Here is a 55,067-nt window from a genome sequence, read left to right on the forward strand (position 1 = left end):
CGGCCACGGGCAGCCCTGGGTGTTCGCCCGCAGTGTCGCCACCCGCAGTGCGCTGGAAGGCTCCGGGCTGAATCTGGCTGAACTGGGCACCCGTTCGCTGGGTGAACTGCTGTTCAGTGACCGCGCTTTCGACCGCGGCGAATTGCAGGCCTGTCGTTATCCGGCGGCCTGGCTGCCTCAGGCGGTACGCGAGGAGCGCCTGTGGGCGCGGCGTTCCTGCTTCAGCCGGGGGGCGCTGGGAGTGCTGGTGGCCGAAGTCTTTCTGCCGGCGTTCTGGCAGGCAGCGGGAATGGACGCCTAGCACTCGATGCGCTCTGTGGCCCGTGCCACGCTCTCTCGGCTGTTCCCCCGTATAATCCGCGCAACCTGCACGGAGATGCTTCGATGTACACCCGCCTGCTGCAATCGACCAACCGCCTGCACCCGCGCGCCTGGGACTTCATCCAGCTGATGCGCCTGGACAAACCCATCGGCATCTATCTGCTGCTGTGGCCGACCTTGTGGGCGTTGTGGGTGGCGGCCGAGGGCATGCCGAGTGCGAAGAACCTGTTCATCTTCGTTGCCGGCGTGATTCTGATGCGCGCCGCCGGTTGCGTGATCAACGATTACGCCGACCGCAACTTCGACGGCCACGTCAGCCGCACCAAGGCACGCCCGCTGGCCAGTGGCAAGGTCAAGCCGCGCGAGGCGCTGGTGCTGTTCGCCGTGCTGGTGGCGCTGAGTTTCGTTCTGGTGCTGTTCACCAACGCCACCACCATCTGGCTGTCATTCGGCGGCCTGGCCCTGGCCGCCTGCTACCCCTTCATGAAGCGCTACACCTTCTACCCGCAGGTGGTGCTCGGTGCAGCCTTCTCCTGGGGTATGCCGATGGCCTTTACCGCCGAAACCGGCAGTCTGCCGCCGGAGGCCTGGCTGCTGTACATCGCCAACCTGCTGTGGACCGTGGCCTACGACACCTATTACGCCATGGCCGACCGTGAGGACGACCTGAAGATCGGGGTGAAATCCACCGCCATCCTGTTCGGCGACGCCGACCGTCTGATCATCGCCAGCCTGCAGGGGCTGGCACTACTGTGCCTGCTGCTGGCCGGCGCGCGCTTCGAGCTGGGCCTGTACTTCCACTTCGGCCTGCTGGCGGCCGCCGCCTGCTTCGTCTGGGAATTCCATGCGACTCGTCGCCGTGAGCCACTGGTGTGCTTCAACGCCTTCCTGCACAACCACTGGGCTGGCCTGGCGATCTTCGTCGGCATAGTGCTGGACTACGCATTGCGTTGAGAGAGCGACTCCGGCCGTTCCTCGCCTGTTATCGCCTTGTCGTGCTCTAGCTCGCGAAATCGTGACCACGCTCCAGGCACTGCCGCCTGGCTGTCATATCGCTGCAACAATTTCGTTATCTAATGCAGCGCAGACAGAGAACCAACAGAGGCCAAGGCCCCATGGCTGGCAAGAACATCCTGATCGTCGATGACGAAGCACCGATCCGCGAGATGATCGCGGTGGCCCTGGAAATGGCCGGTTACGAGTGCCTGGAAGCGGAGAATACCCAACAGGCACATGCCGTGATCATCGATCGCAGGCCCGATCTGATCCTGCTCGACTGGATGCTGCCCGGCACCAGCGGCATCGAGTTGGCCCGGCGCCTCAAGCGCGACGAGCTGACCAGCGACATCCCGATCATCATGCTCACCGCCAAGGGCGAAGAGGACAACAAGATCCAGGGACTGGAAGTCGGCGCCGATGACTACATCACCAAGCCGTTCTCGCCGCGCGAGCTGGTCGCCCGCCTCAAGGCTGTGCTGCGCCGCGCCGGCCCCGGTGACAACGAAGGGCCGATCGAGGTGGGCGGCCTGCTGCTCGACCCGATCAGCCACCGCGTGACCATCGACGGCAAGCCCATCGACATGGGCCCCACCGAATACCGTCTGCTGCAGTTCTTCATGACTCATCAGGAGCGCGCCTACACCCGCGGCCAGCTGCTCGATCAAGTCTGGGGTGGCAATGTCTACGTCGAGGAGCGTACCGTCGATGTGCATATCCGCCGCCTGCGCAAGGCGCTGGGCGGGGCCTACGAGAACCTGATACAAACCGTGCGCGGGACCGGGTATCGCTTTTCCACCAAGGGTTGATCGCTGGCGCGGCGCCTCTACGGGGCCGCTCTTCTGACAAGGATGCGCTCCATCGTGAATCAAGACTGGCGTGGTGCCGTTGTGCGCCGGCTGTTGCTGCTGGTTGGCGCCTGCCTGCTGCTGGGTTTCATCACCGGCGAATATGCCTGGGCGCTGGTCATCGGCCTGGCCATTCATCTGGGCTGGACCCTCAGCCAACTGCTGCGCCTGCACAAATGGCTGCGTGAGCACAAACCCGACGAGCCGCCGCCGGATGGCTACGGCCTGTGGGGCGAGGTGTTCGACAGCATTTACCACTTGCAACGCCGCAACCAGAAGGCCCGTGGCCGTTTGCAGGCGGTGATCGACCGCGTGCAGGAGTCCACCGCAGCGCTCAAGGATGCCGTGGTGATGCTCGACAGTCAGGGCAACCTGGAATGGTGGAACCGCGCCGCCGAGACCCTGCTGGGTCTCAAGACGCCGCAGGACAGTGGCCAGCAACTGGCCAACCTGGTGCGCGACCCGCGTTTCAAGGAGTACTTCGAACGCGGCAACTACGCCGATGCGCTGGAGATTCCTTCGCCGGTCAATGACCGCCGCCGCCTGCAGTTCCATATCACCCGCTACGGCAACCGCGAGCACCTGCTGCTGGTGCGCGACATTACCCGCCTGTATCAGCTGGAGCAGATGCGCAAGGATTTCGTCGCCAACGTCTCCCACGAGCTGCGCACGCCGCTGACGGTGATCGCCGGCTATCTGGAAACCCTGCTGGACAACGTCGAGGCGGTCAACCCGCGCTGGTTGCGCGCGCTGCAGCAGATGCAGCAACAGGGCGCGCGCATGCAGACCCTGCTCAACGACCTGCTGCTGCTGGCCAAGCTGGAAGCCACCGACTACCCCTCGGACAACCAGCCGGTGGCGGTCGACCAGATGCTGCTGTCGATCAAGAGCGACGCCCAGGCGCTGTCCGGCGATCAACTGCATCGCATCGTCCTGGAGGCCGACCCGCACATCAGGCTCAAGGGCAGTGACGCGGAGCTGCGCAGCGCGTTCTCCAACCTGGTGTTCAATGCGGTCAAGTACACCCCGGCCGGAGGCGATATCCACATTCGCTGGTGGGGTGACGAGCAGGGCGCGCACCTGGCGGTCAGCGATACCGGCATGGGCATCGAGAGCAAGCATTTGTCGCGCCTGACCGAGCGCTTCTATCGCGTCGATTCCAGTCGCGCCAGCAACACCGGTGGCACCGGCCTCGGCCTGGCCATCGTCAAGCACGTGTTGCTGCGCCATCGCGGCAATCTGGAAATCAGCAGTGTTCCAGGCAAGGGCAGCACCTTTACCTGCCATTTCGCCACTGCACAGCTGGTCCGGCGCGCACGCTGAATGCTTGCATTCGCCGCGACTAAGCTCCAACCTTTAGCAATCATTGGCCAATCCGAACCTTCATGGACCCCTCCACGAGTCTCCCTGCTTCCGCCTACCTGGCCGATTTCGGCCTCATGCTGTTCGCCCTGTTTCTCGTTCTGCTCAACGGTTTCTTCGTAGCCGCCGAGTTCGCCATCGTCCGTCTGCGCGCCACCAAGGTCGACTCGCTGGCCGAGGCGCACGGTTGGCGCGGGCGCATCCTGCGTACCGTCCACCAGCAGATGGACGCCTATCTCTCGGCCTGCCAGCTGGGCATCACCCTGGCCTCGCTGGGCCTTGGCTGGGTCGGTGAGCCGGCTTTCGCCGAGCTACTGACGCCGCTGCTCGGCGCCCTGGGCATCGACTCGCCGGCACTGATACACGGCATCGCCTTCTTCTCTGCTTTCGCGATCATCTCCTACCTGCACATCGTCATCGGCGAGCTGGCGCCCAAGTCCTGGGCGATTCGCAAACCCGAGCTGCTGTCGCTGTGGACGGCCGCACCGCTGTACGCTTTCTACTGGCTGATGTACCCGGCGATCTTCGTGCTCAACGCCAGCGCCAACGCCATTCTGCGCATCGCCGGCCAGGGCGAGCCCGGCGCGCACAACGAGCACCATTACAGCCGCGAGGAACTCAAGCTGATCCTGCACTCCAGTCGCGCCAGCGACCCGAGCGATCAGGACATGCGCGTGCTGGCCTCGGCGGTGGAACTCAGTGAGCTGGAGGTGGTGGACTGGGCCAACTCGCGTGAGGACCTGGTCTACCTCGAACTGCACGCCGACCTGGACGAAGTATTCGCCGTGTTCCGCCGGCACAAGTACAGCCGCTTCCCGATCTATGACGAGGTCGCGGGCGAGTTCGTCGGCGTGCTGCACATCAAGGACCTGCTGCTGCACCTGTCGCAGCTGGATGCGCGGCCACAGGCGATCGACCTCGGCGAGCTGATGCACCCGCTGGAGCGGGTCAACCGGCATATGCCACTGACCCAGCTGCTCGAACAGTTCCGCCAGGGTGGCGCGCACTTCGCGCTGGTCGAGGAGGCCGACGGCAAGGTCATCGGCTACCTGACCATGGAAGACGTGCTCGAGGCCCTGGTGGGCGACATTCAGGACGAACACCGCAAGGCCGAGCGCGGCATTCTCGCCTACCAGCCGGGCAAGCTGCTGGTGCGGGGCGACACGCCGCTGGCCAAGGTCGAGCGCCTGCTCGGCGTCGATCTCGACCATATCGAGGCCGAAACCCTCGCCGGACTGATCTACGAGACCCTCAAGCGCATGCCCGAGGAAGAGGAGGTGCTGGAAACCGATGGCTTGCGCATCATCATCAAGAAGATGAAAGGGCCGAAGGTGGTCCTGGCAAAGGTGGTCAAGTTGCTCTGAGGTCTGCAGGCGCCTGATAGAGGCGCCGCGCTCACAGCGCAGAACCAATATCGGATATCCATTCGCTCAGAATTTTCCCTTTAAATTCAGGCATATTCAGTATTTATTCAGTTTCGCGACCGCTCGTCCGGTTTGCCGAATCCCTCTCCTGCATCGACAGTCTAGGTACTTGCGTCCCACATACGGTGGGCGGCTATCCACTAATTGCCAAGGAAATCGTCATGCAGCTGTCCAGCATCCCCAAAGCAACACTCGCCCTTTGTCTGGCGGGCGCCTCGCAGGCCTATGCAGACTCGGTCACCGACCCGATCTCGACCTTCGGTGTCATCGCTTCGCATAACCAGTACAAGCTCACCGTAGATGATGAAAGCAACAAGGAACGCCTCAACCAGGGCGGCCTGTTCTACAACTTCGGTAACAAGCTGACCGGACAGGAAGGCTTCATTTACCAGGCGGGCATCGAAGGCCAGTATCGCGACAAGGACGATGTGGAATACAAGTCCGCACGTGCCGACCTTGACCTCGGCTTGCGTGCCGCGCTGAGCACCAACAACTACGTCGACCTGGTCATCGGTGGTGGCTATGACTGGGGCCGTATCGAGCAGGACGATGTCGGCCCGCTCGACAGCAACGTCAAGCTGACCAGCAAATCGCCGTTCGCCAAGGCCGGGATCGGCTACAACTACCTGACCCCGGACTACACCGTGCGTCTGGAAGTGGGCGCCCGCTATTCGATGAACTCCGAAGCGCGCCTGAAGGTCGATGGCGACAGTGACTCCGTGGACCTCAAGGACAAGGTCAATCCTTACGGCGAACTGACCGTGTTGTGGAACAAGGGCATCAACAACCTGCCGATCAGCACCACCCTGTACTACACCCAGACCCGCTATGAGCTCGACAGCAACAGCGCCATTGCCGAGCGCAGCAAGCTCAAGCAGGAGCAGGTTGGTCTGCGCGTCGGCCTGGCGTTCTAAGCCAAACCGCGCACCAAGAAAAACCGCCCGTGCTGTCGGGTGGTTTTCTTCCCCTCTGCGATTCTTCTCCGCCTTGTCGCCTTGCCCAACCTCTGGCTGGCTTGCCGAGCCGCTTCTGGCCAGCTGCCCCTCGTTCCAGTAGGGTGTGACTCCGCCACTTTCCCATGAAGGCCTGTCATCTGGCTGATGCGGTCTGCAGTGGCTGTGGCCACGGTCGGCTTCGAGCTGGCCGGGCGCCCTGAACCTATTTGAATCAAGCTGACGGCCTGCAGGCCGTTGCGTCGTTTGTGTACGAGGAATCACAGCATGAGTGCACCAGTCGTCATCGTCGGGACCGGTCTGGCCGGCTACAACCTGGCCAAGGAGTGGCGCAAGCTCGACCCGCAGACGCCCCTGCTGCTGATCACCGCCGACGACGGCCGTTCCTACTCCAAGCCGATGCTGTCCACCGGCTTCGGCAAGAACAAGGATGCCGACGGCCTAGTCATGGCCGAGGCCGGAGCCATGGCCGAGCAGCTCAATGCAGAGATCCGCACCCACACCCGCATCACCGGTATCGACCCGGGCCACAAGCGTCTGTGGATCGGCGAAGAGGCCGTGATCTACCGCGATCTGGTGCTGGCCTGGGGCGCCGAACCGATCCGCGTGCCGGTGGAGGGGGACGCCCAGGACGCGGTGTTTCCGATCAATGATCTGGAGGACTACGCTCGCTTTCGCAGCGCCGTGGCCGGCAAGCGGCGCGTACTGATTCTCGGGGCGGGCCTGATCGGCTGCGAATTCGCCAATGACCTCAGCGTTGGCGGATACGAGGTGGAGTTGCTGGCGCCCTGCGAGCAGGTGATGCCCGGTCTGCTGCCTGCAGCTGCGGCGTCTGCCGTTCAGGCTGGTCTGGAGAGCCTGGGCGTGCGTTTCCATCTCGGTCCGGTACTGGCCAGCCTCGACCGCCAGGGCGATGCGCTGCAGGCCACGCTGTCCGATGGTCGTCTGATTTCGTGCGATGCGGTGGTTTCCGCCGTCGGCCTGCGTCCGCGCACTGCGCTTGCCGCCGCAGCCGGCCTGGACATCAACCGCGGCGTGATGGTCGACCGCTGTCTGCGTACCTCGCACGCCAACATCTACGCCCTGGGCGATTGCGCCGAGGTCGAGAGCCTCAATCTGCTCTACGTCATGCCGCTGATGGCCTGCGCCCGTGCCCTGGCCAAGACCCTGGCCGGAGAGCCGACGGCGGTCAGCTACGGGCCGATGCCGGTAACGGTCAAGACTCCGGTCTGCCCGCTGGTGGTTTCGCCGCCACCGCGTGGCAGCCACGGCCAATGGTCGGTCGAAGGCAGTGGCAGCGATATCAAGGCGCTCTGCCGCGAGGCTTCCGGAGCACTGCTCGGTTACGCGCTGACGGGGGCGGCAGTGCAGGAGAAACTGGCCCTGAACAAGGAGCTACCCGCGCAGTTGGCATGATTGCCTGCCGTTCTGTCGGATACGCCACGAAATTGCCCGGTTAATCTGCCCTTCGAGACTGGCGCCGCGCCGTGCGGCATGCCATTCTCCCCAAGGTCTGCCGCAGCGCAGAGCTGTTGCGGCGCCTTGGGCGCTGTTCTGGAAGAACAGCACGGACACAACAACAAAAAACCGTCAAAGAGGCACTTATGCGTAAACCGGAACTCGCCGCCGCCATCGCCGAAAAGGCTGATCTGACCAAGGATCAGGCCAATCGTGTACTCAACGCTGTACTGGAAGAAATCACCAGTGCCCTGAACCGCAAGGACAGTGTGACCCTGGTAGGCTTCGGTACCTTCGTCCAGCGCCATCGTGGCGCCCGCACTGGCAAGAACCCGCAAACCGGTCAACCGGTAAAGATCAAGGCCAGCAACACCGTCGCCTTCAAACCGGGCAAGTCCCTGAAGGACGCGGTCAACTGAGCCCGCTACCCGGAGCCGCTCGGCTCCGGGTTCCCCTACGTAGCCCGACTGCGAAACGAGTTGGTACATCCGTACTTTCTGCAGGCTGTAGTCTTGCGAGAAAACCACTACAATGCGCGGCCATCATCTTCGATCACGAGGGCCTGTGCATGAAATTTCGTTTTCTTCTGTGGATGCTGGGCCGCCTGATGGCCAAGGCCAGCCGTGATAATCCCGCCTTCCGTGAGCAGCTCGCAGGCCGCGACATGGTCTTTCAGCTGCACACCCTGGACGGCAAGGTCGCCCGTCACTTCATCATTGCCGGTCAGCGCGTGACCAGCAAGCGCGGTGTTGCCAAGGAGCCTGCTTTCGCTATCGGTTTCAAGGACGCCGCCTACGGCTTCGAGACCATGACCGCGAAGAACAAGCAGCTGGCCTTTATGCAGGGTATCCAGAACAAGGACATCCAGATCCAGGGCAACCCGGCGCTGGTCATGTGGTTCCAGGGGCTGACCAAGTACCTGATGCCGAAGAAGAAGACCGAGGCGCCGAAAAAGGCGGCCTGATCGACATCGGTGCGCGTCGCAGGCTGGCTGCGACGCCGCGCTTTGGTTAGGCTGCCAGGCAAGTCCCTGTGGAAAGCCTGAGCATGCGTCTTTTCCTCCTGCCCCTGTTGCTGCTTGCCGCCATCACGGTGCGAGCAGAGCCGGCCTCTGCCAAGACCCTGTTGCCGCTGTTCGAACTGGCGGGCATCCATCTGCTGTGCGAGCAGACCGTGCCGATGCTGCAGCGCGGCCAGGGCGAAGCGGAACAGAAACGCCTCGCGCAGTTGTTCGCTGGCGAGACGTTTTGTCTGGATCTGGCCAGGCGCGTCGGCAAGCGCTTCGATGACGTGCAGGGCGAGCAGGTCAGAGAGCGCCTCGACAGTCCGCTGGCGCAGCGTTTCACTGCCGCCGAGCGTGCTGTCGGTGAGCAGCCGGAAGGCCTGGCCGAATACCGTCAGCGGCTTCAGGAGCAACCGCCACGAGGCGTACGCCTGGAGCTGATAAAGCGGCTCGATGCTGCCGCACGTACCACCGAACTGGCCAGTCTGCTGCGCTACGAGGTGGGCAAGACTCAGGCGCTGCTGGCGCTACGTGCGCGGGGCGAGACTCTCAGCGAGGCCGAACTGCAGGCGCAGACACAGAAACAGGCCGAGGCCATTCGCCAGTCCAGCGAGCAGGCGGTGGAGAGCTTCATGTTCTATGCGTATCGGCAGATGCCCAGCGATCAGTTGGCCGATTATGCGGCGCTTTACGAGCACCCCAGTGTCAGCCAGTTGCTCGCCATCAGTCTGGAAGTGGTACCGCAGCTGTTCGCCGAGCGTCGCCAGCAGCTGCGCAAGACGGCAGGCAAGCCCTAGAGCCATGCCTGCCAGGCGCAGGTTCAGTGCGAATGTTGAAACTGCGCCGCCAGCTCGCGCAGGGCGACTTCGGCGCTGAGCACCTTGCTCACGGCGTCTTCGGCCTTTTCCCGGGATATGCCCAGCGCTTCGAACAGTTCGTCCGGAATCTCGCTCTGCGGCCCGGAGCCGATGCCGCGGTTACGCAGCAGATTCACTGCCAGGCACACCAGATTGGGGAAGGCCGCGTTGTCGCCGGCATAGGACGGGTCATGCTGGAAGCGCAGGGCGGTGGACAGTTCTTCCGGCATATCCCAGGGACGCATCAGCCAGGCGCCGATCTGCTCGCGGGTGATGCCCAGCAGGTGCTGCTCGATATGCCCGTGTGACAGGTGCGGGTTGACCTCCAGATGGCGGCAGATCAGCGAGAAGTGCGGCGGGAAAACGTGCGCCAGGACCAGATAGCCAAAGTTGTGCAGCAGGCCGGCGAGGTAGGTCAGGCCGGCTTCCGGGCGTTGTGCGCGCGGCATGGCGCGGGTCAGACCCTCGATGACCGCCGCGGTGTAGATCGCCTGTTGCCAGTAGGGCGTGGCGTGCTGTGGCTGGTCCTTGGGCAGGCTCAGGGTCTTGCCCAGGGCCAGGCCGAGGGCCAGGTTGATCACCAGATCGAAGCCCAGTACGCGCACGATGGCGTCCTCCACCGAGCGAATCTTGCCGGGCGCAGCGTAGTAGGGTGAGGCGGCCCAGCTGATCACCTGCGCCGCCAGCGCCGGATCGGTCTCGACCACGCCGGTGATGTCGTCCAGTGTGGCATTGGGGTCGACCCGCAGCTTGATGATCTTCTGCGCGGTTTCCGGCAGCGGTGGAATCTCGATGGTTTCCTCCAGACGCTGCTGGATGCGCCGTGCGGTGAAGGCCTGTACCGCCTGGGTGATTTCCGCGCGGTCGTCATGCGGGCGATCCAGGTTCGGCTTGATCGCGCTGACCGGCTCACCGAAACGCGCGGCGCTGGCCTTGCTCAGCAGTGTCTTGAAGGCTTCGGTGGGAATTTCCAGCAATACGCCGGGCTGGCCGGAGTCGATCAGCAGGCTGGGCACCTGCAACAGGCGTTCTTCATAGAGGCAGGGCGAGCTGGTCAGCGGCGGCAGGCCGGGCAGAGCGGCGAGATTGTGCTTGCCGAGCATGCGCTCCAGGCGTTCCGGTTTGACTGCGGTGAGCTGGCGCCCGGTCAGTTCCGCCAGGCGCGACAGATCCAGCAGGTGGCTGCGCGGGTAGAGCACCAGCAGGGCACCGACGGCATCGTCCACCAGCACGGCCTGCAGGCGCGCCTCGCTCGGCTGGCCCGGTCGCTCTGCTCGCACCTGGTAGGGAAGGGCGAGTTTCTCCAGCAGTTGCACGATCACGGCGGGCGGTTGCGGAGTGGCGTTGGCGGCGAGGGCGACTTCAGTCATAGCGGTATCCAGCGTTGGCGCATGTGCCTCGGAGTATAACCAGAGAGTATTTGCGCAAAGGTTCGTGGCGACGGGTGTCCTGTGAACAGTTTCACACTTGACCGTATTGCTGGCCGTGACGCAACCAGCGTTCCAGCAATGGGGCTACATGTTGCGGCCAATGCTCCAGGAGCGCCTGCGCGGCATCGCGCACGGCCGGTAGCAGATCGGCGTCGCGCATCAGGTCGGCAACCTTGAACTGCAGCAGGCCGGTCTGGCGGGTGCCGAGCATCTCGCCCGGGCCGCGCAGCTCCAGATCCTTCTCGGCGATGACGAAGCCGTCGGTGGTTTCGCGCATGATCGCCAGGCGTTCGCGGCCCAGTTGCGACAGCGGCGCGTGATAGAGCAGCACGCAGTGGCTGGCCGCACTGCCGCGACCGACGCGGCCGCGCAGCTGGTGCAGCTGGGCCAGACCCAGACGCTCGGGGTTTTCAATGATCATCAGGCTGGCGTTGGGTACGTCGACGCCCACTTCAATGACCGTAGTGGCCACCAGCAGTTGCAGCTTGCCCTGCTTGAATTCGTCCATCACCGCGGCCTTCTCGGCCGCTTTCATGCGTCCGTGGATCAGCCCGACGCGCAGCTCTCCGAGTGCAGCGGACAGCTCCTCGTAGCTGGTTTCCGCAGCTTGGCAGGTCAGCTCCTCGGACTCTTCGATCAGGGTGCACACCCAGTAGGCCTGGCGTCCCTGCTGGCAGGCGTTGCGCACCCGCTCGATGACCTCGTCGCGGCGGCTGTCGGCGATCACCAGGGTATTGACCGGCGTGCGTCCCGGCGGCAGCTCGTCGAGGATCGAGGTATCCAGATCGGCGTAGGCGCTCATTGCCAGGGTGCGAGGAATCGGCGTGGCAGTCATGATCAGCTGATGTGGGCACAGACGCCCGTCGATGCCTTTCTGGCGCAAAGCCAGGCGCTGCTGCACGCCGAAGCGGTGCTGCTCGTCGATGATCACCAGCGCCAGGCGCTTGAACTTCACTTCGTCCTGAAACAGCGCATGGGTGCCGACCACCATCGGGCAGCCGGCGGCGATTTGCTCCAGCGCAGCGGCACGGGCCTTGCCCTTGAGCTTGCCGGCCAGCCAGGCGACGTCCAGGCCAAGCGGTGCCAGCCATTTGCCGAAGTTGAGGAAGTGCTGCTCGGCGAGGATCTCGGTGGGCGCCATCAGTGCCACCTGATAGCCGGCTTCCAGCGCCTGCAATGCAGCCAGGGCGGCGACCACCGTCTTGCCGGCGCCGACATCGCCCTGCACCAGGCGCAGCATCGGCTCGCTCTGCGCCAGGTCGTAGGCGATCTCGGCACCGACGCGCTGCTGCGCGCCGGTGGGGGCGAAGCCAAGGTTGGCAAGGTACTGCTGCGGCAGCCTCTTCGCCGGTGGCAGGGCCGGCGCCTGCTGGGCACGCACCTGTTCACGCAGGCGCTGCAGGGACAGCTGGTGAGTGAGCAATTCCTCGAAGGCCAGGCGGTGTTGCGCCCAGTGGCGACCCTCGGCGAGTTCTTCGACATCGGCGTCCGGCGGCGGTCGGTGCAGGTAGCGGATGGCCTCGTCCAGTGGCGCCAGGTGGTAGTCGCGGGCCAGCTCGTCTGGCAGCCAGTCCGGCAGGCTGCGTGGTCCCAGGCGCGTCAGAGCCTGCTGGCTGAGCTGACGCAGGCGTTGCTGGGTCAGGCCTTCGGTGGTCGGGTAGATCGGCGTCAGGCTCTGCTCCACCGGAGCCGGTTCGTCGCCGCTCTGCGTGCGGTACTCCGGGTGGTAGATCTCCAGACCGGTGGCGCCCGGGCGCACTTCGCCGTAGCAGCGCAGGGCGGTGCCGCGCTTGAGTCCTTCCTTCTGTGCCTGACTGAAATGAAAGAAGCGCAGGCTCAGCGTGCCGCTGCCATCCTGCAGGCGTACCAGCAGGCTGCGCCTGCGGCCCATGACCACGTCGGCACCGGCGACGATGCCTTCGACGACAGCATCCTGCCCCGGGCGCAGCGCGCCGATGGGGGTGATGCGGGTGCGATCCTGATAGCGCAGCGGCAGGTGGAACAGCACATCCTGCAGGTTTTCCAGGCCGACCTTGGCGAGCTTTTCCGCCAGGGCTGCGCCTACGCCTTTCAGCGCGGTGACGGGAACCGCCGACAGTTCGCTCACTTCAGGCCTCAGGCGCTCTTGGTCTGCGGGTTACGGGCGACCGAGCAGAGACGGATGGAGTCGGCCAGCACTTCGATGGCGTTGGGCCGCGGGAAGCTGGCGCGCCAGGCGATCGCGACGGTGCGGAATGGCACCGGCGCACTGAGCGGACGCACTTCGATCACGCCCGGTGCGTAGTGGTGGCTGTCCACCGCCGAGAACGGCAGGATCGAAACGCCCAGGCCGGAGGCGACCATATGACGGATGGTCTCCAGTGAGCTGGACTCCACCGTGGTGTGCTTGCCGTGGTCGTCACCGCCCTTGCGCAGGGTCGGGCAGGCTTCCAGCACCTGGTCGCGGAAGCAGTGGCCCTCGCCGAGCAGCAGCAGGCTCTTGTCGTTGAGCAGTTTGGTATCGATGGTGTCCAGCGACGCCCAGGGATGGCCGGCCGGCAGCAGCGCGTAGAACGGCTCGTCGTAAAGCGGCTTGGTCAGCACGTCGGCTTCCTGGAACGGCAGGGCGATGATGATGGCGTCCAGCTCACCGGTGCGCAGCTTGTCGCGCAGGATGTGGGTGAAGTTTTCCTCGATGTACAGCGGCATGTCCGGGGCGACTCGGTGCAGCTGCGGAATCAAGTGCGGGAACAGATATGGGCCGACGGTGTAGATGGCGCCGATCTTCAGCGGCGCTGCCAACTGGTTCTTGCCGGCCTGGGCCAGTTCGCGAATGCCCTGGGCCTGCTCCAGCACCTTCTGCGCCTGGGTGACGATGCCTTCGCCGACCGGAGTCAGGCGCACCGCACTCTTGCTGCGCTCGAAGATCAGCACGCCGAGCTCGTCCTCCAGTTTTTTCACGCCGACCGACAGGGTCGGCTGGCTGACATGGCAGCGCTCGGCGGCGCGGCCGAAATGCTGTTCCTGGGCAAGGGTAACGATGTAGCGCAGTTCGGTGAGGGTCATAGTGTTTATCCATTAAGTTGCCGACAAGCATAGCCTTTGCATACAAATGAACCAACCGGGCTAAACTGCGCTTTTGCATAAAAGTCATGGAGAAAGCATGTCGGGTTGCAACAGTCTGCTGATTGCCGGGTGCGGCGACGTTGGTACCCGTCTTGGTCTGCGCATGGTCGAGCAGGGCTGGCGCGTGCTGGGCATGCGTCGCAACCTCGCTGCGTTGCCAGCTGCGATCGAACCGCTGGCGGGAGACCTGCATGCCGACGCCTGCCCGCCGGACTGGCCGCAGGGCCCTCTGGATTATGTGGTCTATTGCGCGGCAGCCACCCGGCATGACGAGGCGGGCTACCGCGCCGCTTATGTCGATGGCCTGCGCCGTGTGCTGGGCTGGCTGGCGCAACATGGTCAGCGACCACGGCGCATCCTGTTCGCCTCCAGTAGCGGCGTGTATGGGCAGCAGGAGGGAGAGTGGATCGACGAGGGCTCTCCGGCCGAAGCCCAGAGTTTTTCCGCCGTGATCATGCGCGAGGCCGAGCGCGTCGCGCTGGAAAGTGGCCTGCCGGCGACCACGGTGCGCCTGACCGGCCTCTACGGTCCTGGTCGCGAATGGCTGCTGAGCCAGGTACGCAATGGCTATCGGGTCAGCGAGACGCCGCCGCTGTATGGCAACCGCATTCATGTCGATGATGCCGCCGGTCTGTTCGCCACGCTGTTGCAGGCAGACGTTGCCGGTAAGCCCTTGGCCGATTGCTATCTGGGTGTCGATGACGAGCCGGCGCCACTGCACGAAGTAGTCGCTTGGCTGCGTGGGCAGCTGGGCGTCAGCCACTGGAGTGATGAACAGCGTGTGCGCCGAGCCGGAAGCAAGCGTTGCAGCAATGCCCGCGCCCGTGCGCTGGGTTGGGCGCCGCAGTATCCCAGCTACCGCGACGGTTATGCGGCGATCCTCGCCGAGCACTGAGATGGACGCCAACAGCCTGCTGGCCAAGCCGTGGTTGCCGGGTGTCGAGCTGTTTCACGCCGATTTCTCCGGACAGGCGTTCGGCCGTCATAGCCACGATGCCTTCGCGATCGGCGCCATCGTGCAGGGTGTGGGGGGCTATCAATGTCGTGGTCAGCGCTACGCGCTGCCTGCAGGCACCTTGTCGCTGATGAATCCCGAGGAGCCGCATACCGGGCACGCCGAGTCTGTGCGAGTGGTCTATCGCATGCTCTATATCGAGGAGTCGCGTCTGCCTGCACTGCTCGGTCGCAAGCGTTTGCCCGGCGGCTTTCGCGAACTCAATCCGACCGATGACGGGCAGGTGGCGATCAGCCTGGCGCGCTTGGAGAGTGCTTTCGGGTGCAGCGATGCGCTGGGGCTGGAAAGTGAGCTTCTGGCGCTTCTCGAGCTGGTGTTCGTGCGTCACGGCGGCTTGCGCCAGGCGCGGCCGGCATCACGCGACAGTGGAGTGACGGCGTACCTGCGCGATTACCTGGAGGCCCACTACACCGAGGCCGTCAGCCTAGAGGATCTGGCCGCCCTGGTGCAGCGGCACCCGCGACACCTGATCGAGGCTTTTCGCCGCGCCTATGGCGTGCCGCCCCACACTTACCTGCTGCAGCGCCGGGTGCGCGAGGCCAAGCGCAGGTTGATGCAGGGGAAGGCGCTAGCCGAGGTTGCCCTGGACCTGGGCTTCTATGACCAGGCGCATTTCAACGGGGTGTTTCGCCATTTTACCGGGGTCACGCCGGGGCGTTTTCGGACGCTGGCGAGGGATTGAGGCCACTGCACTGCAGCACGAAGTCGCGGCGCTGCGCCAGGCTTATCCGGGGTACCTCGATGAGGTGATACCCGGCTTCCAAATACACCGCACGCATCACCCTGCAGGTTCGCTCGGCCTCGGCCGCATCCTGGCGGCGCTCGCTGTCGTTGCAGTAAAGCTGCGGCCAGTGCGGCAGCAGGAACACCTGCCGGTGGTAACGCAATTGGCGCACCGCCTGCAGCAGATGTTGGCCAACCGGCAGGTCGTTCAGGCGCAGGTAGCCGATGATATCGACCAGACTGCGGTCGAAGAACACGGGGCCCTTCATTGCCAGGGCCTGGCGGTGAGCCCTGAGCTCCCAGGCCAGCATCAGTTCGGCGAACAGGCTCGGGGCGCGCCAGGGCAGTCCCAGGCCGGCGATGGACTGCTGGTCGCGGATGATCGCCCGACCGGCCTCCTCGGAGACGCTGTGGCCCGCCTGGGCCAGGGCCGCCAGCAAGCTGCTCTTGCCGCTACCGGGGCCGCCGGTGAGGACATGCAAAGGTGGGTGACAGGGCATGTGTTGGGCTCCTCTGAGTTTTTTCCAATACATCCATACCGATAGTTGCTGACACTGCCTCCGCCAAACGGAGGTCCCCATGTTCGCGCTGTTCATGCTGGTTGCCGGTACCCATTTCGCTGCCTTGCTGTCGCCGGGGCCGGACTTCTTTCTGTTGATTCGTACCGCGCTGACGAAGGGCCGGCGCCAGGCCGACGGTTGTGCCTGTGGCATCGCCCTGGCCAACCTGCTGAGCATGCTGCTGGTGCTGTTCGTCATGGCGTCGTTGCCTGCCGAAGGCGGCTGGCTGTGGCGCGGCTTGCAGGTCGTCGGCGGCTTGTATTTCGCCTGGATAGGCCTGCAGGCACTGGCGTCGCGGCGGGAGTTGGTGCTGCCGGAGGGAGACTCGCCGAAGCTGGGCGGGGTGTGGAAAGGCATGCGCCAGGGCCTTCTGGCCAGCATCCTCAACCCCAAGCTGCCGCTGTTCTATGCCGGTCTGTTCGGGGTTTTGCGTGAGTCCGCGATGCCTGCGTGGGGGCTGGGCCTGGCGATGCTATGGATGACTCTGGTGGTACTGCTCTGGGACCTGGCGCTGGTGCGCCTGCTCGATCAGGCGCACTGGCGGGGTTGGTTGCAGCGGCATGTGCGCTGGCTGGATCGCGGCTGTGGCGGCTTGCTGCTGGCGCTGGGTGGTTGGCTGTTGCTGAGGGCTCTGTAGCGTGGCGCCGCTCCTTCGCGGGGCGGCGCTTTGTGATCAGCGGCGCTTGAGCAACCAACACTGCGGGCCGGGCTGGTATTCGGGCATCTCGTCGAACTGAGCGCGGTTCTGCGCTTCGAAGATGCGCAACTGATTGCCTTCATGCACGAACAACCAGGGGCTGCCCTGATCGCCAGCCTGCAGCCAGAGGCTGTCATGTTCACCGCTCATGGCGGCGCAATCACCTGCCAGGCACAGGGCGAAGCGTTCGGCGCCGGGTAGCCCCTGGACCTGACCGTCGCTGTTGAAGTGCACCAGGCCGCCCTGGCCGAGGCCTTCCTCGATCAGCCAGTCGCCGCCCAGGTAGTCGCGATACAACGCCTGTTCGAAGCTGCTGCCCAACGGCTTGGGTTCGCCGGATGTGCGGGTGAAGTGCTGCTCGGGCCAGTAGCCACTGGCAATCTGCACCAGCTCGCCGTTCTGCACGCTTAGTTGTTCCTTGTAGTCGCCATAGAAGGTCACCTGCCAGCGGCCTTCACCAGCGGCTTGCAGCGTGCCCTCGGCCAGTTCGAAGCCATTGCTGTAGCTGGCCTGCTGCCGCTGGGGATCGATGTGCCATTCGAGGTTGGGGCCGTAGGCAAGCAGGGCTTCGCGCAGACGACCACTTTCACGTGCGGCATCGATCGCCGCCTGGTTGATCCAGATTCCGCTCGGGTCGTTGTTCGGTGTGCTGGCGCATCCGCCGAGCAGTGCCGCCGATAACAGCAGAGAAAGCAGGCGCATGGCGATCTCCATGCCGGGAGGAGAGGGGAGAGCGGGGCCTGGTGCCCCGCTCGAACGACTTACTCGATGACCAGGATGGCGTCCATTTCCACCTGCGCACCGCGCGGCAGGGCAGCCACGCCGATAGCGGCGCGTGCCGGGTAGGGCTGCTCGAAGTAACGGCCCATGATTTCGTTGACCTTGGCGAAGTGCGAGAGGTCGGTGAGGAAGATGTTCAGCTTGACGATGTCCTTGAACGAACCACCGGCGGCTTCGGCAACGGCCTTGAGGTTCTCGAACACTTGTACGGTCTGTGCTTCGAAGCCTTCGACCAGCTCCATGCTCACCGGATCCAGCGGGATTTGGCCGGACATGTAGACGGTGTTGCCGGCCTTGATCGCCTGGGAGTAGGTGCCGATGGCGGCTGGGGCCTTGTCGCTGGTAATGACGGTCTTGCTCATGAATCGCTCCTTGTGAGAACTGGCTGGGTCGAGCACCCAGCCTACAGGCTGAAAATAGGGGGATTGTGTCAGGCGCGTACCCGGGTGATACGCATCACGCCCTTGAGTGCGCGCAGTTTCTTGATCACGCGGGCCAGGTGCACGCGGTCATGCACGCTGACCACCAGTTGCACGACGCTGATGCGGCCATCGCGTTCGTCCATGCTGATCTTCTCGATGTTGCCATCGGCGGCATTGACGCTGCTGGCCAGCAGGGCGATCAGGCCGCGCTGGTGTTCCAGTTCGACGCGCAGTTCGACGTTGAATTCGCCGGTGACATCCTTGGCCCAGTTGAGCTGGATGCATTTTTCCGGGTTGTGGCGGATGTCGGCGATGTTCCGGCAGCTCTCCATGTGTACCACCATACCCTTGCCGGCGGACAGATAGCCAACGATGGGGTCGCCCGGAATCGGCGTGCAGCACTTGGCGTAGCTCATTACCAGGCCTTCGGTACCACGGATTGCCAGCGGCCCTTCGCTGCTCGGCAGGGTTTCCTCGCCACTCTCTGCCAGCAGACGGCGGGCCACGACGTAGGCCATGCGGTTGCCCAGGCCGATGTCTTCGAGCAGATCCTCGATGACTTCCTGGCGGTATTCGCCGAGCACGGCCTGCACGCGTTCCGGGGGAATCTTCTCCAGGTGCGTATCGAAGCTGGCCAGCACCTTGTTCAGCAGGCGTTCGCCGAGGCTGATGGATTCCGAGCGGCGTTGCTGCTTGAGAGCGTGGCGAATGTGCGTACGCGCCTTGCCGGTGACCACGAAGTTGAGCCAGGCCGGGTTCGGCCGTGCGCCTGGTGCGGTGACGATCTCCACCGTCGAGCCGCTTTCCAGCGCCTGCGACAGCGGCGCCAGGCGGCGGTTGATGCGGCAGGCGATGCAGGTGTTGCCGACGTCGGTATGCACCGCATAGGCGAAGTCGACCGCGGTGGAGCCCTTCGGCAGCTCCATGATGCGGCCCTTGGGCGTGAACACGTAGACCTCGTCCGGGAACAGGTCGATCTTCACGCTCTCGATAAACTCCAGGGAATTACCCGCTCTCTGCTGGAGTTCGAGTACACCCTTGACCCACTGCCGCGCGCGGGCGTGGTTGCCCTTGGCCGCCTCGTCGTCGCTGGATTTGTACAGCCAGTGCGCGGCGATGCCGTTGTTGGCCATCTCCTCCATCTCGCGGGTGCGGATCTGGATCTCGATGGGCACGCCGTGCATGCCGAACAGCGTGGTGTGCAGCGACTGGTAGCCGTTGGCCTTGGGAATCGCGATGTAGTCCTTGAAGCGGCCTGGCAGCGGCTTGTACAGGTTGTGCACGGCGCCGAGCACGCGGTAGCAGGTGTCGACCTTGTCGACGATGATGCGGAAGGCATAGACGTCCATGATCTCGTTGAACGCCTTACGTTTGCCGCGCATCTTCTGGTAGATGCTGTAGAGGTGCTTCTCGCGGCCTATTACTTCGCCTTCCATGCCCTCGCGCTGCAGGCACATCTGGATCGATTCCTCGATCTTGGCCACGATTTCCTTGCGGTTGCCCCGCGCGCGGCGTACGGCGGCGCGGATACGCTCGGAGCGCATCGGGTGCATGGCCTTGAAGCCCAGGTCCTCGAACTCCACGCGCATGTTGTGCATGCCCAGGCGGTTGGCGATGGGGGCGTAGATTTCCAGGGTTTCCTTGGCGATGCGCCGGCTCTTCTCGTGCGGCATGGCATCGAGGGTGCGCATGTTGTGCAGGCGGTCGGCGAGCTTGACCAGAATCACCCGGATGTCGCGGGCCATGGCCATGGCCATCTTCTGGAAGTTCTCGGCCTGCGCCTCGGCCTTGGTCTCGAAGTTCATCTGGGTCAGCTTGCTGACCCCGTCGACCAGTTCGGCCACGGTTTCGCCGAACTGCGCGTTGAGCGCTTCCTTGGCGATGCCGGTGTCTTCGATGACGTCGTGCAGCATGGCGGCCATCAGGCTCTGATGGTCCATGTGCATGTCGGCGAGAATGCTGGCCACGGCCAGCGGATGGGTCACGTAGGCTTCGCCACTGCGTCGGCGCTGGCCATCGTGCGCCTGTTCGGCGTAGAAGTAGGCTCGGCGTACCAGGTTGACCTGGTCATGGCCGAGGTAGGCCGAAAGTCGGTCGGCGAGAGCGTCTATGCCGGCCATGGGAGACTCTCCCGTTGGCAGCTGTGGCTCTGCGCCGTGCGACTTCGACCCGGCATCATCGACTTACAGAGGCTCGTTGGCCTCTTCCTCGAAGGCAGCGAACAGCGGCTCTTCTTCGACGATGTCTTCCTGCGCGACGACTTCATAGTCCACCAGACCAGCTGCGATTTCGCGCAGGGCGACCACGGTGGGCTTGTCGTTTTCCCAGGCCACTTTCGGCTCTTTGCCGCCGGTGGCCAGCTGGCGCGAACGCTTGGTCGCGAGCATGACCAGTTCGAAGCGGTTATCAACGTTGTCCAGGCAATCTTCGACGGTAACGCGAGCCATGGTGTTCCTCGTAACGTGTGCGGATAAGCTTGGCCCGAGCGGGCGAGCGGACTGAATAGTCTAAAAAATCACCAGCGACAATGGAAGCGCTGATTTACCCCAACAGCTCGCTGAGCAGGCCGGCGTGGCGCTGTTGCTGCTGAGCTTGTACCAGCTGGTTGCTGCGGAAGATGGCCTTCAGGTCGCTCAGGGCGTGGTTGAAGTCATCGTTGATCACCAGGTAGTCGTACTCGACGTAGTGGCTCATTTCGCTGACTGCTTCGCGCATGCGCCGCTCGATGGTTTCGCCGCTGTCCTGGCCGCGGTTGGTCAGGCGATGACGCAGCGCTTCCTGAGTTGGCGGCAGGATGAAGATGGACTTGGCCTGCGGCATCAGCTTGCGCACCTGCTGCGCGCCCTGCCAGTCGATCTCCAGAATCAGGTCGAAGCCTTCGGCCAGGGTCTGCTCGACCCATTTCTGCGAGGTGCCGTAGAGGTTGTCGAAGACCTGAGCATGCTCGAGGAACTCGCTGCGCTCGAGCATGGCGGTGAACTGCGCGTGGTCGACGAAGTGGTAGTTGACCCCGTCCACCTCGCCCGGGCGCATGGCGCGCGTGGTGTGCGACACCGAGACGCGAACCTGCGGCTCGCTCTCGATCAGGGCCTTGACCAGGCTGGTCTTGCCGGCGCCGGAGGGTGCGGAAACGATGTAGAGGGTGCCGGTAGTGATGGCCATGAAAAAGCGTCCTGAGAAATCGGTGAGCGAAAGATAGCAGCCGTCTGGCCGGAGTTACTCGATGTTCTGCACCTGCTCGCGCATCTGCTCGATCAACACTTTCAGATTGACGGCCGCTTGGGTGCTGCGCGGGTCAAATGCCTTGGAGCCGAGGGTATTGGCCTCGCGGTTGAGTTCCTGCATGAGGAAGTCCAGGCGTCGCCCGGCAGCACCGCCGGCCTTGAGCACGCGGCGCACTTCGCTGACGTGGGTGCTGAGGCGATCCAGCTCCTCGGCCACGTCGCTCTTCTGCGCGAGCAGCACCAGCTCCTGCTCCAGACGTTGCGGATCGAGCTCGGCCTGCATCTCGGCGAAGCGGGTTTCGATCTTCTGGCGCTGGCCGGCGAGCATCTGCGGCACCAGTTCGCGCAAGGCGGCGACTTCGTCGAGGATGCTGTCGAGGCGCTCGTTGAGCAGCTTGGCCAGTTCGGCACCTTCGCGGGCGCGGCCGGCCTTGAGTTCGCCCAGCGCCTGGTCAAACAGCTTCAGTGCAGCGGCGTTGAGTGTCTGCGGGTCAGCCGAGTCGGCCACCAGCACGCCAGGCCAGGCCAGCACTTCCAGCGGGTTGAGCGGAGCCGGTTGCTGGATCAGTGCGGCGACCTGCTCGGCGGCGTTGATCAACTGACGCGCGCGCTCGCTGTCGACCTGCAGTTGCTTGCCGGCACTTTCTTCGGCGAAGCGCAGGGTGCATTCCACCTTGCCGCGCGACAGACCCTGGCGCAGGGCTTCGCGCACCGCGCCTTCGAGGTCGCGGAAAGCTTCCGGCAGGCGCAGGTGCGGCTCGAGGTAACGGTGGTTGACCGAGCGCAGTTCCCAGCTCAGGGTGCCGTGGGCGGTTGCCTGCTCGTTGCGGGCAAAGGCCGTCATGCTATGAACCATGGGATACCTCGTGGAAGTCGGCTCGAAAAACGCAAGATTGTAGCGCAGTGAATCGACCCTACCCAATTCGGCATGTCGCCGCAGTCGCCCGGCCTCTATAATGCGCAATGTTTTCACTTAATGAAGTAGGTATCGCTCGATGAAACGTCCCAGTGGCCGCGCCGCCGATCAGTTGCGCTCGATTCGCATCACCCGCAACTACACCAAGCACGCCGAGGGCTCTGTGCTCGTGGAGTTCGGCGATACCAAGGTGATCTGCACCGTCAGTGTCGAATCTGGCGTACCGCGTTTCCTCAAGGGGCAGGGCCAGGGCTGGTTGACTGCCGAATACGGCATGCTGCCGCGCGCCACCGGCGAGCGTAACCAGCGCGAGGCCAGCCGTGGCAAGCAGGGTGGTCGTACCCTGGAAATCCAGCGCCTGATCGGTCGCTCGCTGCGCGCGGCGCTGGACATGAGCAAGCTGGGCGAGAACACCCTGTACGTCGACTGCGACGTGATCCAGGCCGATGGTGGCACCCGTACCGCGTCCATCACCGGTGCCATGGTGGCGCTGATCGATGCGCTGAAAGTGCTGAAGAAACGCGGCGCACTGAAGGGCGAGCCGCTCAAGCAGATGATCGCCGCGGTGTCGGTCGGCATCTATCAGGGTGAGCCGGTGCTGGACCTGGACTACCTGGAAGACTCCGCCGCCGAGACCGACCTCAACGTGGTGATGACCAACGCCGGTGGCTTCATCGAAGTGCAGGGCACTGCCGAAGGCGCGCCGTTCCAGCCTGAAGAGTTCAATGTCATGCTGGCGCTGGCGCAGAAGGGCATGAACGAGATCTTTGAACTGCAGCAAGCCGCTCTGGCCGACTGAGAGCGCAACCGCAAGGAGCATCAGGATGAACGACGATATGCAAAGCCCGGTACCGACGCCGAGTCAGGAAGCGCGCCAGTGGGCGATGTTCTGCCACTTCGCTGCGTTTCTCGGCCTGGTGTTTCCCTTCGGCAATCTGCTCGGCCCGCTGATCGTCTGGCAGGTGAAGAAGGACCTCGACCCCTTCGTCGACGCGCAGGGCAAGGAGGCGCTCAACTTTCAGATCAGCGTGGCGCTGGCAGCCGTGCTCTGCTTCATCCTGATGGTGGTGGTGATCGGCTTCCCGCTGCTGATGCTGCTGGGGCTGGCGGCTCTGGTGCTGACCATCATCGCCGGGATCAAGGCCAATGAAGGGCAGAACTATCGCTACCCGTTCAGCTGGCGCCTGGTGAAGTAGATCTGCGCAACAAAAAAGCCGGCGATAAGCCGGCTTTTTTGTGAGTGTCGATCAGACGCTGAGAATCCAGTCGTAGTCGACGATCAGCGGCGCATGCTGAGAGAAGCGTGGCTGACGCGGCAGGCGGGCGCTGCGCACGCTGCGGCGCATGCCGGGGGTCAGTAGCTGGTAGTCGAAGCGGTAACCCAGGTTGAGCATTTCCGCCTGCTCGTTATCCGGCCACCAGCTGAACTGGTCGCCCTCACGGCTGACTTCGCGCAGGGCGTCGACGTAACCCATGTTGCCGATTACCTCGTCCATCCAGGCGCGCTCGGGCGCCAGGAAGCCGGGTGATTGCTGACAGTCGCGCCAGTTCTTCACATCCATTTTCTGGTGCGCGACATGCAGCGAGCCGCAATAGATGTACTCGCGGCGCTTGCGACGCTGCTTGTCCAGATAATGGGTGAAGTCGTCCATGAACTTGAATTTCTGATTCAAGCTCTCGTCACCGTCCCGTCCGCTAGGCAGCAGCAGGGTGGCGATACTTACCTTGTCGAAATCGGCCTGCAGGTAGCGCCCGTAGCGATCGGCCATCTCGAAGCCGAGGCCGCTGATCACCGCCTTGGGTTGCAATCGCGAGTAGAGCGCCACGCCACCTTGGCTGGGCACTTCACCGTCGCATGCATAGAGGAAATAACCATCCAGCTGGAAGGCCTGGTCGTCCATTTCAAAGGCGGAGGCACGGGTGTCTTGCAGGCAGATCACGTCGGCATTCTGGGCTTGCAGCCAACTGAGCAGACCTCGCTCGGCCGCAGCCTGAATACCATTCACGTTCACACTGATGATCCGCATAAATGGCCCCCAAAAACACGTGCGTGTATGATACCCGAGCTCACCTCATTTAGCTAAATCCGTGCCGTCCGGGACTTTTTTCATGCAAGCGTACCAGCGCGACTTCATTCGCTTTGCCATCGAACGCGGGGTTCTGCGTTTCGGCCAGTTCACCCTCAAGTCCGGGCGCACCAGCCCCTATTTCTTCAACGCCGGTCTGTTCGACAGTGGCCTTGCCCTGGCCCAGCTGGGTCGTTTCTATGCGGCCGCCATCGTCGACAGCGGTATCGACTTCGACGTGCTGTTCGGCCCGGCCTACAAGGGTATTCCGCTGGCGGCAACCACCGCCGTGGCGCTGGCCGAGCATCATCAGCGTGATCTGCCCTGGTGCTTCAACCGCAAGGAAGCCAAGGATCATGGCGAAGGCGGCACCCTGGTCGGTGCACCGCTCAAGGGACGTGTGCTGATAGTCGATGACGTGATCACCGCCGGCACCGCCATTCGTGAAGTGATGCAGATCATCCAGGGCCAGGGCGCCCAGGCCGCCGGCACCCTGATCGCGCTGAACCGCCAGGAGCGCGGTCAGGGCGAGCTTTCCGCGATTCAGGAAGTCGAGCGTGACTTCGGTATGCCGGTAGTGAGCATCGTGTCACTCGAACAGGTGCTGGAATATCTGGCGGGCGATGCTGAACTGAAGCAATATCTGCCGGCTGTCGAAGCTTATCGCGCCGAGTACGGAATCTAGCCCTAGCACAAGGTCGTTCTATGTCTGCACCGCTCCTGACCCGCTGTACGCTGCTCTGTAGCCTGCTGTTGCCGTTGTCTGGAGTGGCTGCCGAGCTGTATCGCTACGTCGATAACAAGGGCGTGACGGTACTCAGCCGTCAGGGCGTACCGCCCGAGTTCATCGGCAAGGGTTACGAGGTGCTCAACGATCAGGGCCGTGTGATACGGGTGATCCCGCCGGCGCCGACACCGGAAGAGTTCGCCCGCATGCAGGCGGACAAGGCCCGCGCCAACAGCGATGCCCAGCTGTTGCGGCTATACACCAATCTTGATGACGTTGACCGCGCCCGTGAGCGCAAGCTGGCGGAGCTCGATAGCGTGACCAACGTCGCCCGCGGCAATCTGCAGTCGGTGCGCACCCAGCAGGCCAACCTGCAGAGCCAGGCTGCCGACCATGAGCGTGCCGGACGCCAGGTACCGGAGCATCTGCTGGTGCAGATCAACAACCTCAAGGAAGAGCAGCGCCGCCTGCAGCGCGATATCGCCCGTTACAAGGAAGTGCGCGCCCGCGCCGATGCCGATTTCGCCGCCGATCGTGCACGGCTTGCCGAACTGTTTGGCGAGTCGCAGAGCAAGCCCTAGCATTCAGCTCTGCGGCGCAGTCCTCTCGAAACCTTCGATCTTTTCTCTGAGCCACTGCGGTAGCGGTGTGCTGCTGCGTGTCGCGCCGTCAGCGTGCACGTAGACGATTTCACCGCTGGTCAACAGTTCGCCGTCGCGCCAGATACCGAGAGCGAACGTCAGGCTTGAACGACCCAGGCGAGCGCTGCGGATACCGATCTGCAACTGATCGTCGAAGCGCGCCGGGGCGCGGTATTCGAGCAGCGTACGGATGGCGAAGAAGTCGCCGCCATCCTGAGCCAGATCGGCCGGGTAGGCGACGCCCAGAGCGCGGAAGTATTCGGTGATGGCGACGTCGGCGTAGGTCAGGTAGTGACCGTTGAAGACGATGCTCTGCGGATCGACTTCGGCCCAGCGCACGCGCAGGGAATGGAAGAAGGTGAACTGGCTGGCGTCGGGCGTGCTGCTCATGGGCGATCCTTTATCAGGGTGGCCTGGTGAGCGTGCTTGTTGGGCGCTGTCGCGGCAAGTTCGAGACGCAACACGGATGGGGGGAGATAAGCGCGGTCGATGGCTGGTGGCGCTGGCCAGACTCACCCTGGATGTGTGGCGCTCTCCCACTCCACGCCCCGGCCTGGTCGCCAGCGAGCGGGAGAGGGTCGCCAGAAGGCCGCGTTAGCGGCCTGCTTTCAAGGACGCTTGCGGTTGCTGATCATGGTGCCGTTGCCGATGTCGGTGAAGATCTCCAGCAGCACGGCATTGGGTACACGACCATCGATGATGTGCGAGCTGTTCACGCCACCCTGCACAGCGTCCAGCGCGCATTTGATCTTCGGCAGCATGCCGCCGTAGATGGTGCCGTCGGCGATCAGCTCGTTGACCTGCTCGGTGTTCAGGCCGGTCAGGACTTCGCCCTGCTTGTTCATCAGGCCGGCGATATTGGTCAGCAGCATCAGCTTCTCGGCTTTCAGCGCTTCGGCCACCTTGCCGGCGACCAAGTCGGCGTTGATGTTGTAGGACTCGCCGGCCGGGCCGACGCCGATGGGCGCGATGACCGGGATGAAGTCGCCCTTGACCAGCATGTTCAGCAGGTCGGTATTGACCCCGGTGACCTCGCCGACATGGCCGATGTCGATGATCTCGGGCTGGGTCATCTCCGGCGTCTGACGGCTGACCTTGAGCTTGCGCGCGCGGATCAGACCGGCGTCCTTGCCGGTCAGGCCGATGGCACTGCCGCCATGCTGGTTGATCAGGTTGACGATGCTCTTGTTGACCTGGCCGCCGAGCACCATTTCCACCACGTCCATGGTGGCGGTGTCGGTGACGCGCATGCCGTCGATGAAATTGCTTTCGATGGACAGGCGCTTGAGCAGATCACCGATCTGCGGGCCGCCACCATGCACCACCACCGGGTTGATGCCGACCGCCTTCATCAACACGATGTCGCGGGCGAAACCCTGCTTGAGTTCCTCGCTCTCCATGGCGTTGCCGCCGTACTTGATCACCAGGGTCTTGCCGACGAAGCGGCGAATATAGGGCAGGGCTTCGGACAGTACCTTGGCAACCTGGGCGGCGGCGTCACGCTCGAGGGTCATGCAGGGGCTCCTGGAACAAATCGGTCAAAATGGCAGTTGCAGGTCGGGGGCGACCTTGAGCAGCTGGGTGCGGAAGATGTCCTGGATACGCTCCAGCTCCTCCTGGGTGTCGGCTTCGAAGCGCAGCACCAGCACCGGCGTGGTGTTGGAAGCGCGGATCAGGCCCCAGCCCTTGGGATAGTCGACGCGTACACCATCGATGCTGGTGATGTTCGCCTCGCCCCATTGGCCTTCACGCTGCAGGCGCTCGATCATGCCGAACTTGGTCTGCTCGGTGACCTTGATGTTGATTTCCGGTGTGGAAATGTCGCTGGGGAAGGCGCTGAACACCTGCTCGGCATTGCGTTTTTCCAGGCTGAGGATCTCCAGCAGGCGTGCGGCGCTGTAGATACCGTCGTCGAAACCGTACCAGCGCTCCTTGAAGAAGATGTGACCGCTCATCTCGCCAGCCAGCAGGGCACCGGTTTCCTTCATCTTCTTCTTGATCAGCGAGTGGCCGGTCTTCCACATCACCGGGCGGCCACCGTAGCCACTGATCAGCGGGGTCAGGCGGCGGGTGCATTTGACGTCGAAGATGATGTCGGCGCCCGGGTTGCGCGAGACCACGTCCTTGGCGAACAGCATCAGCAGGCGGTCCGGGTAGACGATGGTGCCGGTGTTGGTCACCACGCCGACGCGGTCGCCGTCGCCGTCGAAGGCCAGGCCCAGGTCTGCATTCTCGGATTTGACGCGGGCGATCAGGTCGACCAGGTTCTCCGGCTTGCCGGGGTCCGGGTGGTGGTTGGGGAAGGTACCGTCCACTTCGCAGAACAGCGGGATCACGCTGCAGCCCAGTGCTTCGATCAGTTGCGGGGCGATCACGCCCGCGGCGCCATTGCCGCAGTCCACCACCACGCGCAGGGGCTTGGCCAGGGCGATGTCGTCGCGGATGGTCTTGAAATAGCGCTGCAGTACGTCGACCTGCTGCACGCTGCCGACGCCGCTGGCCAGGTCGTTGTTGTCCAGACGGGCCTTGAGCGCCTGGATCTGCTCGTTGGCCAGGGTGTCACCGGCGATGACGATCTTGAAACCGTTGTAGTCGGGCGGGTTGTGGCTGCCGGTGAGCATCACCGCCGAGCGCCCTTCGAGGACGTTGGCGGCGAAGTACACCACCGGGGTCGGCACCATGCCGACGTCGGTGACCTGGCAGCCGCAGTCCAGCAGACCCTGTACCAGCTGTTGCAGCAGCTCGGGGCCGGAGAGACGGCCGTCTCGGCCGACAATGACGTTGGGCTCGCCCTGGGCGAGGCTTTGTGAACCGACGGCGCGGCCGATCCAGTAGGCGTATTCGGCGGTCAGGGTGTCGCCCACCACGCCACGAATGTCGTAGGCACGGAAGATGTCGGCGGGAAGTTTCGGGGCGCTTTGGCTAGTGCTCATTGCGGGGCTCTGCTCCAGTCCCAGGAGATCCTGGTCTTCATCGAGAATGTCGATATCGAGGATATCGGTGTCCTGAAACAGCGGGTCGACCAGCTCGGCAGGTTTGGTGGCCGGCTGAGCGGCTGCGGCCACGACTGTTCCTTTGGCGGGTGTAGCGCTGCCTTCGGGGCTGCGACGCGGCAAGCGCGCCAGGCTCTGCGCCAGCGCATTGAGTGCTGGCACGCTGAGACTGAAGGCTTTGACGTTCTTGCCGGCAGAGAGTTCTTTCAGCATTTGTCCGAGCTGCTGCGCGTCGCCATTGACGCGTCGTTGCAGGGCACCCTGAACCAGGACCAGGCCGATCACCGCGCCACCCAGGGCAATCAGGAGTGCGAGGCCGAGCATCGCGGGCGCGATGCTGCCCTGGGCCAGGCCCGGGCCTGGGGTGAAGCTGATCTTCCAGTGCGGATTGCTGGTGGCAAAGGTCTGCGCAGCGTCTTCGCCGGGCTGACCGCGTTGCAGCAGCACCTGTGCCGGGGTGTTGGCGAACTGCTGGATCAGCTGCACCTGGCCGTATTCCGGCGGCAGTGCCGGCAGGGCTGCGAGCAGGCGTTGCAGATCGAAGGCCAGCAGCAGCGTACCCTGTGCCGGCTGATTTTCGCTGACGCGCAGGGCCACGGCACTGTAGGCCAGCCAGCGCTGGCCGACCCGGTATGCCTCGATGGCCGGTTGCTGGCCGCTTTCGGCGCGACGCAGCATGTCCAGGCCGGCGAAGTTCATCGGCGCGGCGCGGGTGGTGTTCTGTACCGCTTCGCCGCGGCGGTTGAGATGGGCGTCGATCACGCCATCCCAGTAGCTCAGGCTGCGTTCTGCCTCGCTGATTTGCAGGTTGTTGCCGCTTTGCAGGGCCTGCAGCAATTTCGGGTTGCGTGCAGCGGCCAGGCTGTCGGCGTGCAGTTGCTTGAGTGCCTGCTGCACCGCGGCGGCCTGATTGTTGCCGATGGCCTGGGCCAGCTCGGCCTGGCGCGCCTGACTGCTGCTGCTGTCGGCGAACCACAGCAGCGCACCAGCTGCGCCGACGCCTATCAGGGCCGCAACCAGGCCTGGCAGAAGTGGGCCCAGCGAGGGTTTGGCTGCCTTGCTCTTGGGCTCGTTCGGCACCAGGCTGGCGGCAGTGTCGGCTTCCTTGGCGCTACGCTTGAAGAGTTTCACGTGGTGCTCCTCGGCGGGTCGTCCTGTGACGGGATGAATTAGTGGCTGCCGGAGTGGCCGAAGCCGCCCGCACCACGTTGGGTTTCGTCGAAGTGCTCGACCAGTTCGAAATGCGCCTGCACCACCGGCACCAGCACCAGCTGGGCGATGCGCTCGCCGATGGCGATGGTGAACGGCGTCTGGCCGCGGTTCCAGCACGACACCATCAGCTCGCCCTGATAGTCCGAGTCGATCAGGCCGACCAGATTGCCGAGGACGATGCCGTGTTTGTGGCCGAGGCCCGAGCGCGGCAGGATCATCGCCGCCAGACCCGGGTCGCCGATATAGATCGACAGGCCGGTAGGTAGCAGCACGGTCTGACCGGGTTCGAGGACGACTTCCTCCTTGAGCATGGCGCGCAGATCAAGGCCTGCCGAACCGGGCGTGGCGTATTGCGGCAGTGGGAATTCCTGGCCGAGGCGGGGGTCGAGGATCTTGGCTTGCAGTGCGTGCATGGTCAGTTCTTGTTCAGTCGTTCGGCGATAAGGGTGATCAACTGGCGGGCAATCTTGCCCTTGCTGGTCTGGGCGAAACTGAATTGCTGCAGTCCGCGGTCGATCACGGTGATGGCGTTTTCTTCACTATTGAAGCCGATGCTGGGGTTGGCCACATCATTGGCAACGATCAGATCGAGATTCTTGTCGCGCAGCTTGCGCGAGGCGTACTCGAGCAGGTTCTCGGTCTCGGCGGCGAATCCCACGCTGAACGGGCGATCCTCGCGGCCGGCGATGGTGGCGAGAATATCCGGGTTGCGCACCATTTGCAGGAGCATCCCTTCACCGCTGGTGGGGTCCTTCTTCAATTTGTGCTGAGCGACCACTTCCGGGCGGTAGTCGGCCACTGCTGCGGCAGCGATCAGCACATCGCAGGGCATCGCCGCTTCGCAGGCTGCGAGCATGTCGCGGGCGCTGACCACATCGATGCGGCTGACCCGGTCCGGTGTCGGCAGGTGCACCGGGCCGCTGACCAGGGTGACTTTCGCACCGGCTTCGGCAGCGGCTTCGGCCAGGGCGAAACCCATCTTGCCGGAGCTGTGGTTGGTGATGTAACGCACCGGGTCGATGTTTTCCTGGGTCGGGCCGGCGGTGATCAGAACGTGCAGACCCTCCAGCGCCCGGCGCTGGAAGCAGTCGGCGGCGAGACTGGCCAGGTCGGTGGGTTCGAGCATGCGCCCGAGGCCGACGTCGCCGCAGGCCTGACTGCCCGATGCCGGACCGAACAGGCGCATGCCGCGCTGCTGTAACAGATCGAGGTTGGCCTGGGTGGCGTCGTCGCGCCACATTGCCTGATTCATCGCCGGAGCCAGGGCAATCGGCGCATCGGTGGCCAGTACCAGGGTGGTCAGCAGATCATTGGCAACGCCCTGGGCCAGGCGCGCGATCAGATCGGCGGTGGCGGGGGCGATGAGGACCAGGTCGGCCCAGCGTGCCAGCTCGATATGACCCATTGCGGCTTCGGCGGCCGGGTCCAGCAGATCGAGGTGGACGGGGTGGCCGGACAGCGCCTGCAGGGTCAGCGGGGTAATGAACTCTCGTCCGCCCTGGGTCATTACCACGCGGACTTCAGCGCCTTGATCCTTGAGGCGGCGAACCAGTTCGGCGCTCTTGTAGGCAGCAATACCGCCTCCCACGCCGACGATGATGCGTTTGCGATACAGCCGCTGCATAGGCCTGCCTTTTATATAACGGTGGATGTGCGCCACGTGACCAACGCCTCCCCAGGCCGGCCCCGTGTAAAGTCGGGTAGGGATAGGCCATTGCTGGCCCATCCCCCCCTAAGAACCGTACGTGCGGCTTTCACCGCATACGGCTCAAGCCTACGTGAAACCAAGTAGCTTGGCCGGCAACGTACGGAGGTGCGTCGGATTCTACAGCTATAAACCGCTAAACCGTAGAGGTGTATCTTTTTGCTGGCTATGAAGCCGCGCGTGGCAGTTTGGATGAAGCAATACGCGGTTTTGCAGATTGTCCGAACCGCCGTCCACACGTCTTATGACGTGATGGTCATGCCATCCGGTTTCCTTGCTCACCGCTTGCCCACACGAGGCGCAAACACCCCGCTGTCTGCGGAAGAGGCTGAGAATTTGTCCTCGATAACGCAGCTTGTGCTGCATTCGCTGGACTCTCAGTGCCTCCCACTTCAGTTCGTGTTCCGCGTCGTAGGGGTTGTAGTCCCCCGGAAGACGTTTGTGGCGCACGATTGCGGTTCCCGCCAACAGGTATAGCCGGCGGTACTGCTTTTCTCCCTTACCATTCTTGTAGGGGTACGCGAACACCCAGCTCTGCCCGCCTATGGATCGGAAGTATTTATTCCTGATCCAGTCAGCTGACTTCCTCGGATGCCTACGCTTCACCCACCTCCAGATTCGCCAAAAGATCAGGTGATCCAGCTTGCTGAAGGTTTCCTTTGCCACGACCGGGGAGTGATATTGCGCCCACCCCTTCAGTACCGGGTTCAGTTGGCCGATCAACGCTTCCTGCGTCATAGCCCCGCTGCTTTTGATGATCTCGCGTACCTTCCGATAGAACGCCGAGGCGTTCTTCTTCGAGGGTTTGATCAGCAGTTTGGCCTTCCTGCGTGGTGACTTCGGCACGTACTTCCTGAAGTTCCACCCCAGAAAATCGAAGCCCTGGTGAATGTGCGTGATGTGCGTTTTCTCCCGGGACAGCTCAACCCCTCGTGCTGACAGGAATTGCTCTACCCAGGGCTTGATCTCTTCCTCCAGCAGCTCTTTCGAAGCCGCCAGGATCACGAAGTCGTCCGCATACCGTACACACTGCACCTTGGTCTTCTCGGCCTTCTTGATTCCCAGCTTCTTCGCCAGGTGGCGCTTCAACTGAGTTTCCAGGCCGTTCAGGGTGGCGTTGGCCAGACAGGGCGAGATGATCCCGCCCTGTGGCGTCCCGGCTTCCGTAGCCATGAGTTGTCGCCGGTCGATGACCCCGGCTCTCAACCATTTGCGCAGCACCTTCGTGTCCATCGGGACATTTCGGCACAGCCACTCGTGATTGATGTTGTCGAAGAAGCCTTTGATGTCCCCCTCCAGAATCCAGGTCGGCGCCACGGTGGGCGACAACAGGTGGAAGAGTTCAACCATGGCGTCAGCGGTCGAGCGGTCAGGCCGGAAGCCATAACTTTTCGGATCGCTGGTGCTTTCTATTACAGGCTCCAACGCTTGCAGATACAGCGCTTGCATGGCCCGATCCAACATCGTCGGGATACCCAGTGGGCGCTTTTCCTGCTTGCCGGGCTTCGGTATCCAGACCCGCCGTAGCGGTTTGGGCCGATAGCCTCGTTGTTTCGACAGACGTTTCACGGCATGGAACTTGGCTAGGGGCGTACCCCAGGTTTCTCCATCGACGCCCGGAGTCTTGCGACCCCGGTTCTCCGTGACTCGCCTTACAGCCAAGCAGCGACCGTAAAACGAGCGAGTCAGCATCCGTTGCAGGCGTTTAACCCTGCGCCAGTTACCTTCCCGTGTTGCCTGCGCAATCTTCAGCTGCGTTCTCCGAACGGATTGTTGAACTTTGGCCCAATCGAGATCGTGCCAGTTCGCCCCTCCGCCTGAGGACGCAGACGCTTCCGGTGTTGCTGGTTGCGTTTTCATACAGTCCTCCCGAGATGAACGACACTCAGGACGGACTACTCCCCTATGGGCAGTAGTTCGCCCATAGGGTCGTTTTTGGTTATCGCTGGAATCAGCGGCTGTTTTTGCGCTCGTAGACCAGATGCACGTCAGCCAGAGTTATCCCCTGCCGGTAATGTTCCAACCGGTATGCCACCCGTTACAGGCGACCGTTCGCTTCTTGCATCCTCCCATTCCCCACACCCATCAGCGCCCCTTGCGGTTTGCCTGCCTGCCCGATGTTGCTGGGCAGGCGAGTGGTCGGGATTGCCACGTTCCCCGAGTCGCATCTATTCCCCGTTTAGGCTTCGTCTTTCCCCCGGTAGTCGTATTGGTACCGCAGCGCATCATCCCACTGCGCTGTCCGACTACTATGCCGATTTTGGCTAAGGCCAATAATTGCCGTAGGCCTATCCGTAGTTACGAAGGTTCAGGCGACGATTCACATGCGTTAGCCATGCGGGTTGGGTCATTAGCCTCGTTACGTCCGTGCAATTCGGACGTATAGCGTTCTCCGTCACCGGATAACACCCTCATAAGAGCGAGACATTGTTAATCGGGCTTCACACCCCAGGGTTGGCCCCTGACGCATGCCGATCTAATGAACTGGCAGGTACATGCCAGGCTCGGTACTTCCTATGCAAGCGAAGTTGAGCAATGCGATTCGGAGCTTTTCGCTCCGTGCTTGGTTCAACATCCCCCCAACGTCTCACGACGGTGAATTGGCTCACTGCCAGACTTGCGAGGATGAGTTCTGCCCGGAGGGCAAATTCACCCTCGGGTCAGACATTTTTAGTAACAATTCGGTGATAGCTGAACGTTACTGTCCTGTTTCTGTAACCGCTCATTGACCCATTTTAGGGTTTGAATGTAGTGGTCTACTAACCCCAGACACCCATTTAGGGCGAGAATGCTCGCCATACAGAGGTGTTCGATGAGCAGACAACGACGTACCTTCACCCCGACTTTCAAGCGAGAGGCTGCCAGCCTGGTGCTCGACCAAGGCTACAGCTGTCCCGAGGCCGCCAGATCTCTCGATGTAGGTGAGAGCTTATTGCGCCGCTGGGTTACCCAGTTGCAGCTGGAGCGCGGGGGCGTTACGCCCACTGCCAAGGCGCTCACACCGGAGCAGCAGACCATTCAGGAGCTTCAGGCCCGTATCAACCGGCTGGAGCTTGAGAAGAAAATATTAAAGGAGGCCACTGCGCTCTTGATGGCCGAGGAACACGGGCGCAGACGTTGAAGTCGATTCGGCAGTTGGTAAAGCACTACCCTGTTCAACTGTTGTGTTCAGTCTTCGAGCTACCCCGGTCTTGTTATTACGCCCACTTGGCCCGGCGGCGTCATATCGATGTCCGCCGAGTGAACCTACGCAGTCGTGTCAACGAGCTGTTCAACCAAAGTCGTGGCTCAGCGGGCAGTCGCAGTCTGGTTGCCATGCTGCGGGATGAAGGCGTTAACGTCGGGCGTTTCAGAGTCAGAAGATTGATGAAGGAACAAGGACTGATCAGCAAACAGCCCGGTTCTCATGCGTACAAGAAGGCCACGGTCGAGCGCCCCGACATTCCCAATGTGCTTGATCGCAAGTTCACCGTGGCTGCGCCAAACAAGGTCTGGTGTGGCGACATCACGTATATCTGGGCAGAGGGTCGATGGAGCTATCTGGCGGCGGTCTTGGACTTGTACAGCCGCAGAGTGGTGGGTTGGGCGATGTCCGCCAAGCCTGATGCGGAACTGGTCGTCAAAGCGCTCGACAGGGCTTACGAGATGCGTGGCAGACCACAAGGCGTGCTGTTTCACAGCGACCAGGGCAGCCAATATGGCAGCCGGGGTTTCCGCCAACGGCTCTGGCGCTATCGGATGATTCAGAGCATGAGCCGAAGGGGAAATTGTTACGACAATTCGCCCATGGAGCGGCTGTTTCGTAGCCTGAAAACGGAGTGGGTGCCGACAGTGGGTTACATGACGACAGCGTTGGCCGAGCAGGACATCGGCCGCTACCTCATGCAGCGGTACAACTGGATAAGGCCGCATCAGCACAACGGCTTCGTACCGCCGGCGGTTGCGGAAGAAAAACTCAATTCTGTGTCCGGGAATTGTTGACCACTACAGAACAGATACAGCTTTTGTTATCCATCCCCGCCAAAACGAAGCGTTTCCAGGGTGTGGATTAACCAGGCTGAGCCGGTTTGTTGAATGCTTTTTCGGGCTTAAAACCCCCTGATAGCAAGGGATTAAGGTGCCTAGGCGCATTAACCAAACCAAGCACGACACGGTCAACGTGTCGCACAAGATGGGCTACGATAGCACAGGGCCCGCAACGGAAGCAGCGGGCGCCTGGCTCGACATGGAGGTGCCGATGAGCATTCGCGACTGGCCCGCGGCAGAGCGTCCGCGGGAAAAACTGCTGGAACAGGGGGCGGCGTCGCTGACCGATGCCGAACTGCTGGCGATCTTCCTGCGCACCGGAGTGACTGGCAAGAGTGCGGTGGATCTGGCGCGCCATCTGCTCAGCGAATTCGGCAGTCTCAGGGCCCTGCTCGAAGCCGACCTGGCCGGTTTCAGCCAGCACCTCGGTCTGGGCCCGGCCAAATACGCACAACTGCAGGCAGTGCTGGAGATGTCGCGGCGCCATCTGGCCGAGCGCCTGCGCCGCGACTCCGCGCTGGAGAGCCCGCAGGCGGTGCGCGACTACCTCAAGGCGCAGCTGCGCCACGAACCGCATGAGGTGTTCGGCTGCCTGTTTCTCGATGCCAAACACCGCGTGCTGGCCTTCGAGGTGCTGTTTCGCGGCAGCATCGACAGCGCCAGCGTTTATCCCCGGCAGGTGGTCAAGCGTTCGCTGGCCAACAACGCCGCGGCGGTCATCCTTACCCACAACCATCCGTCGGGCGTTTCCGAGCCCAGCCAGGCCGACCGCGTACTGACCCAGAGGCTCAAGGATGCGCTGGCGCTGGTTGAGGTGCGTGTGCTCGACCACTTCATCGTTGGCGACGGCGAGCCGTTGTCCATGGCCGAGCTGGGCTGGATGTAGGGTCAGAGGTCGTCAGATGCTCAGAATGTAACCCGTGAGAAATCCTGGCGGCCGAACGGGCTGACCTTGTAACCCTGCACCTTGTCGCTGAGCAGGGCGAAGGCGGTGGGGTGGGCCAGCGGCAGCCACAACGCCTGCTCCTGAATGATTTTCTGCGCCTGCAGATAGAGGCGGCTGCGTTCGGTCTGGTCGCTGTTGGCCTTGCCGTCCGCGATCAGCTTGTCCAGCGCTTCGTCGCAGTAACGCGCGAAGTTCAGCCCGGACTGCACCGAGGCGCAGGAAAATTGCGGGGTGAGGAAGTTGTCCGGATCGCCGTTGTCGCCGGCCCAGCCCATGAACAGCAGGTCGTGTTCGCCGGCCTTGGCGCGGCGGATCAGCTCGCCCCATTCGATCACGCGGATTTCCGCATCGATGCCGACCTTGGCCAGGTCGGCCTGCAGCAGCTGCGCGCCGAGGCTGGGATTGGGGTTGAGCAGACTGCCGCTTGGGCGTGTCCAGATGGTGGTCTTGAAACCCTCGGCCAGGCCGGCCTCGCTCAGCAGGGCGCGGGCTTTCTCGGGATCATGGCTGTAGCCGGGCAGTTCACCGGCATAACTCCAGGTGTTCGGTGGGTAGGGGCCGCTGGCCGGTTCTGCGCTGCCCTCGAACACGGCCTTGACGTAGCTGGCCTTGTCGAACGCGAGGTTGATCGCCTGGCGCACCTGCGGCTTGTCCAGCGGTGGGTGCTGGCTGTTGATGCCGACGAAGGCGGTCATGAAGGCGGCGGTCTGTGCGCTTTTGAGCCTGGCGTCGCCGGCGATGGCCTGGACGTCCTGCGGTTTCGGTGACAGGGCGATCTGGCATTCGCCGCGACGCAGCTTCTGCAGGCGTACGTTGCTGTCCGGGGTGATGGCGAAGATCACCCGATCCACGCCCGGCTTGCCGGCAAAATAGTCCGGGTTGGCGCGATAGCGCACCACGGCATCCTTCTGGAAGCGTTCGAAGACGAACGGGCCGCTGCCCACTGGCGCGCTGTTGAGCTTCTGCGGGGTGCCGGCGGCCATCAGTTTGTCCGCGTACTCGGCGGAGTAGATCGAGGCGAAGCCCATGCTCAGGGTGGCGAGGAAGGTGGCGTCGCGGCGGTTCAGGGTGATGCGCACGCTGTGCGCATCCGGCGCCTCGACCTTGGCGATCAAGCTGGGCCACTGCATCGACTGCGCGTGTGGATAACCGCTGGCGGCAACCTGGTGCCAGGGGTGCTGTTCGTCGAGCATGCGCTGGAAGCTGAATTGCACGTCCCGGGCGTCGAGGTTGCGGCTGGGGGTGAAGTCGCCACTTTGATGAAACTGCACGTCGTCACGTAGCGTGAAGTCGTAAACCAGACCGTCATCGGATATCGTCCAGCTGCTCGCCAGGCTCGGCAGCAGCTTGCCCTGCTCGGCGTCGAACTCCACCAGGCGATTCATCAGCATGTCGGCCGAGGCGTTGGTGGTGGTCAGCGAGTTGTACTGCACCACGTCGAAACCCTCCGGGCTGGCTTCGGTACAAACGCTGAGAGTTGCGGCCTGAGCCAGAATCGGGGTGCACAGCAGAGTGGCGAACAGCAGGCGCATGGTTGACTCCTCATTCCGGACGTTGACGGCGAACCTGCAACCCTAGTCGATTTGCCTGGCGCTGAATACCGGGCCGAGGCGACGAGCGGTCAAATCTTGATCAAGCCCCAAGGGGCCGGCTCCCGGCTGGTCTGCTTGTCCGGGCTTGTGTTTTATCCTGCACTTTTCCTTGTTGCTCTCTGGGCTTTCTGGTATAAAGCAGCGCTCTTTTCTAGGGGCCCGGTTCTTGCGCTATCCAGCGCGCCCGGTAAGACCCTCGAGAAACGCGGCGCCGAGCGCCAATGACATTGAGTTTAAGCGGCCAACCCATGCCGGGTTGGGCATGTGGTTTTAGAGGGCTGAGGCATGTCGAGAGTCTGTCAAGTTACCGGTAAGGGTCCGGTAACCGGGAACAACATTTCCCACGCAAACAACAAAACCCGTCGTCGTTTCCTGCCGAACCTGCAGCACCATCGCTTCTGGGTCGAGTCCGAGAAGCGCTTCGTACGTCTGCGCGTATCTGCCAAAGGCATGCGCGTCATCGACAAGCGTGGCATCGACGTAGTGCTGGCTGAGCTGCGCGCTCGCGGCGAAAAGGTTTAAGGAGAGAGTCATGCGTGAACTGATCCGTTTGGTGTCCAGCGCCGGTACCGGCCACTTCTACACCACCGACAAGAACAAGCGCACCACCCCCGACAAGATCGAAATCAAGAAATTCGATCCGGTCGTACGCAAGCACGTGATCTACAAGGAAGCCAAGATCAAGTAATTGATCGGCTGCCTGAAGAAGCCCGCCTTTATGGCGGGCTTTTTTTTGCCCGCGGGCCATCGGTTTACGGACCGGCGCGACCTATCGCCGCGGCTGTTTTCGTGCAACTCGACCAACTGTGACTTACCTCATCATCATGATGGCGTTTAGACTTCAGCGTTACCCTGAAACTGACTCATCCATCAGCTTTTACTGACATGGGCACTTGGGATCCGGGCTCCCGTTCGATATTTGCCCAGAGGTTTGCATGACCGCTTCAGCTCATTGTCTGGAAGTTCTGATCGCCGAAGCGGACCCCTGGACATCCAACCTGTTGCAACAACTGGTGCTCGACGTGCGCGGCGATGCCCGCGTGCTGCAGGTCAGCGACGGGCAGGCGGCACTGGCGCGCTGCAAGCGCAGGCTGCCTGACCTGGTGATCGCCGACGGCGAGCTGCCCGGTCTCGATGGTCTGGAGCTGCTACGCCAGCTCCGTCGCCATCCGCGTACGCCGGCACTGCCGTTCGTGCTCATCAGTGGGCGGCTCGACGCCAGCAGCGTGCGTGCCGCGCGGCCGCTGGCGCCCAGCGCCTATCTGGCCAAACCCTTCAATGCCGAGAGTCTGCGTCAGCGCCTGCGCACGCTCATGCCGGCGCCAGAGAATGCGGTGGTGCTGTCTCAGCCGCTGCTGGTCAGTGATCTGCGCGACTTTCTCGATACGGTGCGTGAGGCCGGGCAGGGGGCGCCACTGCTCAGCGATGTGCGCACTGCCGTGAGTCAGGGATTGCAGGCCGGCGAAAAGGACCTGGGCGAACTGGCGGCGGTATTCGGCAGCGACCCGCAGATCACCGCGCTGCTGATCGCTGCTGCCAGTACCGCCGCACAGCACCAGGGCACGCCCTGTCAGACACTGGCGCAGGCGCTGCATCGCCTGGGTGTGGCACGCACCCTGAACCTGGTGTTGGGGCTGGCCCTGCAGCGTAATGCCCAGCTGCGCGACCCGCGCCTGGCCGAGCTGGCGACCCATGCCTGGCAGCAGGCCCGACGCAGTGCCGACCTGGCCCATTGGCTGGCAGTCGAACTGAAGCTCGATGCCGAGCTGTGCTACACCGCCGGTCTGCTGCACAACCTGGGCGAACTGGCCTTGCTGCGCAGTCTGCAGGACTGGCTGGATGCAGGCGGCGAGTTGAGCGGCGAGCAGATCGAGCAGGTGATGCGTGCCCGGGCGGCGAGCTTCGGTTCGGCCCTGCGTATCCGCTGGCGTCTGCCGTTCGGTCTGCGCGAGCTGATCGCCGCGTTCCATGGCCTGGGCAGCGGCGTGTTCTCGCGCGAGGCGCTGGTGCTCAACCTCAGCGGCCTGCTACTGGCGCTGCCGGCCGGTGCGCAGCCGGAGAGCCTGGCCGAGGCGCGTTGCGTGCGCCTGTTGCGTCTCGATCTGGCGCTGCTCAGGCGCCTGCCGGCGGAGCTGTATCAGCGATCCTGAGCACTGGGCTGGCGGTGGTCGTCGGCCAACTGGTGCAGGGGTTGCGGATGGCCGACGAAATAGCCCTGGGCGTAGTCGATGCCCAGGCGACGCAGGCAGTCCAGACCGGCCTGCGTCTCGACGAACTCGGCGACGGTGACCAGGCCGAGTTGTGTCGCGATCTGGCGCATCGAACCGACCATGGCCTGGTTGATCGGGTCGTCCTCGATGCCGCTGATGAAGCTGCCGTCGATCTTGAGGATATCCAGTGGCAGATGACGCAGGTAGGCGTAGGAAGCGAAGCCGCTGCCGAAATCGTCCAGTGCGACCTTCAGCCCCTTGCCGCGCAGTTCCTCGATCCACTGTGCGGAGACGCCGAGCTCGCCCAGGGCAACCATTTCCGTCACTTCGATGCACAGCTTGCCCGGCGGCAGGCCATGGCGCCGCAACTCGTCCTGCAGCAGTTGGTGAAAGCTGGAGTCGAGCAGCGAGCAGGCGCTGATGTTGACGTTGACCTGAGCCAGTTGCGCCAGGTGGCGTGGATTGGCCGCCAGCCAGGTGCACAGGTGCTGAATCACCCAGCGGTCGATGGCGCCGAGAAAGTCGTAGCGCGCCGCCGCGTCGAGAAACTGTGCCGGGCTGATCCATTCGCCACTCTGCGGGGCGCGGTAACGCAGCAGCACTTCGTAATGCAGGCCGGCGGCGGTACTCTGCAGCGCCTGCACCGGCTGGAAGAACAGCTCGAAATGGCCGCGTTCAGTGGCCTCGCGCAGGCGGGTGATCCACTGTAGCTGGCGCTGATGTTCGAGCAGGGCGCCGTCGGCCGGGTTGAACTGCTGCACGCGGTTGCGTCCCTGATGCTTGGCCAGCTGGCTGGCGCTGCTGGCCCAGTTCAGCGCGGTTTCCCAGTCGCGGACGCCGGAGCTCAGGGCAAGCATGCCGATACTGACGTGCAGGCGGAACGGTCGCCCCTGCCAGGTGAAGACGAACTGTTCGACGGCCTGTCGCAAATGCTCGGCCTGCTCCAGGGCTGCGGCGTCGTCGATCTCGCGCAGCAGCACGGCGAATTCGTCGCCACCGACACGTGCCAGCTCGGCATGGCGCGGCATCTGGTGCAGCAGCTGGTTGGCCAGCTGGCGTAGCAACTGGTCGCCAGCGGAGTGGCCGAACAGGTCGTTGACCTGCTTGAAACGATCCAGTCCCAGCAGCAGCAGATGGCTGAAGCGCCGTCTGGCGGTACCGCCGAGGGTTTCCGAGAGCAGCCGTTCCAGTTCGCGGCGGTTGAGCAGGCCGGTCAGGGCGTCGTGGGCTGCCAGCTCCTGCAGGCGTTCTTCCAGGGCGCGCCGCTCGCTGAGGTCGACCACGATGCCTTCGATGACATCCTGGTGCGGACGCAGATGCAGTGACAGATAGACCCAGCGCGAATGTTGCGCCAGGTCGTACAGCTCACACTCGCAGCTGACCGCGCCGGCCTGCTCGTCAAGCTGCTGCAGCAGCCAGCGCCACTGCGTTTCACCTACCAGGCGCTGCAGGGACAGATTGTCCAGGTCCTCCGGCAGGTTTTCGCCGCCGAGCAGGCGCGCCAGGCTAGGGTTGGCTTCCAGCAGCCGGCCGTCGCGGCGGCAGCGGAAGATGCCCTCACCGCTATGGCGAAACAGCGCCTGATACTGCTCCAGGTTGTCGATGGCCTGCGCCTGGCTGCTCAGCAGCACACGGCGCACGCGTTCCAGCTGCTTGTCGAGCAGGGCACCGAACAGGAGCATGCTCAGCGCCGGCAGGTAGGCGTACAGCGCGTAGTAGCCGTCGGGCAACGGGATCAGGCCGACGCGGCTCAGCGGCACCAGCAGCATCAGCACCAGCGCCGCGCTCCAGCACAGCAGGTAGCCGGGCGCATAGGGCCGGCGCTGAGTGATGCCGAGCACCATCAGCAGTATCTGATAGAGCCCGGTGGCCAGAATCAGCACATTCAGCGTCTGGTAGGTGTAGGGCTGATCGACCAGCAGGCCACCCACGCTGACTGCCAGGGTGGCGGTGAACAGGGCATCGCGCAGCCAGCGCAGGCGTCCCAGGCGCAGTCCGAGCGCGCTGGCGATGAACAGCGAGCTGAAGATCATCATGCCCGCAGTGGACAGGTTGACCAGCAACCTGGGCAGCAGCGGCCACTGTGGCCAGAGCAGCCCGGCCAGGCTGTACAGGCTGGCGTTGTACAGCGCCACGCACAGCGAGGTAAGGCTGAAGTAGGCCAGTTGCGCTTCGCGCAGCGTGCTGTACTTGATCAGGTAGAACAGCGCCAGGGCGAGCAGGGCGCCGACCAGCAGGCCGCTTTGCAGCCAGCTGTGGGCAATCAGCTGTTGGCCCTGCTGGGTGCCGACCAGCTGCAGCGGCAGGTTGATCGCCGAATCGCTCTGTACACGCAGCAGCAGGCTGTACGGGCCGGCGCTGACCTGTGGCAGGTTGAGCAGAAACTGCGGATAGGGTTCGCCGCGCTCGGCAAATGGCCGTTTGGAGCCGCTGTATACCGGGCCCAGTGGCTGCCCGCCAGCGAACAGCCAGACCTCCAGGTCCTTGAGGAAGACCTGGCCGATGATCAGTTGCAGGCGTTCGGTCGGCGGTGTTTGCAGTTGCACCGCCAGCCACCAGGCACTGCGCGTGTAGCCAATGCGGGCGGTGCCGCGGATCTGCCGGCCTTCCGTCCCGATGCGCTGCAGTACCTCGGCGGCCGTCAGCTGGCCGCTGGGATCTTCCAGCAGCAGGCTGTGTTCGATGCTTACCGGCGCGGCCAGGTCGGCCGTGTCCAGCTTCAGCAGCGGCAACGCGCTGCCCGCCCAGGCCGGCAGGGTGCAGGTCAGGCAGAGCAGCACGAACAGGGAGCGAAGCGTTCGAAGCATCCTGGGCGCCTCATGGCTACTACGAGGGCGCCTTGGTCCGGTGGACGCTATTGGTCTGGGAGCAGTCGGGCGCGCGGGTGAATTCTAGCCGACCAATGGCGCAATGATTGCGCGACGAGTCTCATCCCCCGGGTATCGCCTGATGCAGAGCGCTCCGATCATGCCGCGCGGGCTTGCTCCCCGGTCACCTTTTGCTGGCGAGTCCAGCGATTGGCACGGGTAAAGGTGCCGAAATCGTTGAAGCGCACGCCCATCTCGCGCATCACCCGATGGGCGAAAGGCACGGTCAGCTGGCGGATGTAGAAGGGCTCCTTGACCACGAAATGATGGATCGCATGGCTGCTGCCGAAGTTGAAGCAGAAGGCCTGCAGCGGCCACAGCCACCAGGGGTTGAGCACCTGGGTCTGCTGGATCACGTTGCCCGGCTCGATATCGCCGTAGTAGTGCATGTTGGAGCTGACGAAGTGCAGGCAGAAGGTGCGCAGCACGTTGGGGCCAACCAGCACCACCACGGCGACGTTCACCATGGCCATCACGCTGAGCGTAGTGGCCGACCAGGCGATCGGCGCGCCGAGGGTGGCGCTGGCCCAGTCCAGCAGGTGGAAGCCGAGGAACAGGTACCAGGTCGCCCAGTTGAGCAGCCCCAGCGGCGCATAGACCTTCAGCGTGCGGCTGAGGATCAGCCGGCGATGCGCGGGATTCTTCGCCCGCAGCCAGCGGATGAACGAGCTCATCATGTTGTCGCCGACCATCAGCAGGCGCGCGATGCCCCAGGGCTCGCCGTTGGTGATGGCGCGCTCCTCCATGTCGGCTTCGCTGCCGGAAACCTTGTGGTGGTTCAGGTGCAGCTGGCGGCGCACCCACGGATTGATGGTGCTCGGTCGCGCCAGCCAGACCAGCGCCAGCATCAGGTTGTGCGGCAGTGGCTGCTTGCGGAAGTACATCGAGTGGATCAGGTCGTGCTCCAGCTCGTGGGTTAGCGAGGCGAAGAAGGCATTGAGCAGCAGACAGGCCCACCAGGCCAGGTGGCCGTCGATGTACAGCGCTGCCGAGCCGAGCATGCCGAGCAGGGCGAAGGCCAGGATACCGGCACCGAGGGCGTCCTGATGCTGCAGGATCGGGTAGCGCTGGCGCAGGGCGTTGCCGTGGGCCATCACCTGTTCGCGGATACAAGCCGCGCGCTGCTGGTCAGTAAGGCTTGCGGGAGAAGGGGACATGCCGACATCCTCTTGTTATTGGGCTGTGACTTCACTGTGCCGTTACGGTCGTCAGAGCGCCCGACCGTGCACGCCAACCTGCCTACCGGATACGCCAATCTGCATGACCGCCGAACCCACTACCCTGGCCAGCTGGACCCGCGCACTGCGCAAGCAGCTCGATGCCATCGGGCTCGACAGCGCCGCCCTGTGCCGCGAGGCGGGGCTTGACCCGACGCTGCTCGACGATCCCAATGCACGCTGTCCGCTGTCGCTGACCACGCGTCTGTGGCAATTGGCGGTGGCCGCCAGCGGCGATCCGGCGCTGGGCCTGAAAACCTCGCAGTTCGTCAGCCCGACCACCTTTCACGCTCTGGGCTATGCGCTGATCGCCAGCAGCAGCCTGCGCGAGATGTTCGAGCGCATCGTGCGCTATCACCGTGTGGTCAGCGACGCACTGCAGCTGGAGCTGCGCCAGACAGACAGCGCCTACGAATTTCGCTTTCGTGTACCAGCGGGCAGCCCGGCACCGGCGCCCGAAGCGCTGGACGCCTTCGCTGCGATCTACGTGCGTAGCTGCCGCAACCGTCTGAACCGGGATTTCTCGCCGTTGCTGGTGCAGCTGCAGCGTCCGCATCCGGCCGACCCGGCGCCCTGGCAGGCGGTGTTTCGTGCGCCGTTGCAATTCGATGCCGAGGAGAGCCTGCTGCGTTTTCCCCGCGAGGCATTCGAGCAGCGTTTGGATGACGGCAACCCGGAGCTGGCCGAACACAACGAGACGGTACTTAGGCGCAACCTGGAGCAATTGCAGGCCGCCAGTTGCAGCGAGCGGGTGCGCCGCTGTCTCGAGGCGCAGCTGCCCGATGGCGAGCCCTCAGCCGAGCGTATTGCCCAGTCGCTGCATCTGAGCCTGCGCAGTCTGCAACGCCATCTGGCCGAGGAGGGCACCAGTTACGAGGTGCTGCTCGGTGAGACGCGCCATGCCCTGGCGCTGCGGCATATGCGCGACCCGCGCTGTTCGATCGGTGAAATCGCCTACCTGCTCGGCTTCAGCGACAGCAGCAGCTTCGGCCGGGCCTTCAAGCGCTGGACCGGGCAGACGCCGAGCCAGTACCGCGATGGAAGCAGCGACGCATGACCCAGTACGACCTGATCCTGGCCGGGGCCGGCCATGCCCATCTGGGTGTGTTGCGCCGCTGGGCGCTGGTGGAGCGACCGCCGGGGCGCATCGCCTTGCTCAGTCTCGGTCCCGAGGCCTGGTACGCCGGCATGTTGCCGGGGCTGATCAGCGGCCGGTTCAGCCCGGCCGATTGCCGCGTGGAGCTGCAGCCATTGTGCCGCGCGGCCAAGGTCGATCTGATCGAGGGCGAGATCGCTGCGCTCGATGCCGATGCGCGGATCCTGCAACTCGAAGATGGGCGCCGCCTGCACGGCGAGTGGTTGTCGCTCAATGTCGGTTCCGGCATGGCCATTCCGCCGCAGCAGGGTGACGCCATGCAGGTGCTGGCCGCCAGACCCATCGACAAGCTGCTCGAAGGCTGGCAGCAGTGGCAGGCCGAGCCGCGGCGCATGGCCATTCTCGGTGGCGGAGCCGGCGGCGTAGAGCTGGCCCTGGCCCTGGCCGACCAGTTACCGGCGCTGGCGCTGTTCTGTGGCGGCACCCTGCTCGACGGGCTGGCACCGGGACTGCGCCTGCGCGCGCTGGGTCATCTGCGTCAGCGCGGCGTGCAGGTGCGAGAACATTGTCCGATCGGCCGTATCGAGGACGACTGGCTGCTTAGCGGCGATGAACCCGTATGGCGCGGGCGGCGCCTGCTGCTGGCCAGTGGTGCGCGACCCTGGCCGTGGCTGACGGCCAGCCAGCTGGCCAGCGATGCAGGCGGATTCATCGCTATTCGTCCGACCCTGCAGAGCGAGTCCCATGCGCAGGTCTTCGCCGTTGGCGACAGTGCCAGCCTTGACGGCATGCGCCGTAGCGGCCGCTTCGCGGTGCGTCAGGCGCCGGTCCTCGGCGCCAACCTCCAGGCTGCACTGACGGGGCGGCCGCTACGCCAGTACCGGGCGCAATGGCAGAACGTTGCCCTGCTGGCCACCGGTGATGGTGGGGCTCTGCTCGGCTGGCACGACTGGAGTGGCGGCGGGCGCCTTTACGGGCACTGCAAGGACTGGTTGGACCAGCGTTTCGTAAAACGCCATCGCATGGTCGGGTAGCAGGCGCGGACAGCCGGGGCAGGGAATCGAAAATTGGGTGATTTTTCACCAAGACCACTCATGTCGCCCGGTTAGGCGTCGATACAGTCAATGGGCTTCTACCAAAGGTTGGATTGAGAATCCGTGCGATCAGCAACCGGGGAACTGACCGTCTAAATTCATGGCAGTGTGCTACCAAAGTTTCATGGTGCCGGCGCTTCCAAACTGCTCGAATCCCGGTCATGGTGCCCGGTCTGCATACGGCTGTTTCTCGTCGGGCCTTTCGTACGCGTAGCCTGCCGTACAGGTTGCGCGGGATATTCCAGGAGAGAATCCGTCGTGACCCCGTCCGCCTACAGCGCCTCGTCGCGCACCAGAACAAGAACTCTGAGGTCGGTCATGCAAGCTGCCTTTGTCCGTTCACCCGTTGCCTGTCTTCTTCATGCTCTCGGCCTGGCCGCGCTGATGCTGGTCTACCAGCAGGTGCAGCTGCCGGCCTATGTCAGCGTGCCGTCCTTTCTGTTGCTGGCGCTGTGGCCCTGGCTCGGGCCCTGGCAGCGCCGTGACGATGCTGCGCCTGTCGCACGGCAAGGTGCGGTTAGCGATTTCACCGAACTCAGCCGCGGCCTGTCGCGGCATACCTGTCACAACGCGCTGTCCGCTGCCAGGGTGGCTCATGCCGTCAAGCACCTGGCCGGGCGCCTGCAGTCGCAACTGGCTGCGGTGCAGCAGGTCAGCCAGGCGGCCGAGGCCATCACCCATACCGAGCAGGACAGCGCTGCGCGTGCCGAACACACGCTGGCTGCTGCGCGGCACGTGCGTGAAGCCAGCGCCAACGGCCAGGCCGAACTCAACCAGGCCATCGCGCGCATGCAGCAGCTCAGTGCGCAGACCCTGGCCAGCCGCGAGCTGATCGATGGCCTGGGCAGCCGCACCGAACAGATCGAGCAGGTCACTCAGGTGATCCAGTCCATCGCCAGCCAGACCAACCTGCTGGCGCTCAACGCCGCCATCGAGGCCGCCCGGGCCGGCGAGATGGGCCGCGGTTTCGCCGTGGTTGCCGACGAGGTGCGCAACCTCGCCGCGCGTACCGCCAGCGCCACCGAGGAAGTCAGCCAGATGATCGCCGACATCCGCCAGCAGAGCACGGCGGTGGTCGCTCACATCCAGCGTCAGAGCGTCGAGCTGGAGCAGGCTGCGCAGCAGATCGAGAGCGCTGGCAGCCATCTGCACGGCATTGCCGACCAGGCCGAGGAGGTCGAGCAGCAGGTGGCGCAGATCAGCGCCGGTACCGCCGACAATCACCAGCGTCTGGCCAGTCTGTCGGCAGCTGCGCTGCAGTTGCAGGACGACGTACAGGGCAGCGAGGGGCAGACGCGGCAACTGGCTGATGCGGCCGAACAACTGGTCGGTCAGGCCGAGACGGTCAGCGAGCAGCTCGCCGAGGTGGGGCTGGATGACTATCACCAGCGTGCCTATGACCTGGCCCGTGAAGGCGCAGCCGCCATCGCCGCGCAGTTCGAGCAGGATCTGCAGAGTGGCCGCATCAGCCTCGACGATCTGTTCGACCGCAATTACCAGCCGATCGCCGGCACCCAGCCACAGAAGTACCGCACGCGCTTCGACCAGTACGCCGATCAGGTGCTGCCGGCCTTGCAGGAACCGCTGCTCAAGCGCCACGAGGGTCTGGTCTTCGCCATTGCCACCACCCCGGAAGGCTACGTGCCGACTCACAACGCCGCGTTCAACCATCCGCCCAGCGGCGACCCGGCGGTGGATGCCGCCCGTAGTCGCGGCAAGCGCCTGTTCAACGACCGTACCGGCTTACGGTGTGGCAGCCACACGCAGGGGCTGTTGCTGCAGACCTACATGCGCGATACCGGCGAGCTGATGCACGATCTGTCGGTGCCGATCATGGTACGCGGGCGGCACTGGGGGGGTATGCGTCTGGGTTATCGCCCGGAGCCGTGAGGGCGATACAGGTTCTGCCCGCCGCGTCATGGGCGGGTGAGCGTGAGGGGTTCGATTGTTTAGTCAGCGCATAACCAAGCGTATGAAAAACCCGATTTAACGCACGTCAAACCCTGTGCGAGGCTGCCAAACCATGATCTCCCCGGCCAGCCACGTCCATGTTCCGCTCTACCGCGTCCCGACGCGGAAGCGACCGTTGGAGCGGCTCAACCCGCTGTTGACGATCATCCTCGCCTTCTGGGCGCTGTGGCATTGCCGCCACGCGCGCCCGCCGGACGCCGTCCCCACCCGCTGAATACCGATGGCTGCGCCATGCCCGCAGCTGCTGCTACCACTTTGTCTGCCTGTGCAACCTGTTCAAGAATCGAACGGGCCGTGCGGACACCGAGCGCCCGACTGGCGCAAGCGAGTGCAATATGACGACTTTCGCTGCTGTGCAGGAAGCCCAGGATTTCCTGGCCGGCAACCCCGATATCGAATTGATCGAGCTGTTCATCCTCGACGCCAACGGCGTGCCGCGCGGCAAGCTGCTGCACCGCGAGGAGCTGCTGGCGCTGTACCAGAGCGGCCGGCCGCTGCCGAGCACCATGCTCGGCCTTTCCATCCAGGGCGAGGACGTCGAAGACTCCGGCCTGGTCTGGGAGGTGGGCGATATCGACTGTCGCGCCTACCCGCTGCCCGGCAGCCTGGTGCGTCTGCCATGGCGGCAGATCCCCACGGCGGCCGTGCAGGTGTCGATGCACCCCAGCGAAGGCCTGCCGGCCACGCCGGCCGACCCGCGCCAGTTGCTGGTGCGGGTGATCGAGCAGCTCGAAGCCGACGGCTATCACCCGGTGATGGCTTGCGAGCTGGAGTTCTACCTGCTCGATCAGACGCGCGACGCCAACGGCCGCCCGCAACCGGCGCTGGACGCTGACGGCGGTCGCCCGCGGCAGACCCAGGTCTACGGCCTGCGCGAACTGGAGCAGATCGAACCCTTCCTGCGCGACCTCTATGCCGCCTGCAAGGCCCAGGGCATCCCGGCCCGCACGGCGATTTCCGAGTACGCCCCCGGCCAGGTGGAAATCACCCTGGAACACGGTCCGGCACTCGCGGCCATGGATCAGGCGGTGCGCTACAAGCGTCTGGTCAAGGGTGTCGCTCACGCCCACGGCATGCAGGCCTGCTTCATGGCCAAGCCGTTCGCCGAGATCGCCGGCACCGGCATGCACATGCACGTGAGTCTGGCCGACGCACAAGGCGAAAACCTGTTCGCCAGCGAGGACCCGGCCGGCACGCCGCTGCTGCGCCAGGCGGTCGGCGGCATGCTCGCCAGCCTGCTCGATTCGCTGCTGCTGTTCTGCCCCAACGCCAACTCCTACCGGCGCTTCCAGGCCAACAGCTACGCACCGCTGGCGCCCACCTGGGGCGTGGACAACCGCACCGTCAGCCTGCGCGTACCCGGTGGTCCGGCCAACACCCGACACGTCGAGCACCGCATCTGTGGCGCCGATGCCAACCCCTATCTTGCCGCCGCGGCCATTCTGGCCGGGATTCACCGGGGCATTCGCGAGCACCTCGATCCCGGCGCGCCGGTCGAGGGCAACGGCTATGCCCAGGCCACGGAGCACCTGCCTACCCAGTGGTCGGCGGCGATCCACGCGCTGGAGCATTCCGAGTGGGCGCGGGAGGCTTTCGGCGAGCAATTCCTCAAGGTCTTTCTCGCGGTCAAGCGTGCCGAATATCGCCAGTTCATGGGCGAGGTCGGCGAGCAGGACTGGCGCTGGTACCTGAGCAACGCCTGACTTAACAGCATCGCGGCTGAAGCCGCTCCTACAACGCGGAAATCGTAGGAGCGGCTTCAGCCGCGAATCCGGATTCATCGGTGCGAGCGCACCCCAAGGACATGCAATGAACGCGATCAAGCAACCTGTCAAACCCGCCGCCGAGCGCGCGCCTTCCTATTACGCGGCGTCGCTCAATTTCGAGACCGACTACCCGACGCTGCAGGGCAGCGTGACCGTCGACGTGGCCATCATCGGTGGCGGCTTCACCGGCATCGCCACGGCAGTGGAACTGGCCGAGCGTGGCCTCAAGGTAGCCGTGGTGGAGACCAACAAGATCGGCTGGGGCGCCAGTGGGCGCAACGGCGGGCAGGTCACCGGCAGCCTGTCCGGTGACGAGGCCATGCGCAAGCAGATGCGCAAAACCCTGGGTGACGAGGTGGACGACTTCATCTGGCATCTGCGCTGGCGCGGCCACGAGATCATCAAGAGCCGTGTGGCCAGGTACGGCATCGACTGCGACCTCAAGCACGGCCACCTGCATGCGGCGATGAAGCCCAGCCATATGGATGAGCTCAAGGCCGCCTACGACGAGGCGCTGCGTCGTGGCATGGGTGACGAGGTAACGCTGCTCGACGGCGCCGGGGTGCGTGCGCAACTGGGCAGCGACCTGTACTGCGGGGCGATCAAGAACACCCGCAACATGCACCTGCACCCGCTCAATCTGTGCATTGGCGAGGCCAAGGCGGCCGAAAGCCTGGGTGCGCTGATCTTCGAGCATTCCGAAGTGCTGGACATCGTTCACGGCCCGCGTCCGGCGGTGGTCACCAAGGGCGGCCGCATCGAGGCCAAACAGGTGCTGCTGGCCGGCGACGTCTACCACAAGCTGGAGCGGCGCAAGCTCAAGGGCCTGATCTTCCCAGCCATGGGCGGCATCGTCACCACCGCGCCGCTGGGCGAGCTGGCCCGCGAGATCAACCCGCAGGACCTGGCCGTTTACGACTGCCGCTTCGTGCTCGACTACTACCGCCTCACCGCCGACGGCCGCCTGCTGTTCGGCGGTGGCTGCAACTACTCCGGGCGTGACTCGCGCGATATCGCCGGCGAGCTGCGTCCATGCATCGAGAGCACCTTCCCGCAGCTCAAGGGCGTACAGATCGACTTCCAGTGGAGCTGCGCCATGGGCATCGTGATGAACCGCATCCCGCAGCTGGGCAAGCTCTCGTCCAACGTCTGGTACTGCCAGGGCTACTCCGGCCACGGCATCGCCACCACCCACATCATGGGCGAGATCATGGCCAAGGCCATCACCGGCGATCTGGAGCAGTACGACACCTTCGCCGCCTGCAAGCACATCAAGGTGCCGCTGGGCGACCAGCTCGGCAACCCGATGCTGGCGGCGGGCATGTGGTACTACCAGATGCTGGAAAAGCTGCGCTGAGTTCTCGTCGCTGCCACTCGATGCGGCGTTTGCCCAGCCGGCAGCGCCTCAGGAGGCCAACTGGCGCAGGCGCTCAAAGTCGAGAATCTCGATCTCGCCATAGGTCAGCTGGACCACGCCCAGCGCCTGCAACTCCTTGAGGATCTGATTGGTGGTCTGGCGCGACAGCGAGAGCATCAGCGCCAGCTGCTCCTGAGCCAGGTGCAGCACCCGGCGCGGCTCGCTCTCGCCATAGTTCTCGGCAATCAGCAGCAGGCGCCGGGCCAGGCGTGGTGCGGCCGGCAGCAGGCTCATGTCCTCCAGGGCGACGAAGGCCAGGCGCAGCTTGTGGCTCATCAGCAGGGCGAAGTCGCGCCAGTATTGTGGCTCGCGTTCGAGCAGTGCGAGCAACTCGTGCTGGGGTAGCAGCAGCAGGGTGCTGGGGCTTTCGGCGAAGGCGTCATGGGTGCGCGGCAGGCCGTCGAACAGGGAAATCTCGCCGAACCAGTAGGGTGGCTCGACCAGCGTCAGCAGCGCCTCCTTGCCGCTCTCGCTGACCGCACCGACGCGCACCGCCCCTTCCACCACCGCATACAGCCCGCTGGGTTTGTCGCCACGGCGAAACAGCCGCTGGCCGGCCTCCAGGCGCTGAATCTGGGCCATCTGCAGCAGGCTCTGGGTCAGCGACCGGGGCAGTGCGGCGAACCAGTGGCCCTGGTTCAGCAGGCTGAGGTACTGACGGGGATCGGACATTGCGGCTCCTGTGAGGTTGCGCGGCGGTGTGGCCATCCCTGCCATTGTCGGCTAGCCGACAGTGCGACGAAGCGTGGTGAGGTGATCATGCCCGGGCCCGTTTCACACATGAGGACCATAACAATGAAAACCCTCGTCGATCATCTGGCGCAGTATGCCGCCTACCATCGCGACCGGCGCAACATCGCCAGCCATTTCATCGGTATCCCGATGATCGTGCTGGCCGTCGCCGTGTTGCTGTCGCGCCCAGGCTTCGAACTCGCCGGTCTCTGGCTGGCACCTGCCACTCTCACCGCTCTGGCCGCCGCAGTGTTCTATCTGCGCCTGGATACCCGTTTCGGCCTGGTCATGACGCTGCTTCTGGGGTTGTGCCTGTGGTTCGGCGCCGCTCTGGCGACCGCGTCCACCGCACTGTGGCTGACGGCGGGCATCGGCCTGTTCGTGGTCGGCTGGATCATCCAGTTCGTCGGTCATTACTACGAAGGGCGCAAGCCGGCGTTCGTCGACGACATCATGGGCCTGGCCATCGGTCCGCTGTTCGTAGTGGCCGAACTGGCTTTCCTGCTCGGCCTGCGCAAGGAGATCGAGCACGCCGTGGTGGACATCGCCGGGCCGACCTGCATTCGCGAGAAGAAGGCGCTGGCCTGAGCGCTCGACGCACCACGCCTTTCCTGATCGTCGCGGCTGCAGCTCCTGCCTTTGCGGGAAGGGCTACAGCCGCGCGCCCTTCTAGTACATCGCCATCCACTGCGCCGTCAGCGAGCGGGTGTGACGGTCCACGGTAATAGGCGCGAATGGGCGGCCGGAAACGCTCTGCAGGGTGTTGCTCTGGCTGTTCATGTCAGCCAGCGCGGCACGCAAATAGCTCCAGCGCGTCTGCAACTTGGCCACCTGTGGGTCGGCTTGCTCCTCCAGCGCCTGCAGCTCGCTGTCGATGGCCGGCAGCAGCAGGCGTTCGTCCTGTCCGAGGTAGGTGCCGGGCTGCTCCCGGGCAATCTCGAAGGTGCCCAGGTAGGAACGGCTGAGGTACTGCACGCTGAGGTATTCGATCTTCGCCGCCAGCTCGCTCTGGCTCTCGGCGCCGGGCAGGGCGCGGGCCGCGCTGAGAAAATCGCGCAGGGCACGGCTGAGGTCCTCGGGGAAACGCCAGGGAACGTTTTCGTCACCGGGGCCATAGGAAACACCGTTGCGCAGTTGGGTAACGAGTGCCTGATGGGCGCTGGTGAGTTCGGCGCTACCTTGCGGCAGGCTCTGCATGGCGCTGGCCAGAGCGGCGAGGTCGGTGTCCAGACGCTGCTGATGAGTCCTCTGGAAACCTTCGCCACGTAACAGCATCAGGCTGCTGGTAGCGCGGCTGGCATGTATCTGAATCTGTTCCTGGGGGCTTACGGCTTCGGCGAAGGCCATGGGCGAGAGCCCGACGAAGAGTCCGAGCGACCAGAGAAATGCATGACGCAACAGTGCTTTACAGCGCATCCGGGGTGCTCCTTGTTATTGTTTTGAGCAGGTATGCATTGGCGGCGTCAACGACGCAGCGTCAAGGTTACTGCGCCAAGCGTAGCGGGACATGACCCGAAAGAGTGATTTCGTCGGAAATCGCTACTGTTCGGTGGCAATCGTCAGATTGCGCAGGTACTCGGCGCTGAAGCTGTCGGCGGGGAAAAAGGTTTCCAGTGCCAGTTCGGCCAGGGTCACGTCGTTCGGGGTGCCGAACACCGTGGTGGTGCTGATCAGGCTCAGCACCCCGGCGTCGGTACGCAGTTGCACCGGCATCAGCACGGCTTCGGCGGGAGCCTCGCCATCATCCTCCGACGCGGGGTAGGTCAGCAGCTCGTCATGCAGGGCATAGAGCTGCTGGTCGCCGCTGATCTCGGCGTCGCGGCGCAGGCGCAGCAACAGGTGCGCGCGCCATTGCGCCAGGTTGACGATGCGCGGAGCCAGCCCCTGCGGATGCAGGGACAGGCGCAGCACGTTGAGCGGCGGGCCGAGGAGAAAGTCCGCCACGCCTGCGAGAAAGGGCGCGACCGAGGCATTCGCCGCGAGCAGGTTCCACTGCCGGTCGATGGCCAGCGCCGGATAGGGCTCATGAGCCTTGAGCAGCTGCTCGATGGCCTGGCGCGCCGGCTCCAGTACCGGGTCGGCGAGATCGTGCTGGCTGTACAGCGGGGCGAATCCCGCCGCGCTGAGCAGGCGATTGCGTTCGCGCAGGGGAATCTCCAGCTGCTCGGCCAGGTGCAGCAGCATTTCGCGGCTGGGCTGGGCGCGTCCGGTTTCGACGAAGCTCAGGTGGCGGGTGGATATCTGAGCCTCGCAGGCGAGGTCGAGCTGGCTCAGGCGGCGTCGCTGACGCCATTGGCGCAACAGGGCACCGACGGTCTGGGAGTTCGTATTCATGGCCTGCACGATAGTCCAGCCAGGTCATGTCAGCCATTACCTGGCAGGTAATCGACGCACTGCGCGTTTCGGCGAAATCTGTAGGCCAGGCACCACCCCGGTGCCCCTTACGGAGGATTCGCCATGAACGCACTGCAACCCAACCCGATGCTGCGCAAAGCCCTCTTGCTCGATGGTCTGCTCAGTGGTGTCACCGGCCTGCTGCTGGTTCTGGCGGCTGGCTGGCTGGGCGCCTTCCTCGAACTGCCGCGCCTGTTGCTGCTGCTCGCCGGCAGCGCTTTGCTGCCCTTCGCCGCGATGCTGGTGTGGTTGTCCAGCCGCGCCGAGATCAGCCGCCCGGTGATCTGGGCGGTGATCGCGG

General features: G+C 64.0%; 52 protein-coding genes (2 of these 52 only partly in view). 29 read left to right on the plus strand and 23 right to left on the minus strand.

Annotated elements, in window-relative coordinates; translation table 11 throughout:
• The 10 genes from OEG79_RS01000 to OEG79_RS01045 all read left to right on the plus strand — a co-directional run.
• On the plus strand, nucleotides 1–301 hold the 3' portion of the coding sequence (locus OEG79_RS01000) for a chorismate--pyruvate lyase family protein (RefSeq protein ID WP_264147039.1). It extends 251 nt beyond the left edge of the window; 301 of the gene's 552 nt are visible here — the last part of the coding sequence; its start codon lies beyond the left edge, outside the window; it ends in the stop codon at nucleotides 299–301.
• Nucleotides 302–384: 83 nt separating this feature from the next.
• Nucleotides 385–1,275 carry a 4-hydroxybenzoate octaprenyltransferase gene (gene ubiA / locus OEG79_RS01005; protein WP_264147040.1) on the plus strand — a complete coding sequence of 297 codons (891 nt, stop codon included), beginning with the start codon at nucleotides 385–387 and terminating at the stop codon, nucleotides 1,273–1,275.
• Between the two features lie 161 nt (nucleotides 1,276–1,436).
• Nucleotides 1,437–2,126: a phosphate regulon transcriptional regulator PhoB gene (phoB, locus tag OEG79_RS01010; RefSeq protein ID WP_264147041.1), complete on the plus strand. Its 690-nt coding sequence runs from the start codon at nucleotides 1,437–1,439 to the stop codon at nucleotides 2,124–2,126.
• Between the two features lie 42 nt (nucleotides 2,127–2,168).
• The gene (gene phoR / locus OEG79_RS01015; RefSeq protein ID WP_264147042.1) at nucleotides 2,169–3,488 is read left to right on the plus strand and encodes a phosphate regulon sensor histidine kinase PhoR; all 1,320 of its coding nucleotides are present in this window, start codon (nucleotides 2,169–2,171) and stop codon (nucleotides 3,486–3,488) included.
• Nucleotides 3,489–3,550: 62 nt separating this feature from the next.
• On the plus strand, nucleotides 3,551–4,891 hold the full coding sequence (locus tag OEG79_RS01020; RefSeq protein WP_264147043.1) for a hemolysin family protein: 1,341 nt from the start codon (nucleotides 3,551–3,553) through the stop codon (nucleotides 4,889–4,891).
• A 221-nt stretch (nucleotides 4,892–5,112) separates the two neighbouring features.
• Nucleotides 5,113–5,865: an outer membrane beta-barrel protein gene (locus OEG79_RS01025; RefSeq protein ID WP_264147044.1), complete on the plus strand. Its 753-nt coding sequence runs from the start codon at nucleotides 5,113–5,115 to the stop codon at nucleotides 5,863–5,865.
• A gap of 306 nt (nucleotides 5,866–6,171) precedes the next feature.
• Nucleotides 6,172–7,320, plus strand: coding sequence for an FAD-dependent oxidoreductase (locus tag OEG79_RS01030; protein WP_264147045.1), 1,149 nt, complete (start codon nucleotides 6,172–6,174; stop codon nucleotides 7,318–7,320).
• A gap of 188 nt (nucleotides 7,321–7,508) precedes the next feature.
• On the plus strand, nucleotides 7,509–7,781 hold the full coding sequence (locus tag OEG79_RS01035) for an HU family DNA-binding protein (protein ID WP_095599865.1): 273 nt from the start codon (nucleotides 7,509–7,511) through the stop codon (nucleotides 7,779–7,781).
• A 149-nt stretch (nucleotides 7,782–7,930) separates the two neighbouring features.
• Nucleotides 7,931–8,326 carry a helicase gene (locus tag OEG79_RS01040; RefSeq protein ID WP_264147046.1) on the plus strand — a complete coding sequence of 132 codons (396 nt, stop codon included), beginning with the start codon at nucleotides 7,931–7,933 and terminating at the stop codon, nucleotides 8,324–8,326.
• An 83-nt stretch (nucleotides 8,327–8,409) separates the two neighbouring features.
• Nucleotides 8,410–9,162: a hypothetical protein gene (locus tag OEG79_RS01045; protein WP_264147047.1), complete on the plus strand. Its 753-nt coding sequence runs from the start codon at nucleotides 8,410–8,412 to the stop codon at nucleotides 9,160–9,162.
• A 23-nt stretch (nucleotides 9,163–9,185) separates the two neighbouring features.
• On the opposite strand, the gene OEG79_RS01050 is transcribed toward OEG79_RS01045, so the two are convergent.
• The 3 genes from OEG79_RS01050 to OEG79_RS01060 all read right to left on the minus strand — a co-directional run bounded on the left by OEG79_RS01050 (nucleotide 9,186) and on the right by OEG79_RS01060 (nucleotide 13,697).
• Nucleotides 9,186–10,592 carry an aminoacyl-tRNA deacylase and HDOD domain-containing protein gene (locus tag OEG79_RS01050; RefSeq protein WP_264147048.1) on the minus strand — a complete coding sequence of 469 codons (1,407 nt, stop codon included), beginning with the start codon at nucleotides 10,590–10,592 and terminating at the stop codon, nucleotides 9,186–9,188.
• Between the two features lie 91 nt (nucleotides 10,593–10,683).
• Nucleotides 10,684–12,759, minus strand: coding sequence for an ATP-dependent DNA helicase RecG (gene recG, locus OEG79_RS01055; protein ID WP_264147049.1), 2,076 nt, complete (start codon nucleotides 12,757–12,759; stop codon nucleotides 10,684–10,686).
• Between the two features lie 8 nt (nucleotides 12,760–12,767).
• On the minus strand, nucleotides 12,768–13,697 hold the full coding sequence (locus OEG79_RS01060) for a hydrogen peroxide-inducible genes activator (protein WP_264147050.1): 930 nt from the start codon (nucleotides 13,695–13,697) through the stop codon (nucleotides 12,768–12,770).
• 97 nt (nucleotides 13,698–13,794) lie between these two features.
• Between OEG79_RS01060 and OEG79_RS01065 the strand changes: the two genes are divergently transcribed.
• Nucleotides 13,795–14,652, plus strand: a complete 858-nt coding sequence (locus OEG79_RS01065) for an NAD-dependent epimerase/dehydratase family protein (protein WP_264147051.1) — start codon at nucleotides 13,795–13,797, stop codon at nucleotides 14,650–14,652.
• A gap of 1 nt (nucleotide 14,653) precedes the next feature.
• Entirely contained in the window at nucleotides 14,654–15,454 is an 801-nt protein-coding gene (locus OEG79_RS01070; protein ID WP_264147052.1) for a helix-turn-helix transcriptional regulator, read from the plus strand.
• Here OEG79_RS01070 and OEG79_RS01075 read toward each other — a convergent pair.
• The gene (locus tag OEG79_RS01075; protein WP_264147053.1) at nucleotides 15,417–15,995 is read right to left on the minus strand and encodes an AAA family ATPase; all 579 of its coding nucleotides are present in this window, start codon (nucleotides 15,993–15,995) and stop codon (nucleotides 15,417–15,419) included. The genes OEG79_RS01070 and OEG79_RS01075 overlap by 38 nt on opposite strands.
• A gap of 79 nt (nucleotides 15,996–16,074) precedes the next feature.
• Here OEG79_RS01075 and OEG79_RS01080 point away from each other — a divergent pair, with 79 nt between their 5' ends.
• On the plus strand, nucleotides 16,075–16,692 hold the full coding sequence (locus OEG79_RS01080; RefSeq protein ID WP_264147054.1) for a LysE family translocator: 618 nt from the start codon (nucleotides 16,075–16,077) through the stop codon (nucleotides 16,690–16,692).
• Between the two features lie 36 nt (nucleotides 16,693–16,728).
• On the opposite strand, the gene OEG79_RS01085 is transcribed toward OEG79_RS01080, so the two are convergent.
• The 6 genes from OEG79_RS01085 to OEG79_RS01110 form a co-directional block, all read right to left on the minus strand.
• Complete coding sequence (locus OEG79_RS01085) at nucleotides 16,729–17,454, minus strand: hypothetical protein (protein WP_264147055.1); 726 nt, start codon at nucleotides 17,452–17,454, stop codon at nucleotides 16,729–16,731.
• Nucleotides 17,455–17,513: 59 nt separating this feature from the next.
• The gene (locus OEG79_RS01090; protein ID WP_003464610.1) at nucleotides 17,514–17,894 is read right to left on the minus strand and encodes a RidA family protein; all 381 of its coding nucleotides are present in this window, start codon (nucleotides 17,892–17,894) and stop codon (nucleotides 17,514–17,516) included.
• Between the two features lie 68 nt (nucleotides 17,895–17,962).
• A complete protein-coding gene (spoT, locus tag OEG79_RS01095; RefSeq protein ID WP_264147056.1) occupies nucleotides 17,963–20,074 on the minus strand; it encodes a bifunctional GTP diphosphokinase/guanosine-3',5'-bis pyrophosphate 3'-pyrophosphohydrolase in 2,112 nt (703 codons plus the stop codon).
• A 63-nt stretch (nucleotides 20,075–20,137) separates the two neighbouring features.
• Nucleotides 20,138–20,401: a DNA-directed RNA polymerase subunit omega gene (rpoZ, locus tag OEG79_RS01100; protein ID WP_003242550.1), complete on the minus strand. Its 264-nt coding sequence runs from the start codon at nucleotides 20,399–20,401 to the stop codon at nucleotides 20,138–20,140.
• Nucleotides 20,402–20,495: 94 nt separating this feature from the next.
• Nucleotides 20,496–21,116, minus strand: a complete 621-nt coding sequence (gene gmk, locus OEG79_RS01105) for a guanylate kinase (protein ID WP_264147057.1) — start codon at nucleotides 21,114–21,116, stop codon at nucleotides 20,496–20,498.
• A gap of 54 nt (nucleotides 21,117–21,170) precedes the next feature.
• Complete coding sequence (locus OEG79_RS01110; protein WP_264147058.1) at nucleotides 21,171–22,034, minus strand: YicC/YloC family endoribonuclease; 864 nt, start codon at nucleotides 22,032–22,034, stop codon at nucleotides 21,171–21,173.
• Nucleotides 22,035–22,173: 139 nt separating this feature from the next.
• On the opposite strand from OEG79_RS01110, the gene rph reads away from it, so the two are divergent.
• Both rph and OEG79_RS01120 read left to right on the plus strand, forming a co-directional pair.
• Nucleotides 22,174–22,893 carry a ribonuclease PH gene (rph, locus tag OEG79_RS01115; protein WP_264147059.1) on the plus strand — a complete coding sequence of 240 codons (720 nt, stop codon included), beginning with the start codon at nucleotides 22,174–22,176 and terminating at the stop codon, nucleotides 22,891–22,893.
• 25 nt (nucleotides 22,894–22,918) lie between these two features.
• Complete coding sequence (locus OEG79_RS01120) at nucleotides 22,919–23,290, plus strand: DUF4870 domain-containing protein (protein ID WP_264147060.1); 372 nt, start codon at nucleotides 22,919–22,921, stop codon at nucleotides 23,288–23,290.
• 51 nt (nucleotides 23,291–23,341) lie between these two features.
• Here OEG79_RS01120 and OEG79_RS01125 read toward each other — a convergent pair whose 3' ends face one another.
• Nucleotides 23,342–24,121, minus strand: a complete 780-nt coding sequence (locus tag OEG79_RS01125) for an exodeoxyribonuclease III (protein ID WP_024310048.1) — start codon at nucleotides 24,119–24,121, stop codon at nucleotides 23,342–23,344.
• 82 nt (nucleotides 24,122–24,203) lie between these two features.
• Here OEG79_RS01125 and pyrE point away from each other — a divergent pair, with 82 nt between their 5' ends.
• On the plus strand, nucleotides 24,204–24,845 hold the full coding sequence (gene pyrE / locus OEG79_RS01130) for an orotate phosphoribosyltransferase (RefSeq protein WP_013717752.1): 642 nt from the start codon (nucleotides 24,204–24,206) through the stop codon (nucleotides 24,843–24,845).
• A 20-nt stretch (nucleotides 24,846–24,865) separates the two neighbouring features.
• Nucleotides 24,866–25,468, plus strand: a complete 603-nt coding sequence (locus OEG79_RS01135; protein ID WP_264147061.1) for a DUF4124 domain-containing protein — start codon at nucleotides 24,866–24,868, stop codon at nucleotides 25,466–25,468.
• A 3-nt stretch (nucleotides 25,469–25,471) separates the two neighbouring features.
• Here the strand turns inward: OEG79_RS01135 and OEG79_RS01140 are convergent, their stop codons facing one another.
• The 6 genes from OEG79_RS01140 to ltrA all read right to left on the minus strand — a co-directional run bounded on the left by OEG79_RS01140 (nucleotide 25,472) and on the right by ltrA (nucleotide 33,298).
• Nucleotides 25,472–25,918, minus strand: a complete 447-nt coding sequence (locus OEG79_RS01140; protein WP_264147062.1) for an acyl-CoA thioesterase — start codon at nucleotides 25,916–25,918, stop codon at nucleotides 25,472–25,474.
• A 218-nt stretch (nucleotides 25,919–26,136) separates the two neighbouring features.
• The gene (argB, locus tag OEG79_RS01145) at nucleotides 26,137–27,042 is read right to left on the minus strand and encodes an acetylglutamate kinase (RefSeq protein ID WP_264147063.1); all 906 of its coding nucleotides are present in this window, start codon (nucleotides 27,040–27,042) and stop codon (nucleotides 26,137–26,139) included.
• A gap of 24 nt (nucleotides 27,043–27,066) precedes the next feature.
• Nucleotides 27,067–28,461 carry a phosphomannomutase/phosphoglucomutase gene (algC, locus tag OEG79_RS01150; RefSeq protein WP_264148656.1) on the minus strand — a complete coding sequence of 465 codons (1,395 nt, stop codon included), beginning with the start codon at nucleotides 28,459–28,461 and terminating at the stop codon, nucleotides 27,067–27,069.
• A 1,229-nt stretch (nucleotides 28,462–29,690) separates the two neighbouring features.
• A complete protein-coding gene (dut, locus tag OEG79_RS01155) occupies nucleotides 29,691–30,146 on the minus strand; it encodes a dUTP diphosphatase (RefSeq protein WP_264147064.1) in 456 nt (151 codons plus the stop codon).
• 2 nt (nucleotides 30,147–30,148) lie between these two features.
• Nucleotides 30,149–31,357 (minus strand): bifunctional phosphopantothenoylcysteine decarboxylase/phosphopantothenate--cysteine ligase CoaBC, encoded by a 1,209-nt coding sequence (gene coaBC, locus OEG79_RS01160; RefSeq protein WP_264147065.1) that lies wholly within the window; start codon nucleotides 31,355–31,357, stop codon nucleotides 30,149–30,151.
• A gap of 207 nt (nucleotides 31,358–31,564) precedes the next feature.
• Entirely contained in the window at nucleotides 31,565–33,298 is a 1,734-nt protein-coding gene (gene ltrA, locus OEG79_RS01165) for a group II intron reverse transcriptase/maturase (protein WP_264147066.1), read from the minus strand.
• Between the two features lie 952 nt (nucleotides 33,299–34,250).
• Here ltrA and OEG79_RS01170 point away from each other — a divergent pair.
• Nucleotides 34,251–35,419, plus strand: a protein-coding gene (locus tag OEG79_RS01170; protein WP_264145293.1) for an IS3 family transposase whose coding sequence is annotated in 2 segments (ribosomal slippage) — nucleotides 34,251–34,512 and nucleotides 34,512–35,419 — 1,170 coding nt in all. Because the reading frame shifts where the segments join, the coding sequence is not laid out codon by codon here.
• A 256-nt stretch (nucleotides 35,420–35,675) separates the two neighbouring features.
• Entirely contained in the window at nucleotides 35,676–36,350 is a 675-nt protein-coding gene (gene radC / locus OEG79_RS01175; RefSeq protein WP_264147067.1) for a RadC family protein, read from the plus strand.
• Nucleotides 36,351–36,370: 20 nt separating this feature from the next.
• On the opposite strand, the gene OEG79_RS01180 is transcribed toward radC, so the two are convergent.
• Nucleotides 36,371–37,942 carry an ABC transporter substrate-binding protein gene (locus OEG79_RS01180; protein ID WP_264147068.1) on the minus strand — a complete coding sequence of 524 codons (1,572 nt, stop codon included), beginning with the start codon at nucleotides 37,940–37,942 and terminating at the stop codon, nucleotides 36,371–36,373.
• A gap of 345 nt (nucleotides 37,943–38,287) precedes the next feature.
• Here OEG79_RS01180 and rpmB point away from each other — a divergent pair, with 345 nt between their 5' ends.
• From rpmB to OEG79_RS01195, 3 genes are all read left to right on the plus strand, one after another.
• Nucleotides 38,288–38,524 carry a 50S ribosomal protein L28 gene (rpmB, locus tag OEG79_RS01185; protein WP_003242523.1) on the plus strand — a complete coding sequence of 79 codons (237 nt, stop codon included), beginning with the start codon at nucleotides 38,288–38,290 and terminating at the stop codon, nucleotides 38,522–38,524.
• Nucleotides 38,525–38,534: 10 nt separating this feature from the next.
• Nucleotides 38,535–38,690 (plus strand): 50S ribosomal protein L33, encoded by a 156-nt coding sequence (gene rpmG / locus OEG79_RS01190; protein ID WP_003457707.1) that lies wholly within the window; start codon nucleotides 38,535–38,537, stop codon nucleotides 38,688–38,690.
• Between the two features lie 247 nt (nucleotides 38,691–38,937).
• Nucleotides 38,938–40,152, plus strand: a complete 1,215-nt coding sequence (locus OEG79_RS01195) for a response regulator (protein WP_264147069.1) — start codon at nucleotides 38,938–38,940, stop codon at nucleotides 40,150–40,152.
• Here the strand turns inward: OEG79_RS01195 and OEG79_RS01200 are convergent.
• Both OEG79_RS01200 and OEG79_RS01205 read right to left on the minus strand, forming a co-directional pair.
• Entirely contained in the window at nucleotides 40,140–43,019 is a 2,880-nt protein-coding gene (locus tag OEG79_RS01200) for an EAL domain-containing protein (protein ID WP_264147070.1), read from the minus strand. The genes OEG79_RS01195 and OEG79_RS01200 overlap by 13 nt on opposite strands.
• Before the next feature lie 158 nt (nucleotides 43,020–43,177).
• A complete protein-coding gene (locus OEG79_RS01205) occupies nucleotides 43,178–44,236 on the minus strand; it encodes a fatty acid desaturase (protein ID WP_264147071.1) in 1,059 nt (352 codons plus the stop codon).
• Between the two features lie 103 nt (nucleotides 44,237–44,339).
• Here OEG79_RS01205 and OEG79_RS01210 point away from each other — a divergent pair, with 103 nt between their 5' ends.
• The 5 genes from OEG79_RS01210 to OEG79_RS01230 all read left to right on the plus strand — a co-directional run bounded on the left by OEG79_RS01210 (nucleotide 44,340) and on the right by OEG79_RS01230 (nucleotide 51,580).
• Nucleotides 44,340–45,353, plus strand: coding sequence for an AraC family transcriptional regulator (locus tag OEG79_RS01210; RefSeq protein WP_264147072.1), 1,014 nt, complete (start codon nucleotides 44,340–44,342; stop codon nucleotides 45,351–45,353).
• Nucleotides 45,350–46,426, plus strand: coding sequence for an FAD-dependent oxidoreductase (locus tag OEG79_RS01215; protein WP_264147073.1), 1,077 nt, complete (start codon nucleotides 45,350–45,352; stop codon nucleotides 46,424–46,426). The genes OEG79_RS01210 and OEG79_RS01215 overlap by 4 nt, the downstream gene beginning before the upstream one ends.
• A gap of 444 nt (nucleotides 46,427–46,870) precedes the next feature.
• The gene (locus OEG79_RS01220; protein ID WP_413247533.1) at nucleotides 46,871–48,376 is read left to right on the plus strand and encodes a methyl-accepting chemotaxis protein; all 1,506 of its coding nucleotides are present in this window, start codon (nucleotides 46,871–46,873) and stop codon (nucleotides 48,374–48,376) included.
• Nucleotides 48,377–48,792: 416 nt separating this feature from the next.
• Nucleotides 48,793–50,160, plus strand: a complete 1,368-nt coding sequence (locus tag OEG79_RS01225; protein WP_264147075.1) for a glutamine synthetase family protein — start codon at nucleotides 48,793–48,795, stop codon at nucleotides 50,158–50,160.
• A gap of 106 nt (nucleotides 50,161–50,266) precedes the next feature.
• Complete coding sequence (locus tag OEG79_RS01230) at nucleotides 50,267–51,580, plus strand: NAD(P)/FAD-dependent oxidoreductase (RefSeq protein WP_264147076.1); 1,314 nt, start codon at nucleotides 50,267–50,269, stop codon at nucleotides 51,578–51,580.
• A 48-nt stretch (nucleotides 51,581–51,628) separates the two neighbouring features.
• On the opposite strand, the gene OEG79_RS01235 is transcribed toward OEG79_RS01230, so the two are convergent.
• On the minus strand, nucleotides 51,629–52,312 hold the full coding sequence (locus OEG79_RS01235) for a Crp/Fnr family transcriptional regulator (protein ID WP_264147077.1): 684 nt from the start codon (nucleotides 52,310–52,312) through the stop codon (nucleotides 51,629–51,631).
• 123 nt (nucleotides 52,313–52,435) lie between these two features.
• Here OEG79_RS01235 and OEG79_RS01240 point away from each other — a divergent pair, with 123 nt between their 5' ends.
• Nucleotides 52,436–52,960: a DUF962 domain-containing protein gene (locus OEG79_RS01240; RefSeq protein WP_264147078.1), complete on the plus strand. Its 525-nt coding sequence runs from the start codon at nucleotides 52,436–52,438 to the stop codon at nucleotides 52,958–52,960.
• An 81-nt stretch (nucleotides 52,961–53,041) separates the two neighbouring features.
• Here the strand turns inward: OEG79_RS01240 and OEG79_RS01245 are convergent, their stop codons facing one another.
• The gene (locus OEG79_RS01245; RefSeq protein WP_264147079.1) at nucleotides 53,042–53,788 is read right to left on the minus strand and encodes a hypothetical protein; all 747 of its coding nucleotides are present in this window, start codon (nucleotides 53,786–53,788) and stop codon (nucleotides 53,042–53,044) included.
• Nucleotides 53,789–53,911: 123 nt separating this feature from the next.
• Nucleotides 53,912–54,706 carry a helix-turn-helix domain-containing protein gene (locus OEG79_RS01250; RefSeq protein ID WP_264147080.1) on the minus strand — a complete coding sequence of 265 codons (795 nt, stop codon included), beginning with the start codon at nucleotides 54,704–54,706 and terminating at the stop codon, nucleotides 53,912–53,914.
• Between the two features lie 123 nt (nucleotides 54,707–54,829).
• Between OEG79_RS01250 and OEG79_RS01255 the strand changes: the two genes are divergently transcribed.
• Nucleotides 54,830–55,067, plus strand: partial view of a hypothetical protein gene (locus OEG79_RS01255; protein WP_264147081.1) — the 5' portion only. The gene runs 164 nt beyond the window's last position; 238 of the gene's 402 nt are visible here — the first part of the coding sequence; its start codon is at nucleotides 54,830–54,832; its stop codon lies beyond the right edge, outside the window.

It is taken from the genome of Pseudomonas sp. Z8(2022), assembly GCF_025837155.1.
Classification (GTDB): domain Bacteria; phylum Pseudomonadota; class Gammaproteobacteria; order Pseudomonadales; family Pseudomonadaceae; genus Aquipseudomonas.

Excerpts from the sequence above, each read along its gene's own strand:
- ubiA (WP_264147040.1), top strand. The coding sequence starts at position 385 with ATGTACACCCGCCTGCTGCAATCGACCAACCGCCTGCACCCGCGCGCC.
- phoB (WP_264147041.1), top strand. The coding sequence starts at position 1,437 with ATGGCTGGCAAGAACATCCTGATCGTCGATGACGAAGCACCGATCCGC.
- phoR (WP_264147042.1), top strand. The coding sequence starts at position 2,169 with ATGCGCTCCATCGTGAATCAAGACTGGCGTGGTGCCGTTGTGCGCCGG.
- OEG79_RS01020 (WP_264147043.1), top strand. The coding sequence starts at position 3,551 with ATGGACCCCTCCACGAGTCTCCCTGCTTCCGCCTACCTGGCCGATTTC.
- OEG79_RS01025 (WP_264147044.1), top strand. The coding sequence starts at position 5,113 with ATGCAGCTGTCCAGCATCCCCAAAGCAACACTCGCCCTTTGTCTGGCG.
- OEG79_RS01030 (WP_264147045.1), top strand. The coding sequence starts at position 6,172 with ATGAGTGCACCAGTCGTCATCGTCGGGACCGGTCTGGCCGGCTACAAC.
- OEG79_RS01035 (WP_095599865.1), top strand. The coding sequence starts at position 7,509 with ATGCGTAAACCGGAACTCGCCGCCGCCATCGCCGAAAAGGCTGATCTG.
- OEG79_RS01040 (WP_264147046.1), top strand. The coding sequence starts at position 7,931 with ATGAAATTTCGTTTTCTTCTGTGGATGCTGGGCCGCCTGATGGCCAAG.
- OEG79_RS01045 (WP_264147047.1), top strand. The coding sequence starts at position 8,410 with ATGCGTCTTTTCCTCCTGCCCCTGTTGCTGCTTGCCGCCATCACGGTG.
- OEG79_RS01050 (WP_264147048.1), bottom strand. The coding sequence starts at position 10,592 with ATGACTGAAGTCGCCCTCGCCGCCAACGCCACTCCGCAACCGCCCGCC.
- OEG79_RS01060 (WP_264147050.1), bottom strand. The coding sequence starts at position 13,697 with ATGACCCTCACCGAACTGCGCTACATCGTTACCCTTGCCCAGGAACAG.
- OEG79_RS01065 (WP_264147051.1), top strand. The coding sequence starts at position 13,795 with ATGTCGGGTTGCAACAGTCTGCTGATTGCCGGGTGCGGCGACGTTGGT.
- OEG79_RS01070 (WP_264147052.1), top strand. The coding sequence starts at position 14,654 with ATGGACGCCAACAGCCTGCTGGCCAAGCCGTGGTTGCCGGGTGTCGAG.
- OEG79_RS01075 (WP_264147053.1), bottom strand. The coding sequence starts at position 15,995 with ATGCCCTGTCACCCACCTTTGCATGTCCTCACCGGCGGCCCCGGTAGC.
- OEG79_RS01080 (WP_264147054.1), top strand. The coding sequence starts at position 16,075 with ATGTTCGCGCTGTTCATGCTGGTTGCCGGTACCCATTTCGCTGCCTTG.
- OEG79_RS01085 (WP_264147055.1), bottom strand. The coding sequence starts at position 17,454 with ATGCGCCTGCTTTCTCTGCTGTTATCGGCGGCACTGCTCGGCGGATGC.
- OEG79_RS01090 (WP_003464610.1), bottom strand. The coding sequence starts at position 17,894 with ATGAGCAAGACCGTCATTACCAGCGACAAGGCCCCAGCCGCCATCGGC.
- spoT (WP_264147056.1), bottom strand. The coding sequence starts at position 20,074 with ATGGCCGGCATAGACGCTCTCGCCGACCGACTTTCGGCCTACCTCGGC.
- rpoZ (WP_003242550.1), bottom strand. The coding sequence starts at position 20,401 with ATGGCTCGCGTTACCGTCGAAGATTGCCTGGACAACGTTGATAACCGC.
- gmk (WP_264147057.1), bottom strand. The coding sequence starts at position 21,116 with ATGGCCATCACTACCGGCACCCTCTACATCGTTTCCGCACCCTCCGGC.
- OEG79_RS01110 (WP_264147058.1), bottom strand. The coding sequence starts at position 22,034 with ATGGTTCATAGCATGACGGCCTTTGCCCGCAACGAGCAGGCAACCGCC.
- rph (WP_264147059.1), top strand. The coding sequence starts at position 22,174 with ATGAAACGTCCCAGTGGCCGCGCCGCCGATCAGTTGCGCTCGATTCGC.
- OEG79_RS01120 (WP_264147060.1), top strand. The coding sequence starts at position 22,919 with ATGAACGACGATATGCAAAGCCCGGTACCGACGCCGAGTCAGGAAGCG.
- OEG79_RS01125 (WP_024310048.1), bottom strand. The coding sequence starts at position 24,121 with ATGCGGATCATCAGTGTGAACGTGAATGGTATTCAGGCTGCGGCCGAG.
- pyrE (WP_013717752.1), top strand. The coding sequence starts at position 24,204 with ATGCAAGCGTACCAGCGCGACTTCATTCGCTTTGCCATCGAACGCGGG.
- OEG79_RS01135 (WP_264147061.1), top strand. The coding sequence starts at position 24,866 with ATGTCTGCACCGCTCCTGACCCGCTGTACGCTGCTCTGTAGCCTGCTG.
- OEG79_RS01140 (WP_264147062.1), bottom strand. The coding sequence starts at position 25,918 with ATGAGCAGCACGCCCGACGCCAGCCAGTTCACCTTCTTCCATTCCCTG.
- argB (WP_264147063.1), bottom strand. The coding sequence starts at position 27,042 with ATGACCCTCGAGCGTGACGCCGCCGCCCAGGTTGCCAAGGTACTGTCC.
- algC (WP_264148656.1), bottom strand. The coding sequence starts at position 28,461 with ATGAGCACTAGCCAAAGCGCCCCGAAACTTCCCGCCGACATCTTCCGT.
- dut (WP_264147064.1), bottom strand. The coding sequence starts at position 30,146 with ATGCACGCACTGCAAGCCAAGATCCTCGACCCCCGCCTCGGCCAGGAA.
- coaBC (WP_264147065.1), bottom strand. The coding sequence starts at position 31,357 with ATGCAGCGGCTGTATCGCAAACGCATCATCGTCGGCGTGGGAGGCGGT.
- ltrA (WP_264147066.1), bottom strand. The coding sequence starts at position 33,298 with ATGAAAACGCAACCAGCAACACCGGAAGCGTCTGCGTCCTCAGGCGGA.
- radC (WP_264147067.1), top strand. The coding sequence starts at position 35,676 with ATGAGCATTCGCGACTGGCCCGCGGCAGAGCGTCCGCGGGAAAAACTG.
- OEG79_RS01180 (WP_264147068.1), bottom strand. The coding sequence starts at position 37,942 with ATGCGCCTGCTGTTCGCCACTCTGCTGTGCACCCCGATTCTGGCTCAG.
- rpmB (WP_003242523.1), top strand. The coding sequence starts at position 38,288 with ATGTCGAGAGTCTGTCAAGTTACCGGTAAGGGTCCGGTAACCGGGAAC.
- rpmG (WP_003457707.1), top strand. The coding sequence starts at position 38,535 with ATGCGTGAACTGATCCGTTTGGTGTCCAGCGCCGGTACCGGCCACTTC.
- OEG79_RS01195 (WP_264147069.1), top strand. The coding sequence starts at position 38,938 with ATGACCGCTTCAGCTCATTGTCTGGAAGTTCTGATCGCCGAAGCGGAC.
- OEG79_RS01200 (WP_264147070.1), bottom strand. The coding sequence starts at position 43,019 with ATGCTTCGAACGCTTCGCTCCCTGTTCGTGCTGCTCTGCCTGACCTGC.
- OEG79_RS01205 (WP_264147071.1), bottom strand. The coding sequence starts at position 44,236 with ATGTCCCCTTCTCCCGCAAGCCTTACTGACCAGCAGCGCGCGGCTTGT.
- OEG79_RS01210 (WP_264147072.1), top strand. The coding sequence starts at position 44,340 with ATGACCGCCGAACCCACTACCCTGGCCAGCTGGACCCGCGCACTGCGC.
- OEG79_RS01215 (WP_264147073.1), top strand. The coding sequence starts at position 45,350 with ATGACCCAGTACGACCTGATCCTGGCCGGGGCCGGCCATGCCCATCTG.
- OEG79_RS01220 (WP_413247533.1), top strand. The coding sequence starts at position 46,871 with ATGCTGGTCTACCAGCAGGTGCAGCTGCCGGCCTATGTCAGCGTGCCG.
- OEG79_RS01225 (WP_264147075.1), top strand. The coding sequence starts at position 48,793 with ATGACGACTTTCGCTGCTGTGCAGGAAGCCCAGGATTTCCTGGCCGGC.
- OEG79_RS01230 (WP_264147076.1), top strand. The coding sequence starts at position 50,267 with ATGAACGCGATCAAGCAACCTGTCAAACCCGCCGCCGAGCGCGCGCCT.
- OEG79_RS01235 (WP_264147077.1), bottom strand. The coding sequence starts at position 52,312 with ATGTCCGATCCCCGTCAGTACCTCAGCCTGCTGAACCAGGGCCACTGG.
- OEG79_RS01240 (WP_264147078.1), top strand. The coding sequence starts at position 52,436 with ATGAAAACCCTCGTCGATCATCTGGCGCAGTATGCCGCCTACCATCGC.
- OEG79_RS01245 (WP_264147079.1), bottom strand. The coding sequence starts at position 53,788 with ATGCGCTGTAAAGCACTGTTGCGTCATGCATTTCTCTGGTCGCTCGGA.
- OEG79_RS01250 (WP_264147080.1), bottom strand. The coding sequence starts at position 54,706 with ATGAATACGAACTCCCAGACCGTCGGTGCCCTGTTGCGCCAATGGCGT.